At 42.3% G+C, this 57,671-nt stretch carries 58 protein-coding genes, 1 tRNA gene, 1 other RNA gene and 2 pseudogenes (1 of these 62 running past the window's edge); 40 read left to right on the top strand and 22 right to left on the bottom strand.

Annotated elements, in window-relative coordinates:
• The 4 genes from DWX96_RS14630 to DWX96_RS11390 form a co-directional block, all read right to left on the bottom strand.
• Positions 1–103 carry the beginning of a response regulator transcription factor gene (locus DWX96_RS14630; protein ID WP_242988787.1) on the bottom strand. The gene continues 377 nt to the left of window position 1, outside the view, so only the first 103 of its 480 coding nucleotides appear in the window; it begins with the start codon at positions 101–103; its stop codon lies off the left edge, out of view.
• Positions 104–150: 47 nt separating this feature from the next.
• Complete coding sequence (locus DWX96_RS14625) at positions 151–465, bottom strand: hypothetical protein (RefSeq protein WP_242988786.1); 315 nt, start codon at positions 463–465, stop codon at positions 151–153.
• A gap of 287 nt (positions 466–752) precedes the next feature.
• On the bottom strand, positions 753–2,864 hold the full coding sequence (locus DWX96_RS11395; protein ID WP_118057548.1) for a hypothetical protein: 2,112 nt from the start codon (positions 2,862–2,864) through the stop codon (positions 753–755).
• Positions 2,865–3,004: 140 nt separating this feature from the next.
• Positions 3,005–3,892 (bottom strand): hypothetical protein, encoded by an 888-nt coding sequence (locus tag DWX96_RS11390; RefSeq protein ID WP_118057549.1) that lies wholly within the window; start codon positions 3,890–3,892, stop codon positions 3,005–3,007.
• Positions 3,893–4,585: 693 nt separating this feature from the next.
• On the opposite strand from DWX96_RS11390, the gene DWX96_RS11385 reads away from it, so the two are divergent.
• From DWX96_RS11385 to DWX96_RS11345, 9 genes are all read left to right on the top strand, one after another.
• Positions 4,586–5,419, top strand: a complete 834-nt coding sequence (locus tag DWX96_RS11385) for an HAD family hydrolase (protein ID WP_117697887.1) — start codon at positions 4,586–4,588, stop codon at positions 5,417–5,419.
• Positions 5,416–6,297: a hypothetical protein gene (locus tag DWX96_RS11380; protein WP_117947507.1), complete on the top strand. Its 882-nt coding sequence runs from the start codon at positions 5,416–5,418 to the stop codon at positions 6,295–6,297. The genes DWX96_RS11385 and DWX96_RS11380 overlap by 4 nt, the downstream gene beginning before the upstream one ends.
• Before the next feature lie 120 nt (positions 6,298–6,417).
• Positions 6,418–8,070, top strand: coding sequence for a glycoside hydrolase family 13 protein (locus DWX96_RS11375; RefSeq protein WP_118057550.1), 1,653 nt, complete (start codon positions 6,418–6,420; stop codon positions 8,068–8,070).
• Between the two features lie 206 nt (positions 8,071–8,276).
• Positions 8,277–8,615: a hypothetical protein gene (locus tag DWX96_RS11370; protein ID WP_147337984.1), complete on the top strand. Its 339-nt coding sequence runs from the start codon at positions 8,277–8,279 to the stop codon at positions 8,613–8,615.
• Entirely contained in the window at positions 8,594–10,681 is a 2,088-nt protein-coding gene (locus DWX96_RS11365) for a hypothetical protein (protein ID WP_118057552.1), read from the top strand. The genes DWX96_RS11370 and DWX96_RS11365 overlap by 22 nt, the downstream gene beginning before the upstream one ends.
• A gap of 4 nt (positions 10,682–10,685) precedes the next feature.
• Positions 10,686–11,798 (top strand): hypothetical protein, encoded by a 1,113-nt coding sequence (locus tag DWX96_RS11360; protein WP_118057553.1) that lies wholly within the window; start codon positions 10,686–10,688, stop codon positions 11,796–11,798.
• Positions 11,789–12,061, top strand: coding sequence for a hypothetical protein (locus tag DWX96_RS11355; RefSeq protein WP_118057554.1), 273 nt, complete (start codon positions 11,789–11,791; stop codon positions 12,059–12,061). Before DWX96_RS11360 ends, DWX96_RS11355 begins: the two co-directional genes overlap by 10 nt.
• Positions 12,062–12,073: 12 nt before the next feature.
• Positions 12,074–12,589, top strand: coding sequence for a hypothetical protein (locus DWX96_RS11350; protein ID WP_118057555.1), 516 nt, complete (start codon positions 12,074–12,076; stop codon positions 12,587–12,589).
• A 128-nt stretch (positions 12,590–12,717) separates the two neighbouring features.
• A complete protein-coding gene (locus DWX96_RS11345) occupies positions 12,718–13,050 on the top strand; it encodes a cupin domain-containing protein (RefSeq protein WP_117697884.1) in 333 nt (110 codons plus the stop codon).
• Between the two features lie 134 nt (positions 13,051–13,184).
• Here the strand turns inward: DWX96_RS11345 and DWX96_RS11340 are convergent, their stop codons facing one another.
• The 3 genes from DWX96_RS11340 to DWX96_RS11330 all read right to left on the bottom strand — a co-directional run bounded on the left by DWX96_RS11340 (position 13,185) and on the right by DWX96_RS11330 (position 15,578).
• Entirely contained in the window at positions 13,185–13,436 is a 252-nt protein-coding gene (locus tag DWX96_RS11340) for a zinc-ribbon domain-containing protein (RefSeq protein ID WP_022242724.1), read from the bottom strand.
• On the bottom strand, positions 13,430–14,371 hold the full coding sequence (locus DWX96_RS11335; protein ID WP_022242723.1) for a DUF6709 family protein: 942 nt from the start codon (positions 14,369–14,371) through the stop codon (positions 13,430–13,432). Before DWX96_RS11335 ends, DWX96_RS11340 begins: the two co-directional genes overlap by 7 nt.
• Before the next feature lie 82 nt (positions 14,372–14,453).
• Positions 14,454–15,578, bottom strand: coding sequence for an acyltransferase family protein (locus tag DWX96_RS11330; RefSeq protein ID WP_158561852.1), 1,125 nt, complete (start codon positions 15,576–15,578; stop codon positions 14,454–14,456).
• Positions 15,579–15,771: 193 nt separating this feature from the next.
• Between DWX96_RS11330 and DWX96_RS11325 the strand changes: the two genes are divergently transcribed.
• The 3 genes from DWX96_RS11325 to DWX96_RS11315 are packed head-to-tail and all read left to right on the top strand — an operon-like array spanning position 15,772 to position 17,913.
• Positions 15,772–16,188 carry an SseB family protein gene (locus tag DWX96_RS11325; RefSeq protein ID WP_022242721.1) on the top strand — a complete coding sequence of 139 codons (417 nt, stop codon included), beginning with the start codon at positions 15,772–15,774 and terminating at the stop codon, positions 16,186–16,188.
• 55 nt (positions 16,189–16,243) lie between these two features.
• On the top strand, positions 16,244–17,266 hold the full coding sequence (locus tag DWX96_RS11320; RefSeq protein ID WP_118057557.1) for an alpha-hydroxy-acid oxidizing protein: 1,023 nt from the start codon (positions 16,244–16,246) through the stop codon (positions 17,264–17,266).
• An 8-nt stretch (positions 17,267–17,274) separates the two neighbouring features.
• Entirely contained in the window at positions 17,275–17,913 is a 639-nt protein-coding gene (locus tag DWX96_RS11315) for a methylated-DNA--[protein]-cysteine S-methyltransferase (RefSeq protein ID WP_117947536.1), read from the top strand.
• A 12-nt stretch (positions 17,914–17,925) separates the two neighbouring features.
• Here DWX96_RS11315 and pyrB read toward each other — a convergent pair whose 3' ends face one another.
• Genes pyrB through DWX96_RS11295 form a run of 4 tightly spaced genes read right to left on the bottom strand, consistent with a single transcriptional unit; the run spans position 17,926 to position 22,326 of the window.
• Positions 17,926–18,867: an aspartate carbamoyltransferase gene (pyrB, locus tag DWX96_RS11310; RefSeq protein ID WP_330416187.1), complete on the bottom strand. Its 942-nt coding sequence runs from the start codon at positions 18,865–18,867 to the stop codon at positions 17,926–17,928.
• Positions 18,864–20,165, bottom strand: coding sequence for an adenylosuccinate synthase (locus tag DWX96_RS11305; protein WP_022242717.1), 1,302 nt, complete (start codon positions 20,163–20,165; stop codon positions 18,864–18,866). The genes pyrB and DWX96_RS11305 overlap by 4 nt, the downstream gene beginning before the upstream one ends.
• Positions 20,166–20,225: 60 nt before the next feature.
• Positions 20,226–21,581, bottom strand: a complete 1,356-nt coding sequence (locus tag DWX96_RS11300; RefSeq protein ID WP_118057558.1) for a threonine/serine ThrE exporter family protein — start codon at positions 21,579–21,581, stop codon at positions 20,226–20,228.
• Positions 21,574–22,326, bottom strand: a complete 753-nt coding sequence (locus tag DWX96_RS11295; protein ID WP_118057559.1) for a DUF4866 domain-containing protein — start codon at positions 22,324–22,326, stop codon at positions 21,574–21,576. Before DWX96_RS11295 ends, DWX96_RS11300 begins: the two co-directional genes overlap by 8 nt.
• Before the next feature lie 193 nt (positions 22,327–22,519).
• Between DWX96_RS11295 and DWX96_RS11290 the strand changes: the two genes are divergently transcribed.
• The 3 genes from DWX96_RS11290 (at position 22,520) to DWX96_RS11280 (ending at position 25,598) form a co-directional block, all read left to right on the top strand.
• Entirely contained in the window at positions 22,520–23,410 is an 891-nt protein-coding gene (locus DWX96_RS11290) for a LysR family transcriptional regulator (RefSeq protein WP_118057560.1), read from the top strand.
• Between the two features lie 4 nt (positions 23,411–23,414).
• Complete coding sequence (locus DWX96_RS11285; protein WP_118057561.1) at positions 23,415–24,329, top strand: LysR family transcriptional regulator; 915 nt, start codon at positions 23,415–23,417, stop codon at positions 24,327–24,329.
• 144 nt (positions 24,330–24,473) lie between these two features.
• The gene (locus DWX96_RS11280; RefSeq protein ID WP_118057583.1) at positions 24,474–25,598 is read left to right on the top strand and encodes a 5-methyltetrahydropteroyltriglutamate--homocysteine S-methyltransferase; all 1,125 of its coding nucleotides are present in this window, start codon (positions 24,474–24,476) and stop codon (positions 25,596–25,598) included.
• On the opposite strand, the gene DWX96_RS11275 is transcribed toward DWX96_RS11280, so the two are convergent.
• Both DWX96_RS11275 and DWX96_RS11270 read right to left on the bottom strand, forming a co-directional pair.
• Complete coding sequence (locus tag DWX96_RS11275; RefSeq protein ID WP_118057562.1) at positions 25,595–26,359, bottom strand: sulfite exporter TauE/SafE family protein; 765 nt, start codon at positions 26,357–26,359, stop codon at positions 25,595–25,597. The two genes, DWX96_RS11280 and DWX96_RS11275, sit on opposite strands and share 4 nt — an antisense overlap.
• A gap of 1 nt (position 26,360) precedes the next feature.
• Positions 26,361–26,795 (bottom strand): MarR family winged helix-turn-helix transcriptional regulator, encoded by a 435-nt coding sequence (locus DWX96_RS11270; protein ID WP_117697874.1) that lies wholly within the window; start codon positions 26,793–26,795, stop codon positions 26,361–26,363.
• A gap of 254 nt (positions 26,796–27,049) precedes the next feature.
• On the opposite strand from DWX96_RS11270, the gene DWX96_RS11265 reads away from it, so the two are divergent.
• The gene (locus DWX96_RS11265) at positions 27,050–27,538 is read left to right on the top strand and encodes a prolyl-tRNA synthetase associated domain-containing protein (protein ID WP_118057563.1); all 489 of its coding nucleotides are present in this window, start codon (positions 27,050–27,052) and stop codon (positions 27,536–27,538) included.
• 259 nt (positions 27,539–27,797) lie between these two features.
• Here the strand turns inward: DWX96_RS11265 and DWX96_RS11260 are convergent, their stop codons facing one another.
• A complete protein-coding gene (locus DWX96_RS11260; RefSeq protein ID WP_022244330.1) occupies positions 27,798–28,340 on the bottom strand; it encodes an NADH peroxidase in 543 nt (180 codons plus the stop codon).
• A 192-nt stretch (positions 28,341–28,532) separates the two neighbouring features.
• Positions 28,533–28,904, bottom strand: a pseudogene (locus DWX96_RS11255) (Fur family transcriptional regulator); the annotation flags it as partial.
• A gap of 214 nt (positions 28,905–29,118) precedes the next feature.
• Here DWX96_RS11255 and DWX96_RS11250 point away from each other — a divergent pair.
• Positions 29,119–29,994, top strand: a complete 876-nt coding sequence (locus DWX96_RS11250; RefSeq protein WP_118057565.1) for a DUF6128 domain-containing protein — start codon at positions 29,119–29,121, stop codon at positions 29,992–29,994.
• Here the strand turns inward: DWX96_RS11250 and DWX96_RS11245 are convergent.
• Positions 29,903–30,526: a GNAT family N-acetyltransferase gene (locus DWX96_RS11245; protein ID WP_118057566.1), complete on the bottom strand. Its 624-nt coding sequence runs from the start codon at positions 30,524–30,526 to the stop codon at positions 29,903–29,905. The two genes, DWX96_RS11250 and DWX96_RS11245, sit on opposite strands and share 92 nt — an antisense overlap.
• 97 nt (positions 30,527–30,623) lie before the next feature.
• Here DWX96_RS11245 and tadA point away from each other — a divergent pair, with 97 nt between their 5' ends.
• The 3 genes from tadA to DWX96_RS11230 all read left to right on the top strand — a co-directional run bounded on the left by tadA (position 30,624) and on the right by DWX96_RS11230 (position 32,443).
• Complete coding sequence (gene tadA / locus DWX96_RS11240; RefSeq protein ID WP_022244326.1) at positions 30,624–31,109, top strand: tRNA adenosine(34) deaminase TadA; 486 nt, start codon at positions 30,624–30,626, stop codon at positions 31,107–31,109.
• A gap of 33 nt (positions 31,110–31,142) precedes the next feature.
• Positions 31,143–31,404: signal recognition particle sRNA large type (ffs, locus tag DWX96_RS11235), an RNA gene on the top strand.
• A 100-nt stretch (positions 31,405–31,504) separates the two neighbouring features.
• Entirely contained in the window at positions 31,505–32,443 is a 939-nt protein-coding gene (locus DWX96_RS11230) for an ROK family glucokinase (RefSeq protein ID WP_118057567.1), read from the top strand.
• A 250-nt stretch (positions 32,444–32,693) separates the two neighbouring features.
• Here the strand turns inward: DWX96_RS11230 and nagA are convergent, their stop codons facing one another.
• Together nagA and DWX96_RS11220 are read right to left on the bottom strand one after the other, a co-directional pair.
• Complete coding sequence (gene nagA, locus DWX96_RS11225; protein ID WP_242988785.1) at positions 32,694–33,623, bottom strand: N-acetylglucosamine-6-phosphate deacetylase; 930 nt, start codon at positions 33,621–33,623, stop codon at positions 32,694–32,696.
• A gap of 12 nt (positions 33,624–33,635) precedes the next feature.
• Positions 33,636–33,758, bottom strand: a pseudogene (locus DWX96_RS11220) (glucosamine-6-phosphate deaminase); the annotation flags it as partial.
• 358 nt (positions 33,759–34,116) lie between these two features.
• Here DWX96_RS11220 and DWX96_RS11215 point away from each other — a divergent pair.
• The 5 genes from DWX96_RS11215 to DWX96_RS11195 are packed head-to-tail and all read left to right on the top strand — an operon-like array spanning position 34,117 to position 39,190.
• Positions 34,117–35,748, top strand: coding sequence for an N-acetylmuramoyl-L-alanine amidase (locus DWX96_RS11215; protein ID WP_118057568.1), 1,632 nt, complete (start codon positions 34,117–34,119; stop codon positions 35,746–35,748).
• Positions 35,749–35,772: 24 nt separating this feature from the next.
• Positions 35,773–36,207: an SdpI family protein gene (locus tag DWX96_RS11210; protein ID WP_118057569.1), complete on the top strand. Its 435-nt coding sequence runs from the start codon at positions 35,773–35,775 to the stop codon at positions 36,205–36,207.
• Positions 36,183–37,946 carry a sensor domain-containing diguanylate cyclase gene (locus DWX96_RS11205; RefSeq protein WP_118057570.1) on the top strand — a complete coding sequence of 588 codons (1,764 nt, stop codon included), beginning with the start codon at positions 36,183–36,185 and terminating at the stop codon, positions 37,944–37,946. Before DWX96_RS11210 ends, DWX96_RS11205 begins: the two co-directional genes overlap by 25 nt.
• Positions 37,947–37,983: 37 nt before the next feature.
• Positions 37,984–38,343 (top strand): hypothetical protein, encoded by a 360-nt coding sequence (locus DWX96_RS11200; RefSeq protein WP_242988784.1) that lies wholly within the window; start codon positions 37,984–37,986, stop codon positions 38,341–38,343.
• Entirely contained in the window at positions 38,327–39,190 is an 864-nt protein-coding gene (locus tag DWX96_RS11195) for a DUF4300 family protein (protein WP_242988783.1), read from the top strand. Before DWX96_RS11200 ends, DWX96_RS11195 begins: the two co-directional genes overlap by 17 nt.
• 156 nt (positions 39,191–39,346) lie before the next feature.
• On the opposite strand, the gene DWX96_RS11190 is transcribed toward DWX96_RS11195, so the two are convergent.
• From DWX96_RS11190 to DWX96_RS11180, 3 genes are read right to left on the bottom strand one after another with little or no spacing between them, the layout of a single operon-like run.
• Positions 39,347–40,255: a TlpA disulfide reductase family protein gene (locus DWX96_RS11190; RefSeq protein ID WP_118057572.1), complete on the bottom strand. Its 909-nt coding sequence runs from the start codon at positions 40,253–40,255 to the stop codon at positions 39,347–39,349.
• Between the two features lie 34 nt (positions 40,256–40,289).
• Positions 40,290–41,204: a 4Fe-4S binding protein gene (locus DWX96_RS11185; protein WP_118057573.1), complete on the bottom strand. Its 915-nt coding sequence runs from the start codon at positions 41,202–41,204 to the stop codon at positions 40,290–40,292.
• The gene (locus tag DWX96_RS11180) at positions 41,197–41,337 is read right to left on the bottom strand and encodes a CD1871A family CXXC motif-containing protein (RefSeq protein WP_197420846.1); all 141 of its coding nucleotides are present in this window, start codon (positions 41,335–41,337) and stop codon (positions 41,197–41,199) included. Before DWX96_RS11180 ends, DWX96_RS11185 begins: the two co-directional genes overlap by 8 nt.
• 101 nt (positions 41,338–41,438) lie before the next feature.
• Between DWX96_RS11180 and DWX96_RS11175 the strand changes: the two genes are divergently transcribed.
• The 3 genes from DWX96_RS11175 to DWX96_RS11165 are packed head-to-tail and all read left to right on the top strand — an operon-like array spanning position 41,439 to position 44,269.
• Entirely contained in the window at positions 41,439–42,119 is a 681-nt protein-coding gene (locus tag DWX96_RS11175) for a response regulator transcription factor (RefSeq protein ID WP_022244316.1), read from the top strand.
• Positions 42,116–43,258, top strand: a complete 1,143-nt coding sequence (locus DWX96_RS11170; protein WP_117842080.1) for a sensor histidine kinase — start codon at positions 42,116–42,118, stop codon at positions 43,256–43,258. Before DWX96_RS11175 ends, DWX96_RS11170 begins: the two co-directional genes overlap by 4 nt.
• A 51-nt stretch (positions 43,259–43,309) precedes the next feature.
• Positions 43,310–44,269: a cation diffusion facilitator family transporter gene (locus DWX96_RS11165; protein ID WP_158561853.1), complete on the top strand. Its 960-nt coding sequence runs from the start codon at positions 43,310–43,312 to the stop codon at positions 44,267–44,269.
• Positions 44,270–44,343: 74 nt separating this feature from the next.
• On the opposite strand, the gene DWX96_RS11160 is transcribed toward DWX96_RS11165, so the two are convergent.
• A tRNA-Ser gene (locus DWX96_RS11160) sits at positions 44,344–44,429 on the bottom strand.
• 181 nt (positions 44,430–44,610) lie between these two features.
• On the opposite strand from DWX96_RS11160, the gene DWX96_RS11155 reads away from it, so the two are divergent.
• From DWX96_RS11155 to DWX96_RS11100, 12 genes are all read left to right on the top strand, one after another.
• Positions 44,611–46,524: an OPT family oligopeptide transporter gene (locus DWX96_RS11155; protein ID WP_118057575.1), complete on the top strand. Its 1,914-nt coding sequence runs from the start codon at positions 44,611–44,613 to the stop codon at positions 46,522–46,524.
• Between the two features lie 87 nt (positions 46,525–46,611).
• On the top strand, positions 46,612–46,974 hold the full coding sequence (locus DWX96_RS11150; RefSeq protein WP_022244312.1) for a PqqD family protein: 363 nt from the start codon (positions 46,612–46,614) through the stop codon (positions 46,972–46,974).
• Entirely contained in the window at positions 46,974–48,416 is a 1,443-nt protein-coding gene (locus tag DWX96_RS11145) for an aminoacyl-histidine dipeptidase (RefSeq protein ID WP_117697860.1), read from the top strand. Before DWX96_RS11150 ends, DWX96_RS11145 begins: the two co-directional genes overlap by 1 nt.
• A 108-nt stretch (positions 48,417–48,524) precedes the next feature.
• Entirely contained in the window at positions 48,525–49,598 is a 1,074-nt protein-coding gene (locus DWX96_RS11140) for a 6-phosphofructokinase (protein WP_118057576.1), read from the top strand.
• Positions 49,599–49,618: 20 nt separating this feature from the next.
• A complete protein-coding gene (gene dnaX / locus DWX96_RS11135) occupies positions 49,619–51,181 on the top strand; it encodes a DNA polymerase III subunit gamma/tau (protein ID WP_117697858.1) in 1,563 nt (520 codons plus the stop codon).
• Between the two features lie 21 nt (positions 51,182–51,202).
• Entirely contained in the window at positions 51,203–51,559 is a 357-nt protein-coding gene (locus DWX96_RS11130; protein WP_022244308.1) for a YbaB/EbfC family nucleoid-associated protein, read from the top strand.
• 26 nt (positions 51,560–51,585) lie between these two features.
• Positions 51,586–52,182, top strand: a complete 597-nt coding sequence (recR, locus tag DWX96_RS11125) for a recombination mediator RecR (protein ID WP_118057577.1) — start codon at positions 51,586–51,588, stop codon at positions 52,180–52,182.
• A gap of 40 nt (positions 52,183–52,222) precedes the next feature.
• Complete coding sequence (locus DWX96_RS11120) at positions 52,223–53,059, top strand: transketolase (RefSeq protein ID WP_022244306.1); 837 nt, start codon at positions 52,223–52,225, stop codon at positions 53,057–53,059.
• Positions 53,047–53,994 carry a transketolase family protein gene (locus DWX96_RS11115; protein WP_118057578.1) on the top strand — a complete coding sequence of 316 codons (948 nt, stop codon included), beginning with the start codon at positions 53,047–53,049 and terminating at the stop codon, positions 53,992–53,994. The genes DWX96_RS11120 and DWX96_RS11115 overlap by 13 nt, the downstream gene beginning before the upstream one ends.
• Positions 53,995–54,147: 153 nt before the next feature.
• The gene (locus DWX96_RS11110; protein WP_118057579.1) at positions 54,148–55,470 is read left to right on the top strand and encodes a LysM peptidoglycan-binding domain-containing protein; all 1,323 of its coding nucleotides are present in this window, start codon (positions 54,148–54,150) and stop codon (positions 55,468–55,470) included.
• 81 nt (positions 55,471–55,551) lie between these two features.
• Complete coding sequence (locus tag DWX96_RS11105; protein WP_118057580.1) at positions 55,552–56,763, top strand: DUF5711 family protein; 1,212 nt, start codon at positions 55,552–55,554, stop codon at positions 56,761–56,763.
• A complete protein-coding gene (locus DWX96_RS11100; protein ID WP_118057581.1) occupies positions 56,760–57,476 on the top strand; it encodes a CvpA family protein in 717 nt (238 codons plus the stop codon). The genes DWX96_RS11105 and DWX96_RS11100 overlap by 4 nt, the downstream gene beginning before the upstream one ends.
• The last annotated feature ends 195 nt before the right edge of the window (positions 57,477–57,671 follow it).

Raw genomic sequence — 57,671 nt, 5'->3', positions numbered from 1 at the left:
TTACTGAGTGTATGGCTTCTTTTTGTTCTTTCAGATTAATCTGACACATTGCCTGCACACAGTTCAGATATATTATGGGTATGGGATATGTCGTATCTGCCATCAAAAAAGCTCCCTGAACAAGCCCCTTTGCCCGGGCATATTCCTGCCTTAAATAAGTTTCATGTGCCAGAAGGCTGATTGCAAACAATCTCTGGCCTGTTGTGCCGCTTTGGAATCTCCAATTGTCAGATTGGCAAAGGTATAGAGCATATCTGCAGATAAACGAAGCATGATATCTTCATGTGACAAATATGGTTTCACAGTCTCTGCACACAGTTCTGCATTGGCAGAAAAGTAATAATATTCTGCTAATGCAATCTGTGCTGATTCTTTATCTTCTATTTCTTTAATTACTTTTTCAGCGTTTCCTGGCTCAAATGTGCTTCCGGTTAAAGGAAGTACGGCTCTGTCCGATAATATCATCGTATCCCCGTTCCTTTCAATGAAAAATTTTCCTATCCAAATTTTTCATTGCTTTAATGATTCCGGATATATTTAAGTATATCACAAGTGGGGCATATAGCACATCTTTTCTTCTTAACACCATAATCCCGGTACTCCTTTTTTGGTAACATGACCATCATTTTCTGGTAATACAATGGTTCCATATCAGAGTATTTTTGACGGAATGAAAAATGCTCTCTACATAACGGTTCCTGCAAAATGATACAGTTTGTTATATAGAGAGCATTTTTAGGCATAATATTTATTTACAAATGTTTCTTTTTACGATAATAAACGGTACCAGCAATAATAATTTCTGAAACAATCAGCCATGCCGCCCATACCAAAGGATTATTATAATCCCCTGTCTTTGGAGATTTATCCGTAGTCTGCTTTGTATTATTTTGAGCTGCAGGATGGGTATTTGAGGCTGTAGCCGTTTCCTGATTTTTATTGTCTGGATTCTGGTTTACGCTTGCCTGGATGGTAAACGTAGTACTTGCAGAACCATCTGTCCACAACATTTCCAGGTTATGTGTTCCGGCAGTCAGTGTATTCAGGTAAGAGGATTTCAAAGTAACAATGGTTGAACCGGACTTCACATCATAATTATCTTTTCCAATCTGAACACCATCTACTTTGATTCCGGCAAATTTAGAGAACTCTGCATCCACCCGGATGGTAAGGCTGTTGCCACTCTGCAGGACATAGCTGCTTTCAGTTCCTTCTATAATTTTATAAGAAGTTTTGGCTTCTTCAGTTCCGGTTTTTACCAGCGGGATTTCGACTGCAGTTTTAGCATAATTACAAACTGTACACTGCTCATGCTTAGAACCTTTTTCCGTAGACGTAGCTTCCTTGTCGATTACCCAGGTAAAGCTATGTCCGGATTGATTTATTTTTTCACCACATTCACAGGTATTCCAATGATTATCCGCATCGGAATGCCATCCTGTACGGTCTGCTGTATGCTCTGCTGATTTTGCGATTACAACATCCAAAGAAGTAATCATATTTGCTCCACTTGCATCACTGAAATAACCACCGCAATTTGCACAGACCCAATATTGTATATTTCCCTCTGTCAGATGAGTTGCTTCTTTTCTGTCAACCTTAGACAGTGTATGTCCGCCAAGATAACTGCCGCAGATATTTGAGAGCAGGGAGGTTGTGTCTGCTGCCTTAATCTGGTTGGAACCAGGTGTTCCACTATCCGCACCTACAGCATTGAGTGAAGGGTTCTTCTTTTTATCAAAAGCGCAGCCAGCAGTGGTGCCATTATTATCATATCCAATGAATCCACCCGGTGCAATTGTTGGATGAGAACCTGTTACAGTACCTGCAGCATTACAGTTCTGAATATTTCCTTTGGTATTTGTACCGGAAAAGCCACCGGTTTTCGGCTCCCAGCCTGCCACCGTACTCTTTACATTACCATAGGAAACACTGTTACGAATCTTTCCTTTTTCCAGATATCCGACAAAACCACCGGTATTCCAGTTATTTGCCTCAACATTGCCATAAGATGCACAATGCTCTATTTCCACACTGGCGTCGGACTCAAATACACATCCGGCAAACCCGCCGGTTGACCATCCTCCGGATACGCTGCCTTTGGCGGTACAGTTTTTGTAGGAGCCCTGGAAAACATTTCCGATGAATCCACCACTGATACACCTTCCTGTCACAGTAACATCCGCGGAACAATCCGAAACATGGGCACGGCTTGCATCACCAATCAGCCCTCCGGCATACATCTTGGAGTCTACCTGTCCGGTTCCCTGACAGTTTTCTACTCCAACAAAGGTAGCTCTGGAACCACCCATCGTTGTAAGCGAACCTACCAGCACTCCGGCACCGTAAATATCCGGACTGGCATTTGCATCCGTGGAATTTCCGGCATAGATGGTAGCATTTTCAATACAGAAATTTTTCAGTACTGTTTCATCAGATACAGCTACTACGACACCAAACAAGCCGGCACAGACGTTATTTCCCCGTTCATCCACATATAAGCCTGTAATGACCTGATTATTTCCATCGAAATATCCTGAAAAAGCTCTGGAACTTGCATTTCCATAACCGATAGGAATCCATCTCTTTCCGCTCAAATCAATTGGAGCGGTCAACTTAAAATATTCCCCCGAATGTGTTTGCTCAGGTACTCCAGAATTTACTTCTGATGCCAGCTTTGCAAGCTGTCCTGCCGTAGCAATCTGATATGGATCATCCTTTGTACCGCTGCCGCCAGCAAAGTCAGCTGCTGTAAAATCTGTCCATTTCTCTGTTGTAACATCTGCCCGGGAAGTTATCGGTGTCAGTGTAAACAACATACAGACTACCAAAACCAAACCTAGTAACTTTTTTCTTTTTCCCATAATTCGTCCTTTCCTTTTAATGATTTTTAGTAAGATTCAAACCGACAAAATCAAGGTTTACGATTTTATTTTACCAATTTCATTTTTCTTTGGACATGCCCGTTTTGATAGAAAAAAGTGCCTGTTTTATTGTATTTAATCTATAATTCCGGAATCGGAAATAATTCTTCCGGGGTACCAAAGTGGGCACCCAGAGGGTTCATATATTTTGTCCACTGAAGTTTCGTCTCGTCAATGTACATATTTTCCTCATCACCAATGCCATAGTTTGGAATGCCGTTATTAGTGCCCTCTAAGAAGTCTTTAAAAGCATCTACATCAAGGTCACCGTTCAGATAATCCATCCAGAAATTGTCATGGGCTGCAAATAAAAGCTTGTCCATTCGTGGAGAAGCCCAGCCTAAGAAATCACAGGCAGCCTCATACTGGGAATCGTCTTCAAATTCAATTTTCCATTCGTAAGTATCAGCCCCATTTTTGATGCAGCGGATACCTTTTTCATCCATGGCAACCATATAAAATACATCTTCCGCATCTTCATCAGATTCATTTGTGGCATCTGTCGGAAACGTAACCTTAAGGGTATCGGATAAAAGCATATCGATAAGAGGCTGGGATGGTGTATTATTTACAATGCTTTTCTTTGCTGTCTCTGCCATTTCCTTATCCTTAACTTCTTCGTCCTCTTCAATAGCTTCCTGTAAAGCTTCTTCCGCTTTATCAAAGGAGTCTAACATCTTGTCCCATTCCTTCATGCTGAAAGACTGACCACCGATTTGAAAGCTCTCTTCGGTTTCACCATTTTTCATTTTGTTATAAATATTTTCTTTCCATTTTGCAATTTCTTCAGCCGGATTTACCGTAGCTGCAGAATCCTCATCCTCATTCATTTCAGAAAGCTTTTCCTGCACAAGCTGTTGAAAATGAGTCAGCCATTCGTTATCCTCAGTATTGTTATCCGGGTCAGTGGACAGAAAACCGAGGTAGTCCATTGGGGAGTTGTTGTTCCATATTGAGTTAATTGCCATAAGAGCTCCTTTCAGAAGTTGTTGTCTGGTGATTGCAAAAGAATATTTGTAACTTGTAAAGATTTCAGGGATTCAAAGTGCATTCTGGGTTTATCTGGCGTAAAATGCCAGCAGTTCTTAGGTACATGTTTTTCTTGCTGTCAGGCTGTCTTTCCGTTGCTTTGACACAATCGCAGTACTGTCCGTCGGGTACGGATGCGGATAAAGCCTGCAAGGGGCACTAAGAATTTCGGCAGGATAATCTTTTGTCTGGCAATCGGCGCAAATTCACATCCGTGTTCATATGCGCCTCGCCGGCACTTCCCTGTGCCGGCGTTGCCTGTTGCCAGACGAAATTCCAAGTGCCCCTAACAGCCTTTAAGATGCATCCGCACTTCGACGAACAGTCCTGTGATTTGTCAAACATTGGAAAGACCGGCTTAATAAACAAAAGAAAAACATGTATCTTAGAGCTGCGGTATTTTATGTCAAAACCCAGATACACTTTGAATATCCTGATAAATTTACAATCCATACATTTTTGCAATCATCAGAAAAAAATAAAGACACTTTATCTCAATCAATCCCTTGAAATAAAATGCCATCCATGTAATAACTTTATCGACCAATCGATTTAAATACATTAGAAGAAAATGTTGATTTCTTCAAAAAATACAGGTAGGATAGAAGAAAAGGAGTAGGAGGACGGGCAGTATGGGAAAAATCATTTTTCTGGATGTTGACGGAACCTTAGTGGATTATGAAAATCATTTGCCGGAATCAGCAGTTCTTGCGGTGCGGAAGGCAAGAGAAAACGGACACAGAGTGTATATCTGCACAGGAAGAAGTAAAGCAGAAGTCTATGAGAATATCTGGAAAATCGGACTGGATGGAATGATAGGCGGAAACGGAAGTTATGTGGAAGATCATGGACATGTGGTTATGCACCAGATGATTACGCCGGAGCAGTGCCGCCATATTGTGGACTGGTTAAAGGAGCGCGGACTGGAATTTTATCTGGAAAGTAATGCAGGACTGTTTGCAAGTGCCGGATTTGAAGAGGCTGGAGAACCTGTGATTCAGGAATATTCCAGGCGGAAAGGCAAAGAGGGCGCAGATAAAATAAAGGTACGGGATGCATTTCCGGAAATGATTTTTGATGGAGAGCTGTACCGGGATGATGTAAATAAAGTAAGCTTTATCTTAAATCAGTATCAGGATTATAAAGATGCCGTGACCGAATTTTCGGATTTGCAGGCTGGAACCTGGGGCGGAGCCGGCGAAATTGCATTATTTGGAGATTTGGGTGTAAAAAATATCACCAAGGGCAATGCCATTGCGCATCTGTTAGAATATCTTCATGCAGATGTGGCAGATACCATAGCTTTTGGGGATGCCAAAGTGGATATTCCTATGTTAGAATACTGTGGCTATGGTGTTGCCATGGGAAGCGGCGGAGACGAGATAAAGGCTATGGCAGATTATGTCACCGGGGATGTGGATCAGAATGGATTGTATGATGCATTTGAAAAATTGGGGCTGCTATGAAGAAAAATATTGGTATATTTTTAGTGATGTGTATCATGTTGACTGCATGTAAAAATGATAAGTTTCCTTATGATGATGAACTGGATGATTCGGAAAAGAATGAAATAAGTACAGAGTATGACTCGTTAATTGACAGAAAAATTGCCAATACAAAAGATGAAAAAATAAATATCGGCTATGATGAAGCACTTTCTGAGTATGAAGGGTATCTTGATAATGTAAAATTATTTGAGGAAGGCTATAAAAATCAGGATTACGATGGAGATGGAAAAACAGATCGTATTTTCCAGTATTTCAGAAATGATAATAAGAAAGTATATACGATTTGCTTTGGAAATGGTGACCACCTTGAATTGGGAGCATTTGATGATACATTTCTCGGTCTTGAAGTATGGGGAGCGGATATTACCGGAGACGGGAAAAATGAGATCGTCTTTTGTGGAGAGCATACAGGAAATACATGGATACAGAGTGGAAGTGAAATTGCAATCTGGAGAAAAGATGGCAGTGAGTACACAAGAATGAATCTGCCGGGAAAGCAAACCAGAATGCGATATTCTGCAGGATATGATATTTATATTGAAAAGGCGGAGCAGGAAAATACAATTCTTGTTACCTGTCCTGAATTGGGATTGGAAGAGGAATATGTTCTACCTGAAAATCAAAGAGAAGAATTTGATAGTTGTTATAAAGACTTAAAAGTTGGAGAAAGGATATTGAGTTCTTCAAAAGCATGGAAAATAGCAGTGGATGGAGATGATATATTTTTATATGAAGCGTTTTTAGACAGACAGACTGCAGCAGTTAAGATAAAAATGCAATGGAAAGAAAATAAATTTGAAGTAATGAATACGGAAATTTTAGAAGAGTATTTATAATGCATAAACAATGGCTGAAATGCAATCGCACAGGGTTGTTTTCTCATTGGTGTTTGGAGCTGTTTGCATTAGGGAAGCAGCAAGCAGATAAAATAAGTAAAGAAAGTTTAGGAGGACAAAATGAGTAATAACGTAACAGAAAAGAAATGGTGGCAAAGTGCAGTAGTATATCAGATTTACCCAAAAAGTTTTCAGGACAGTAATGGAGACGGAGTCGGTGATTTAAGAGGAATTATGGAGCGGCTGGAGTACCTTGGAAAGCTTGGTATTGATGCAATCTGGTTATCACCGGTCTGCAAATCCCCGCAGGCGGACAATGGCTATGACATTTCTGATTATCAGGATATTGACCCGATGTTCGGCAGTGTGGAAGATATGGAAGCTTTAATTAAAGAAGCAAAGAAATACAACATCCGCATCATTATGGATCTGGTTTTAAATCATACCTCCAATAAACACAGATGGTTTGAGGAAGCAAAGAAGAGTAAGGATAACCCATATCATGATTACTATGTGTGGAGAGATGGGGAAGAAGACGTAGAGCCAAACGATATGAAAGCCGTTTTCGGTGGAAGTGCATGGGAATGGGTACCGGAAATAAAGCAGTATTATTTCCATCAGTTTTTGCCGGAACAGCCGGATTTGAACTGGGAAAATCCGCAGGTGCGAAAAGAAATATATGACATGATTTTATGGTGGATGGAAAAAGGAGTTGGCGGCTTCCGACTGGACGTAATCGACCAGATTGCAAAAGAACCGGATAAGAAAATTACCATTAACGGTCCAAGACTTCATGAGTATTTCCGTGAAATGAGCAAAGAAACTTTCCAGAAGGGAGATTTAATTACCGTAGGAGAAGCCTGGGGTGCAGACCCGGAGCGGGCAAAGCTTTACAGTAATCCGGATGGAAGCGAATTTTCCATGGTATTCCAGTTTGAACACATCGGGCTGGATCAGCAGGAAGGCAAGGATAAATGGGATCTGGCACCGCTGCCATTCTTGAAATTAAAACAGATTATGAACCGCTGGCAGACAGAGCTTTATAACTGTGGCTGGAACAGCCTTTTCTGGAACAACCACGATTTGCCGCGTATCGTATCCCGTTGGGGCAATGATAAGGAGTACCGGATAGAGTCTGCAAAAATGCTGGCAATTTTATTACATGGAATGCAGGGTACTCCGTACATTTTCGAAGGCGAAGAGCTGGGTATGACAAACGTCCGCTATAATATCGAGGATTACCGGGATGTTGAAATCCAGAATGTATACAAGGAGCGTATCGCAGCAGGCTATGATAAGGAAGATGTTATGAATTCCATTTATGCCAAGGGACGTGATAATGCCAGAACACCAATGCAGTGGGATGATACGGAAAATGCCGGATTTACAACAGGCACACCTTGGATAAAAGTAAATGACAACTATAAAACCATCAATGCCAAGAGCCAGGTAGATGACCCGGATTCCATTTTCAACTGCTACCGGAAGCTGGTAAGCTTTAGAAAAGAGTATCCTGTTTTGGTGGACGGCAGCTTCAAATTACTGTTAGCCGAGGATGAAAATATCTTTGCATATGAGCGTAAAAATGCGGATGAGACACTGCTTGTTGTCTGCAATTTCTATGGCAATACTGTGAAAATGCCTTTGACGGAAGAGACAGAGGATATGGAGCTTCTCATTTCCAACTATAAAGAGACAGAGGATTCTTCCGTGCTTCGTCCGTATGAAGCAAGAATGTACTATAAAAAAGTTGACAAATGTGAAGAGAACTAGTAGTCTGGATATATAAAAGCCAGATGGGGGAGTAAGTTATGAAAAGGGAAGTACAGGAAATAAAGTGCATAGAAGATGTAATAGCAGAGCGCAATGGATAATTGCGCTCTTTTTTTGCTTTACAGGAAATTGCTTTCCTGTAAAGTAAAAAATGCATGCTTGTATGCAGATTTGATGAGGAATGGGAAAAAGGAGTATTACAGGTTATGGGAGAAACAAAGGATAAGGTGCAACTATGGGAAGAGTTAGAAGAATTAGAACGGGATCTTTTGCATGTAGTAAATGGGATAGAAGAACAGCAGAATGAAGAGTTGTATCAATATTTAGTACAGGAAGAGAATCTTACTGCAATGCCACTGTTGTGGCAGATGCTGCAGGAACAACAAGAATTTGCGGTTCAGACCAATCGGGAGTATGAGGAGTGGAAGGAAGAAACACTTGATCAGTTGAGACGTGAGAAGGACAGATACCGTGAGCAGATACAGAAAGAAGAAATGAGTTATGAGAAAGGGGAGCAGGGAGTATGTCATGGGAATCGTTGGTAATTGAAGGAGATAAAATCTGTCAGCAGGCAGATGAAATGATAAATGCGCTGGAAAAGGATAATGAGAATCTGCAGCTGGTTTGTGAAAATCTGAGTTATGTTCAGACAGAGGATAGTCTGCATGGAGTATCCTGGACGCAGGAAAAGGAAAAAAGTGAGGCATATACCTTAATATTGCAGGGGATGATTTGTGCAAATGAATGCATGATATCAGACAGTCAGAAACTAAAGGATATGACAGGAAACATGTCATTTAGTGGAACAGCGGTATCACTGCTGCTGGCATATGAAAATCAGACAATTACAACCTGTGAGAGCCGGTTAAACAGTCTTCGGAAAGTACAAAAGAGACTGGAACAGAAAAAATTATCCATATGGCAGACAAATCGCTGTATTTCAAACACAGAAAGAATGATAGGGGATGCAAGAAATGTAATACAAACCTGTTATAGCAATATAGAACAGGCAGAGCATCTTGTAAGTGCAACACTGGGACTTTATCGGGAAGCGGAACATCTTTATCAGGTTGTCAATCAGGGACTTTCCTATATTAATACGGGAAATTATGAAACGTTGGAAGACTGTGGCTTGACACAGTTTCTAATGAATGAATGGGATAAGCTTCCCAAAAGATTAGAAATAAAATACAAAGAATATTTACGGCAGAATGGATTTACAGAAGAACAACTGGAATTTATTCCGGAGTTGGGATATAGCTATGAAGAAATCCAAAAAATGTGGAAAAATTTTTCGAAGGATACAGACCGGCAATTTCTTTATGATTTGTTAGAAGGAACAGAGAAAGGCTATAAGGCAGCTTTTTCAATTGATCCGGATTCACTTTCAGATGAAATGACGCTTATTCTGGCAGATTATGCATGGAGGTTATTCCCGGAGGATTTACCGGCAGATGAAAATAATGCAATGGTGAAAAGATTGCAGGCATTTAATAATGCAATTCTGTCACAGGACATGCATATAAGAGACAGTATGGGGGAAATTACATCTGTTTTATATCGTGACAGATATATGGAAAGGCTGTGTGCAGGAAGTATCATGCAGGTGAATGGAGATATGCTGTGTCTGGCAGCTATTTCGCCAGAGGATAACCCGGAAGCATATACCAATTTGTATCTGGAATACAAGCGGAAGTTTGCGGTAATGAATTTATGGAAAATAGAGGACATATTGATTCATGAAATAGAAGAAAGCGGACCTGCATTGGAGTTAAAGATATCCGGATTAAATATAGTTCAGAATAGGATTGATTTTAATTTCAGTTATTTAAAGGATGGAGAAATAGTAACAGATACCATTAATACGAATATGCTTGAAAACGGTCAGGGAGTTTTACAGACAAAGGATATTGAAAAAAGGGAAAAATTAAAGGAAGAGCAGACAAAGAGAATAAAAAGTATCATTCTGGACTGGATGCAAACGGCAGTGGATTTGGCATTGGTAGAGATAGCACCGGAATTGGTACTGATATCAAATCTTGCCGGAATGTTAATGTTTGAGGACAATAAGGAGTTGGATGGTCTGCCGGAATTAAGTGATGATATTTATAAGAAAAGTGGTTTGAGTATATCACAGGAAACGATAAATGACATAATAGGTCTGTATAATGCTTATAAAGATTTTGAAAAGGAAGAAGAAGAAACAGATCTAACCGGGAAGATGAGCTGGTTTGGTATGGGATATCGATACAAGAAAGATGGAAAAAAAGAAATTTCTTCTTGTGGAATATACAATCCAAATGTATTACGGACACTTAATAATTGGAGCAAAGATGGAATTGCCAGTTGGATGGAGATAGAGCCTGAAACAATAAATGAAATAAAAGAGGATATAAATAATGACAAGAATTTATCGGAAGAAGAAAAAAATAATATGTTAATTCTTTTGGATGGAGGCGATATTCAGAGCATGGGATTTGGAGACTTCCACAATGCAATAGATAATATTGAAGCAACAGGAATTAGTATAGGTTCTATAAAAACAAAGTGGGATGATTATATTTTGGAGCAGAATCAGAAATACAGTGGTGTAGAAACAGGAGGACTATAAGACAATGGAAAGAGCGGGTAAGATATTTCGAAAGATAGGAAAAACATTAAAGTGGATTCGCCCAACATTAATAGAGCTGATTTTGGTGTTTGTTCTTTGTACCAATATTTCAGATGAGCTAAAACGCTGGAAGGATGTATCTTATGAACAGATTGAAAATGTAGACGACTATACTGCAATCCAGAGTACAGAAAATTCTAAAGATGTCTGTATCATTGGAGATAGTCGGGATATAAGTGCAACTACACAAGATATATGTGGAAAATATATTATTAGTACCAGGACGAAGGGATGGCACAAATATATTAGTCCATATTATGCAGGAATCGGGTATAAAGTATATATGGCAAAATATGAAGTAGAAGTTTATGATGCAGAAAAAGGAGAATTAGTAGAGACGGTAGATGTAAAAAAATTATTAGAGCCGTATAGTGACAGATATGAACCATATGGTAGGAAACGGGTGGATTATGTATATATCAGAGAGAACTCAAAGGGAGAAATTCTGATATACGTGTTGTTAGATGAATTAGGAACTGCTTATATGGAGCAGATAAATAAAATACTGGAAAATCATGAGAAAACATTTGATATATTTCATCCATATCTCTGTTATAATCTGAATACAAAGCATAGCAGCATTGTAGAATTAGGCGGAGAACCACTAAGTAATACCAGAATTGGTAAGTGGATACAAAGCTGGGGGATATTTTATCTATCGGATGGAATATTTTGCACAAATAATGGATTTTCGGAGGAAGAAAACTCAGAAATGGATTTTTATCTATATTGTGGGCAACAGGGAACCCCTGGTACTGCAAGAGTAGTGATTCCAACATCAGCATTACCAGAGCATAATAAAGAATTGTATAAAAGATATCCGGGGTTAAAGGAATATCGCAATCAGGAAGGCAAAGAGGTACTGTTCTTTTTGCATGATTATATAGAGCCGAAGGATTTTTTTCCTCTTTTAGTGGATGACAGAGATGGAGTGTCTTTTGATGGGCTGGTATTGAATGCAGATCAGGCGAAAGATGGACAGGTTCATGAAATTAATAGCTTTGAAGATTATGACCAGTATGCGAAAGAAGAAGAGAGGAAATCGTTATGCAAATAAAAAGCAATGAGGATACAGCAAGACAGATGGGAGAGCGCCTGGAGATGGCAGGACATTTAGAGGCAATCCCGGTATATTATGCGGAAGAAAGTAATCTTCCGGCAGCATTATATGGAAGACAGATTTATGAGAAAAAGAATGGTCTTATGAATAGTCTGGGAGAAAAGGTAAGAGCAAGAGGATGTGCAATAGTTGGCATTGGAGCGGCTCTTGCAACGGAGGAAGCAGCCCAGGCAACACGAATCGCAATAGAAAATAAATAGGAGAAGCTTGGAATGATAGAAAAGACAATTACGATAATTGATGAAACAGATGATGACAGACGCAGAAGCGAGAGACAGAAGCTTAACGATGAGGCGGAAAAACTGGAGCATTTCACGGGAGTAAAACAGTTAATTGTAACAATTCCTGCCTTTTTGATAATATATGCCTGCTATATGATTCTGTTTTGGATAGAAAAATTTATTCGATATGGAGTTGTACTAATTGGTGTAATCATAGAATATCTCATTCGAATTTGTTATAAAAAATACTTATTGATACGTCATGAGAAATGTGTAAATGGAATTCAGGAATCCATAGATCATTGGGACATTGCAGAAAAGGTGCTTGCATTTGCCCGGCAGGAGAATGTCAGGGTAAAGGCAGAGGAGAACTGGAAAGAGATAAAATTGGTGAGTGGAGACAATCAGGAACTGCCAATAGAATGTAAGGTAGAAAAGAGCGCGGAGAATGTACAGCCGGAGCTTTATGTCCGGAATCTGGAATTAGTATTAAAGGTTTCTGAGTAAAAAAATACCAATTTCTGCATAAATGTTGGAAATCCAACAGTCAGTCACTCCGTTATCTGCTACAATATGGATAAACCCACCGAAAAGGTTTATACAAATCAGATAAAGAAAAGATAAGGAGCACAAAAATGGCAGATTTATTAAAAAATATTTCCAAGAAAGAAGTTTTAAATTTAAAAGAAGAAGTAGCATATCAGGATGGACAGATTGTAAGTAAGACACTGGCACAGAATGATGCAGTAAGCGTAACCTTATTTTCCTTTGCAAAGGGCGAGGAAATCAGCACACACGCTTCCGGCGGAGACGCCTTTGTAACCTGTCTGGATGGAGTTGGAGAAGTAACCATTGATGGTGAGAAATTCCAACTGACGGAAGGACAGTCCATTGTAATGCCGGCAGGACATCCACATGCCGTATATGGAAAAGAGCAGTTTAAAATGCTTTTAGTCGTAGTATTCTAAGAAGAAGTAAGTATTAAAATACCGCCACATACATAAGACAAAGCCATCATCAGATGTGCGTATTGCCTGTGTATGTGGCGGTTTTGTGTTGCCAGATGTCCGCAAGAGCTGACGTTATATCGATAAGACATTGTTTAATAATACATCTTTGCAGCCTGTTTCCGTTCCCGGTATTCCTGTGCACTGACCGGTGTAATCATACCGCAGCTTTCGCACATAATGCCACGCTGTTTCTGGTGGCTGAAAATCGGAATATAGAAAAGGGTTGCCTGATTTAACTGTCTGCAAAGGGTATGCATGACATTATGCCGGCAGTTTGGGCAGACAGAAGTGCCAACCGGGCCTTCACGTTTAAAAACTGTTCTTGTACCGTAGATAATTACCATGTCATAACACCTCCCTGATGAATATTTGCTTTTAACTGATTAAGAACCTGATCAAAATCTTTGCTTTTTCCACTGTGAGCGGCAACCAGAGTACGTTTACCATCTGCAGTTTCCAGTGCAATATAGCTGGTTGTTGTCGGGTCACCATTTAACATGTTACATTTGAAAACGTTCGTAATATCGTCTAAAGGAGTGACATAGAAGCCTTCCTTTGTATTGTTGTAATCCAATATGAAATGATTGGAAACAGCAACGCCAAGCTTTGGTGAAAAAATGCGTGGGCTGTTGGCAAAATCAGAGTAAATCCGCTGCAGACCGCCATTCTGTTCTAAGAGAGCAATCTTTTTCTTAACGGCCTTTTTCTTGTTGCCGCCTGCTGAAAAAATAATAATACCAAGAACTGTAAATACGGCAGCAATCACATAGAGTACAATGCTGTTTTCAACGGCTGTGTGTGTGGTATCCAGATAATGGTCACCAAAGTACTCGTCATAGTTGTAAGTAGTAATGTCCAGTCCGGTATCAGAAAGATAATCCACCAGATAATGAGCTGCCTGAGGAGGCATGCTGGTGCTTTTTCCCCGGATCGTGTGAGCAGGTAAGCTGTCGAGAACAGTGTCATCTACGTCTACACCATAGACCGGAAGGGAAGTTTCTCCCTTGGTAGCAATGATACTCCAGTAACCTTCAGAATCCTCTGCAATATAGAATTCTGTGTGATCTTTTCCATCAGAAGTAAGCTCCGCAAATGGCCCCATTACATAAGTAACTTCCATTGTTGCGTAACCATCGGTCTGTGCGTCAAACGGATCATAAGCAGTAATCCACATCAGAAGACCGAAGGCAAGGAAAACGCCACCTAATACAAAGAAAATAATCAGTGCAGCGGTGTTTTTCCCACAGACTTTCAATAAATCCTTTTTAAATTCTTCCATTTTCTTTTTTCTCCCGTGTATTTTTTTAAACCAATTCTATCATGGCATAAGAGGAAGAATTATGCAACAGATATAAGGAAGATTATTCTTTCATCACCAGCCATCTGCATTTACTGAGGGCTTTTCCGAGACACAGGTAAATAATATAGAAAAGGATGCCGATGAGGAAAGTGGCAGCTGCCCAGCGCAGATGCTTAAACAGGTAAATATATGGATGCTCATAGAGCAGGGTAATCCAGTCCTGTGTATTCCAGAGACTGTAAGCGAAAGCATTATCATGTAAAAGATAAACCATAAAAGTGGAAGCTCCCACAAAATTAATCATGCGGCTGCATGGAATATGGATGCGCCGGAAGATTTCAAACAGAGAAAGTCCCACAAGAATCGGAATAATGCTATAGTCTGAAAAGGAAGGAATCTTCTGGATAAAAATGTCTTTGCTTTCATTTAAAAAGTAAGTCTGAATATTGGTCTGTGTTACATTATAAGCAGAAATGTAAATAAACAGGAAGGAAACTGCAATAATCAGATAGAGGCAATAAGTTCTGATTTTCCCAAATGGATTGTAAAGGTGGATAAAACCGCCCAAGGCATATAAGAAAATACCGGTCAGCAGTGTCCGGAGTCCGTTAGCCAGGGAATTTGCCATACTTCCGGTCCAGCGGAACTGGATAAATGCAAATAATACAATCAGAAAGGTAAAATATTTCTGCTTGTCCAGTTTTGCCAGAAACTTGTTTAAAAAGAGGTAAGCGATTACTATAATGAAGAAATAGTAGCCCACAAACCAGGACATACTGTTAAATTTATTGATGTTGACCAGTTTTAAAAAGACACTGTCAGTCATGCGGTACCAGAAGGAAGATACCAGTGTCAGGGAAACTGCGGCAAAACCAAGCTGTAACAGCAATTTCTTGGAAATTTTGGCAAGATTAATTCCGTTTCCCTTTGAAACCATAAAGTATCCGGAAATCGTAATGAAAATAACATTTCCGATTTTTCCCATTGGAGCAAAGGTGGAAAGAAGCAGGAGCTTCTTATAAAAAACAGGTTCACAGAACAGTCCGTTATTCATACGCAGCATGGAAGCAGTGTCTGTTAACTGTACCTTAACGCAGTGGTCAGAAATATGAAAAATAATAATCATAAACATAGCCAGAATACGCAATAATTCAATGTTGGAACTTCTGGTTTTAGCTGGTGTCATGTTGTCTAATCTCCTAATCCTAAAATGAAATACCATGCTATTATAATACAGATAGCTTTAAGATGCCACTATTTCCAGCAAAAGTGTGTTATAATGAGCAGTGCCAGTCAGGGAAAATCTTTGATTTTCGAGAGGGCACTGCTGGAAATGTGCTAAGCAGTAAAAAATAGCCCCGGCAGAAAGGAATACACATATGGCAAAGGAAAAGATAGATGAGGGACTGATAGGAAATGAAAAAATCGAACAGGCGATTGCCGGCTTGCAGCAGGAGGCAACACCGGAACAGTTAGCCCATACACTGACGGTAATCCGCCGGCGGATGCAGGAAGGCGGTCAGGTGATTGTGGCAGTGGAACCACCGAAGGGTGGAAGCCAGATGCTGCTACAGGCGATTGAGACAGATGGTAAGACCTGGTGGGCAGCCTTCAGCAGCTTTGAAGAAGAATTGAAAGGCGGCGGAAGTGTGAAATCCACATTCTTAGCTGATATAGAAAAGCTTTTTCAAGGAGCATTGCAGGCAGAGGGAATCGAAGGAGTCATTTTAAATCCGTGGAACCGTACCATAATGCTGGATAAGAATCTGATACAGATTGTGCTTGGCAGCAGATAGATATGTGGATAAGTAAACGTCAGAGAAGAAAAAGAGTGGAAAGAAGGAAAGAAGATTGAATTATGCAGAATGTATCGAACAGGCAAGAGGAAGAATTGGAAATTATTGCAAGGCGTGTGTAGAATGCAACGGACGCGCCTGCCGGAATCAGATGCCGGGACCCGGTGCAAAGGGAATCGGCGATACTGCCATGCGTAATTATGATAAATGGAAAGAGATTCGTGTGCAGATGGATACCATTGTGGAAAATGCTCCGGTGGATACTTCGCTGAAATTATTTGGAAAAGAGTTTAAATATCCGTTCTTTGCAGGCCCGGTAGGAGCGGTGAATCTGCATTACGGAGACTGTCTCAATGACATTTCCTATAATGATATTCTGGTATCGTCCTGTGCGGAATGCGGCATTGCAGCTTTTACCGGGGATGGTACAGACAGTAATGTCATGGTGGCAGCTACAAAGGCAATTGCCAAAGAACAGGGACTTGGAATTCCAACGGTAAAGCCATGGAATCTTGAAATCATCAAAGAAAAAATGGCACTGGTGCACGAAGCGAAAGCCTTTGCGGTAGCCATGGATGTAGATGCAGCAGGCTTGCCGTTTCTTAAGAATTTGGAGCCGCCGGCAGGCAGCAAGACCGTGGAAGAACTGCGGGAAGTGGCAGAGTTTGCCGGAGTTCCGTTTATTGTAAAAGGAATTATGACTGTAAAAGGAGCTTTAAAGGCAAAAGAAGCCGGGGCTGCCGGAATTGTGGTATCGAACCACGGTGGCAGGGTATTAGACCAGTGCCCGGCAACAGCAGAAGTCTTAGGCGGGATTGCGGATGCAGTGAAAGGCTCCATGAAAATTCTCGTAGACGGCGGAATCCGCTGTGGAACGGATGTATTTAAGGCAATTGCCTTAGGTGCAGATGCGGTAATTATCGCAAGACCGTTTGTGACAGCGGTTTACGGTGGCGGCAGGGAAGGCGTAGCGTCTTATGTTGCCAGGATAGGAACCGAATTAGAAGATACCATGAAAATGTGTGGCGTACACAGCCTGGCAGAGATTACAAGGGATTGTATATGGACAAAAGCATAGAGTGGAGCATGAAAACAAGAGAAGAAATATTAGCATACGGACTGTCTTTCCCGGACACCTATCAGGAGGCACCGTTCCATGACCGGAACTGGCAGCTGGTGCGCATAGGGGCAAGCAAAAAGGCATTTCTCTGGACTTATATGCGGGATGGATTTCTCAATCTGAACGTAAAAGCAGACCCTCAGTGGAGAGATTTCTGGCGGAGTGCCTATCCTGCGGTCATTCCGGGGTATCATCAGAATAAGGAACACTGGAATACCATAATCGTGGATGGCACAATCCCGGATAAAGATATCTGCCGCATGATAGCAGAAAGCTATGATTTAGTAACGGACAGCCCTACCAGACGGATTTATGAAGCAGTAAAGAAAATTCCGAGAGGACAGGTGGCAACCTATGGACAGGTGGCGGAGCTTGCCGGAAACAAGCGGATGTCAAGAGCTGTGGGAAATGCCCTGCATAAGAATAAAGACCCGGAAAACATACCATGTTACCGGGTGGTAAATGCAAAAGGAGAGCTTTCCGGATCCTTTGCCTTTGGCGGCGAGAATGAACAGGCACGCCGCCTGATGGCAGACGGTATAGAAGTAGTGGACGGAAAAGTAGATTTAAAACGTTTCGGAATGAAAATAGAGAAAACGGATTAAATTACTGGAACATTAGAGAACCTTTTCTCCGGTTAGCGGGTCCGTGATTTCTAACAGGGCTAAAATCAGTGCCATACGGACATATTTTCCGTTCTGTACCTGTTGGAAATAAGCGGCGCGCGGGTCGGAATCCACATCAACAGAGATTTCATCGACTCGTGGAAGCGGATGTAAAACCGGCATATCGGAAGGAGCCAGTTCTAATTTTTCTTTATTTAAAATGTAGGTATCTTTTAACCGGATATAGTCTTCCTCGTTGAAGAAACGCTCTTTTTGGACACGGGTCATATAGAGAACATCCAGCTTTGGAAGTGTTTCCTCTAAGTTAGAGACTTCCCGATAGGTGCTGTGGGAAGTCTTTAAGGTTCTTTCAATCATATAGTCCGGAATGCGGAGTTCTTCCGGAGAAATGAAATAGAATTCGTTACCCGGATAGCGTACCAGACTGTTTACCAGGGAATGAACGGTTCTTCCGAATTTTAAATCACCACAGAAGCCTACCGTCAGGTGGTCAAGCCGTCCCTTGCGCTGGCGTATGGTTAATAAGTCAATCAGGGTCTGGGTTGGGTGATAGTGTCCGCCGTCACCGGCATTAATGACCGGAATGGTTGCATACATAGAGGCGCAGAGCGGTGCTCCTTCTTTTGGATGACGCATGGCAATAATATCTGCGTAGCAGCTTACTACCCGGACGGTATCGGCAACGGTTTCTCCTTTGGTAGCACTGGACTGTTCCGCACCGGCAAATCCCAGTGTCTGACCACCAAGACTTAACATGGCGGATTCAAAGGACAGTCGGGTTCTGGTGCTTGGCTCATAAAAGAGTGTAGCAAGCTGTTTCCCTTCTGCAAGGTGGGCATAAGCCTCTTTGTGGGTACCAATCCGGTCTGCAAGATCCAGAATACGAGTTGTTTCTTCTTCCGTAAGGTCCAGTGGACTGATTAGGTGTCTCAAAGCCATTCCCCCTTTATCATGTATTCATTTCGTTCTGCACCAGTGGAAATAAACTGGATATCGCAGTCTAAAAGGCGTTCTAATGTTTCAATGTATAATCTGGCATTTTCCGGTAAATCTTCATATTTGCGGCAGGCAGAAATATCCTGTTTCCAGCCCGGAAGCATTGTTACAACCGGAGAGAAGCTATCGATATTTTCGGTAGGGTCGAAGACGGTTGTGGTCTTATGATTTCTTTCATAAGCAGTAATGACAGGGATTTCTGTCAGAGAGCTTAAAACATCAAGCTTCGTTAAGGCAATTTTATCTGCATGCTGGCATTTCAATCCATAACGGCTGGCAACGGCATCAAAAGGTCCGACTCTACGTGGACGACCGGTGGCAGCACCGTATTCATTTCCAAATTTACGAAGGATGTTGCACCAGTCTTCGGACATGGCTCTTTCTGCTACGAAAGGTCCGGCTCCCACACAGGTGGAATATGCTTTTAGGACACCCACAACATGGTCTAGGGATTCACCCGGGATACCGGCTCCAATCGGACCATAGGCGGAAATGGTGGAGGAACTTGAAGTGTAAGGGAAAATACCATAATCGATATCACGCATGGCTCCAAGCTGGGCTTCCAAAACCACCTTTTTATGGCTGGCAAGAGCATTTTCCAAGAAGCTTCCGGTATCGCAGATATAAGGTGCAAAAAGGGAAGCCTGTTTTTCACACCAGGACAGCAATGCCGGATAAGACATCGGCTCCTGATGATAACTGCCTGCCAGTTCCAGATTTTTGGATTCCAACATGGTTTTTATCCGAACCTGGACATTTTCTTCTTTTAAATGAAGCAAATCACCAAGACGCAGTGTTTTCTTCCGGTATTTATCGCTGTATGCGTAAGCAATGCCGCGGCGGGTGGAGCCGAAGGCAGCACCGGATTTCTCAAGACGTGTTTCTTCCAGTTCATCCTGAATCCTGTGCCATGGCATGGAGATGGTGGCACGTTTGGAAAGTTTTAAATGTTCCGGAGTAATAGAAATACCGCGGCTTTCGATATCTTCAATTTCATGGGTGAGGTGCTCTAAATCAATGACCATTCCATCCCCCAGTACGCATACCACATTGGGATGCAGAATGCCGGACGGCAGAAGATTTAAGACAAATTTTTCCTGTTTGGTTACAACGGTATGACCGGCATTGTTGCCACCCTGATAACGGACAACGACATCTGCATGTTCTGCAAGCAGATCAATGACACGTCCTTTTCCTTCGTCTCCCCAGTTAATTCCTGTTACGGCTGTAAGCATATCGATTCTTCCTTTCTGTAATCATGTATAAAATAAATAATTTTAAGCGTATAAAATTTATCAGGTGCAGTACCGGAAAGTCCGGTCGGTAAGTATTCTTGCAAAAATAAGTCCCAGCGGCAGGGCGATAATAATCATTATGGCAATGGAGAACCAGGAAACCGCTTCCGTTAAGGACATAATGCCAAAGTTATAGAAGGCGCGGTAAAGATATAGTCCCGGAACCATAATTACAATGGAAGGTACGGTTAAAGAGATTCGCGGATATCCATTGTTTTTCTTAATAAAGGATGCCAGCAGACCGGCGGTCAGTGCACCGATAAAGGCAGCAGCAGCGGCTGGAATTCCGGTAAAGTCAACCAGTTCCAGACGTAAGGTATTGGCAACGGAGCCAATCAGTGCAGCAGTAGCTGCCATGGGAATGGAACTGTTAAACATAATAGAGAATCCAAATACGCCGCAGAAGCTTGCAATTAACCGCAGAACCAGCCGTGAAACATCACTGAGATTTACAGAGGTAAAGTCCTGAGGCTGAAGTCTAAGCAGCATTGCCATAATCCAGGCAAACATGGTAGCCACAAGAACAATGATGATGGAATAGGTCAGCCGCTCCAGTCCGGAACGAAGATCCAGTTTCGCAAGGTCAATGCCGCTTGTGATAAATGGAAAGCCCGGGATAATAAACAACATGGAGCAGATGTATCCGGCTTCATGAACTGCCGGAACATGGAAAAAAATTTCGGCAGCCTTTAAGCAGATGGCATACATAAGGCAGGCGGCGGAAATAGAGACCGCAATATTTAAAAACAGCGTAAAATGATGTTTGATTAATTTGGTCCGGATGACATTTCCGATACCGGCTGCAATAAATGCCAGAATCATTTCCACAGGGCCTCCGCCCAGAAGAAAAGTAAATGCGCAGCAGGCTAAGGCTGCCGCAAGTCCCAGTTTGGCGGGAGAATAAAGGGCGTGGATTTTTTCTATTTCATCCAGCCGCTTATGGATTTCCTCGCCGGTTAAATGGGCTTCTTCCTTTGGAAAGCTTTCTACGAATTGTTCCATGCGGTAAAGTTTGGAGGTGTTGACGCCGGTATTGGCGATGCTTAAGGACTGGGAGACACAGTCATTTCCATCAAAGCAGTTAAATTCGATGGACATAAGACCTACATCTACCGTACAGGTAACTCCCAGTTCCTTTGACAGCTTATTCATGGAAGTACGGACACGCCAGGCTCCGGTTCCACAGGATAACATGATTAATCCCACACGTCCGATGACCGAGGCTTTTTCAATCAGTCCCGCCTGGGCAATCAGTACGTTGCTGTCATCACTGGCATAATCATGCCAGGGTATTTCCATATGATTTTTTTCCATAATATCAATATATGAAGTAGTGGAAGATGCACTCTTATTCATAAATAATCGCCTCAGCTTTGGCAATATGCCGTTCCAGATTCTTTAAGAAGATGGAATTTGGAAGGAAAATGCCGATTTCATCATATTTTTCGTTATGCTCTACAAGAGAGTCCTGTCCGTAGAAGACAAATGCCATTGGAAGCTCTTTCTCTAACTTTAATACAAGGTCAAAGATTGCAGAGTAGGCTTCCGCTTCGGTCTCCTTCTGTTTTATGGTATCCGGAAGCTCCCGGATGAGAAGCACCCCATGGCTGCGTTCTAAGACAAGCTGTCCAATGGTATCTTCACCGGTATAAGCGTGGCTGTACCGGTATGCCTGGGCAAAATACATATTCTTTGGTTCCCCTAAATCGCGGTAGCTCTCAAGAAAATGCTGATAATCCTTATTGTGAATATCGCCACAATACTTTGGCAGAAGTCTGCCGGTATCATCGGTCATAATTATCGGATTTTCTTTTCCATCTGCGTTGAAACGGTAGGGAATCAGATAGGAATTCCTCAGTAAATCGAATAGGGTATTCTGGCAGATAGCCATAAGAAATGCCGATAAATCTTTATTTTGATAAGCATCAAAAAGAGCTTCTGAAAAATCCTGTGAAGAAAGAGAAGAATCAAATTCATCATTACAGAATAAATAATTGCAAAAAGTTTCCTGAAGTCTTTCACAGGCCCATGGGTCATGCAAAATCTTTTCAAATAAAACGTCTGCTCTTTCTTCACGAGGGAAAAATGTTGAATTTTTCATAGAAAATATGCGCTTCCTTTCTGCTTTATAGCATTCGTAAAGAGCTGCCGGTGGCAGCTCCTTGTAGGGTTTGGGTGGAGAAATGTAAAGGGGTTGTTTCCCTTAATTTCGGCTTGATTATACTATTGCATTGGGAATAAGTAAAAGCTATAATTGATATAGCAGAAATAATAAATTGATATGGTGAAAACGTATGGATATAAATTTTGAATATTATAAGATTTTTTATTATGTGGCAAAATACAGTAATTTTACCAGGGCTGCCAATGCCCTTGGCAACAGTCAGCCTAATATCACAAGGGCAATGAACGGACTGGAGCAGCAGCTTCACTGTACGCTTTTTGTCAGGACGAACCGTGGGGTACAGCTGACACCGGAAGGGGAGAAACTGTATACCCATGTGTCGGCAGCCATGTCGCATCTTTGGGCGGCAGAAGAGGAACTGGCAGACAGCAGTGGACTTGCCCATGGAAGCATTTCCATTGGAGCCAGCGAGACTGCCCTTAACATATTTCTTTTGGATAAGCTGAAAGATTTCCATATGAAATATCCGGGAATCCGGTTGAAAATTTATAATCATTCAACACCTCAGGCAATTGAGGCAGTAAAGAGCGGACAGATAGATTTTGCAGTAGTGTCTGCACCGGCAGAAGTAGAGCAGCCACTAAAAAAAGTTAATCTGCGGACATTCCGGGAGGTACTGGTGGGTGGAACAACATTTACCGCACTGGGCAGTCAGGAGCTTTCCCTAAAGGATTTAAAGGATTATCCGTTAATCTGTCTGGGAAAAGAAACCATGACATTTCAGTTTTATAATAAGCTGTTTTTGTCTTATGGGCTGGCACTGGAGCCGGATACAGAGACAGCAACCACAGATCAGATACTGCCACTGGTAAAGAGTGAGCTTGGTCTGGCTTTCATCCCGGAACCGATGGCAAGAGAGGCCATTAAAAAACATGAAATCGTACAGATTTCTCTTTCGGAGACGATTCCAAAAAGAAATATCTGTATGGTATACGACAGTCAGCATCCTTTAAATGAGGCGGCGCGTCAGTTAAGAAAAGTCATTTTAGAAAGCAGGTGAGCATATGACACTTCAGCAGTTACGCTATATTACAACCGTGGCAGATACCGGAACCATCACGGAGGCGGCGAAGAAATTATACATTTCCCAGCCCAGCCTTACCAACGCCATCCATGAGCTGGAAAAGGAGATGGGCATTACCATTTTTAATCGGACGAATAAGGGAATCTTTATTTCCAGGGAAGGGGAAGAATTCTTAGGATATGCAAGGCAGGTATTGGAGCAGACCACCATTTTAGAGGATAAATATAAGAAAAACGGTGGCGGAAAAAAGCAGTTTTGCGTATCAACCCAGCATTACTCTTTTGCGGTAAATGCCTTTGTGGATCTGGTAAAAAAATACGGGCAGGAGGAATATGATTTCAGCCTGCGGGAGACCCAGACCTATAAGTTAATCGAAGATGTAGCGCAAATGAGAAGTGAAATCGGAATCCTTTTCTTAAATGATTTCAATGAAAAAGTAATCAGGAAAATATTGAAATCCTCCGATTTGGAATTTCATCTGTTATTTGTGGCAGAACCCCATGTTTTCATCAGCAGGCATCATCCGCTGGCAAAAAAGAAAATCATAACCAATAAGGAACTGGCAGATTATCCGTACCTTTCCTATGAGCAGGGGGAACACAATTCCTTTTATTTCTCGGAAGAAATTTTCTCCTCTTTTGAGCGGAAGAAAAATATCCGCGTCAGTGACCGGGCAACCTTATTTAATCTTCTGATTGGTTTAAATGGTTATACGGTGTGCAGCGGAATCATTGACCAGAAATTAAATGGCGAAGATATTATCGCAGTGCCGCTGGCAGATGAAGGTGATATGAGAATCGGATATGTGACCCACCGGAAGGGAATGATAAGCCGGTTAGGGGAAACCTACCTTGAGGCATTAAAGAAATATATTACAGGAGAACAAAGAGTATGAGCCAAAGAAAGTAATTTTCCAATCAAAAAATGGACTGGTCATAGGTTAAAACTATGGACAACATTTATTTTTATGTATTTTTCAGAATGAGGAACTCCAATTATAATGAGGGAAATCAATTCACAGGAAATGGAGAAAATCAGAATGAAGAATTTAACAACACCGTTCCGATACGATTATGTAGGAAGTTTTTTACGTCCGGAAAAATTAAAGAAAGCCCGTGCTGACTTTGAAACAGGGAAAATTACCAGAGAGCAGTTAAAAGAGGTAGAGGATGCCTGTATTTTAGAACTGGTCGCAAAGATAAAGGAGCTTGGATACCATGTGATTACCGATGGGGAGTTCCGCAGAGCCACCTGGCATCTGGACTTTATGTGGGGATTCGATGGAATCGAGCATAAGAAGACTGTAGATGGAAATACAACCTTTGACGGCGAAGCAGCTATGATAGATGACACTTTCATGGTGGGAAAGATTTCCATAAAGAATCATCCATTCGTTGAGCATTTCAAATTTGTAAAGGCACTGGAAGATGAGAATACCATAGCAAAGCAGACCGTTCCATCTCCAGCCCAGTTCTATGCTTATTTCACCGGCGCAGAGCTTTTGGATACAACCCTTGAAATTTATGGAACAGAAGAAGCTTTTGCAGAGGATGTCATCAGGGCATATGGAGAATTTATCGAGGAAATCTATGCAGCAGGCTGCAGAAATCTTCAGTTCGATGACTGTGTATGGGGTGGACTGGTAAATCCGAAGCTTGCCGTTGCACTGACCGGAAGAAGAGGCGAAGCATTGGAAGAATATAAGAAGGTTATCCTTGCACTAAATAATAAGGTAGTAGAAAAAGCACCGGCTGATCTGACCATCAACACCCATGTATGCCGTGGAAATTATCATTCTACTTTCTTCAGCTCCGGCGCATATGACGGAGTAGCAGATTTGTTATTCGGAGAGGAGAATGTCAATGCTTATTATCTGGAATATGATGATGAGCGTTCCGGTGGTTTCGCACCGCTGGCAAAAATAACCGGCAATAAGAAGGTGGTATTAGGACTTGTTACCACCAAGATACCGAAGCTTGAAGACAAGCAGTCAGTCATTGCAAGAATAAAAGAAGCGTCCAAATATGTTCCGTTGGAAAATCTCTATTTAAGTCCACAGTGTGGATTTGCCTCCTGCGAAATCGGTAACAAGCTTACGGAAGAAGAACAGTGGGCGAAACTGAAGCTTGTTAAGGAAATCGCAGAAGAGATCTGGGGAGCTTAAAAAATCATTACTGCAATTCCAAGAATTACCAGGATGACACCGGTAACCCGGTTCAGTGTCCTTGGTGTGGCTTTATTGGCAAAGACAGCGGCAATTCTTGCCCAGATTAAGGTAAATACAATGCACAGAACCCAGACGGTGACGTCCGGCAGTCCGCCGATGGCAAAATGGGAAAAGGCACCGGTAAGTGCGGTAAAGGTCATAATAAATACACTGGTGCCAACAGCAGTTTTCAGTTCATATCCAAGTACAGAGGTCAGGATTAAAAGCATCATCATGCCGCCCCCGGCACCAACAAAGCCGCAGATAAAGCCAATCAGCACACCGCAGATTACGGACTGGATGGCACGTTTCTTTGCAGAAACGGCGGACATGGATTCTTTCGTGGTCATAACCGGTTTTACGATAAATTTGATTCCTAACAGGAAGGTCATGAAAACGGAGAAATTTCCCATGGTGGTAGAAGGAACAAGGCTTGAAACATAGCTTCCTACTACGGTGAAAAGCAATACGCTGACCATCATAATCAGACCGTTTTTAATATCGAGGTTCTTATGCTTTCCATATGTATAGGCAGAAATGGCACTTGCCAAAACATCGGAAGAAAGCGCAATGCCGACTGCCATATATGGGTCAATGCCTAGAAAATGAATAAGCAGCGGACTGATGACAGCAGCGGCACTCATGCCGGCAAAACCGGTTCCAAGTCCGGCACCCATGCCCGCAAAAAATGTAACAAAAATCGTAGTTAATAAATCCATTTTAGGATACCTCCTCTAAAATCATATCCAGCGTTGTCTCCATCTGTGCCATTCCTTTAAAAAAGGCATCTTTCGTGGCATCATCCAGATCGGCAATCAGCCGGTCGGCAAAATCCTGCTGCAGAGCCTGTCCCTTTTTTATAACAGGGGCAGCTTTTTTCGTACATAGAAGCTGTGTCTTCCGGCGGTCGCCGGCAACCTCTTTGCGGCTGAGATAACCGTCTTTCACCAGCCGGTCTACATTGACGGAGACCAGATTTGCCTTAATCTGGCGCACTTCAACAATATCTCTGGCAGTTGAATATTCCGGATTATTTCCTAAAAACATCAAAATATCAAAAGCAGTCTGCGGCAGATGCAGTGACTGGCACAAAGGCTTACATACTGCAGTGTAGGCAGCAGACATTTTTCTTGCAAATGCAATACCTGTATTCATATAAGAGTCCTCCTGATGAAAATACTTCAAAATGAAATAGTTCAAAAATGAAATAATTATTTTGATGGTATACTAGCACCGGAAGGAAAAAATGTAAAGTGAACTGGAAAAAATTTTATAAAAAGTTTATGATATAGTGAGCGCAAGCGAGCCATAGGGAGCTTGCTCACTTTTGGCGAACGGCGAATATTGATCATGGGCTGGTTTTGCACATGATATAATGAACGCAAGCGGGAAGAATGCGAGGAAATACAATGAATAAGCAGGAAATTTATGAATACCTGAGTCAACAGCATATCTGGTACGAAGTGACAGAGCATAAAGCTGTTTACAATATGGAAGATTTATCAGATGTGGAAATTCCTTATCCACAGGCAGATGCCAAGAATCTTTTTGTACGTGATAATAAGAAGCAGAATTATTATCTGATTACAGTGCGAGGGAACCAGAGGGTAGATTTAAAGGCATTTCGAAAGGCAAATGGAACGCGTCCGTTAAGTTTTGCCTCGGAAGAAGATTTAACTGAGAAAATGGGACTGCAGGCGGGTTCGGTAACGCCGCTTGGAGTACTCAACGATGAAACATGCAACGTGAAGGTATTTGTGGATGCTTATTTTCTGGAAAATGATGCATTGATTGGAGTACATCCCAACGAGAATACCGCTACTATATGGATGAAGACAGAGGATTTGCTCCGTATCATCCGGGCACATGGAAATGAAGTACATTGTGTGCCGATGTAGAGAAAATTATCCGGAGAAGCTAATGGCATGACAGTCTATGATAAAATGGCTGAAACGTAGTAAAATAGGGCTTTTGAACAATACATTATAATCTGATTCCGGCGTTTGCAAGCCAAGTGTTATACAACAATCATGCAATTATGCAATCACTTTATATTTTTTATATTCGTATTTTTATTCGCATGTTATGGAATACAAAAAGGATAGACAGTTCATGAACCATCTATCCTTAAAATGCTTATTCTATACGGTTTTAAGATTAACCAAAGTATCTCTTTAACAGACCCTCAAAAGCTTTGCCATGACGAGCCTCGTCTCTAGCCATCTCATGAACTGTATCATGGATCGCATCAAGGTTAGCAGCTTTAGCACGTTTTGCAAGGTCAAATTTACCAGCAGTAGCACCGTTTTCTGCATCTACACGCATTTCAAGGTTCTTCTTTGTACTGTCGGTTACAACTTCACCAAGCAGTTCTGCAAATTTTGCTGCATGTTCAGCCTCTTCAAAAGCTGCCTTCTCCCAGTAAAGTCCAATTTCCGGATATCCTTCTCTATGTGCAACTCTTGCCATTGCAAGGTACATTCCGACTTCAGAGCATTCTCCTTCGAAGTTTGCTCTTAAATCAGCAATGATATCTTCTGGAGCACCCTGTGCTACACCAACTACATGCTCAGCAGCCCATGTCTTATCACCTGTCTGTTCTTTGAATTTCTCAGCCGGAGCCTTACATACCGGGCAGAATTCCGGAGCACTTTCACCTTCATAAACATAACCACATACTGTACAAACAAATTTTTTCATTTTAAGATCTCCTTTTCTTTTTATAATTGTATTTATATATCAATAATAGTAATTGTTACTGATATTAAATTAGCATAATTATTTTTAAATGTCAACTGTTTTTTTTGAGATTTTCTGATTTCGTTTTTCTTTTTTATTTTCTGCAAAATTGGTTGATTTATCTGCCAGAGAACCGGATTTATCCAATAACTTTTTACATTCCGGACAAAGTCCGTAGAATCTAGTAATATGTCCCTCAATTAAACCGGAAAATTCTTCTGCAGCAATAACATTAATCAGATCAATGTTTTTCATTTTTAAATCGAGGACGGAATTACAGTTTGTACAGAAGAAGTGGTAATGAGGTTTCGGATTACCATCAAAGCGGTCCGGCCCATTTTCCGTTGAAATCTTTTGAATCTCGCCTAAATCTGCCAGAAGAGAGAGATTGCGGTATACCGTTCCCAGACTGATGTTGGGATATTCCTGCCGGATATCGGAATAAACTGTTTCGGCAGTCGGATGGTCGGTACGTCCCATCAGGTTATTCTTAATACTTTCCCGTTGTCGGCTAAATTTAATCATATATTCTCCTCAACAAATAATAATAATCGTTATTGATTTTAATATAATTCTTAAAAGGAACTTTGTCAAGGAGAAGTGTAAAGTAAAAATCTGCATGTATGGGAAGTATAGGCTAAAAATCTGCATGTATGGGAAGTATAGGCTAAAAATCTGCATGGAATCTTAGAAGATGGAATATGATATAAGGAACAAAAAGATATAGGAAGGAAAGGTTATGCCGCAGTTTAAACGGTTCGTTGCATATCTTTATTATTATGAAAATGATACAAAGGAATATCTTGCCGGATTTGCCAGAGTAGAAATGCGCGGAGACATCTGCAGATTAGAGATACATTTAAAAGGAACAGAATATGCGGGGCAGGAAGGAAAGGTAAGCCTTTTTATCCGTAGGGAAGGAAAAATTCTGGCTTTTCCGGTGGGTAATATGCGGCTGATATCCCAAAGCTCAGATTATAGTGGAAGGATTTCTGATGGTGAGCTGGGCGATGAAACCTGTCATATACAGGATGTATGTGGAATACTGATTCAGCCGGCAGATGGTAATTTTTATGGCAGCCAGTGGGACAATGGGGAGATACATAAGGAAGAAATAGAAATGCAAGCTGCAGAAGAGCCGTCTCTTCAGACTGAGGAAGTGCCGATGCACCATATTTTCCCGGAACAGATAAGCATGGAAGAAGGAATCCAGGAAAGAAGCACGCAGGAAAAAGGCACTGGGGAAAAAGAGGCCTCCATCTGGGAACACTGGGAGAATCTGAAGCAGAAAATGACGATTCTGCATCCTTTTGAAGGAGAGAATATAACCTGCGTTCATATGGAACTGCAGGATTTACGGGAACTGCCACAGAAATACTGGTATCTTGGGAATAACAGTTTTCTTCTGCATGGCTTCTTTAATTACCGGTATCTTTTCTTCGGAGAACAGGTGGCGCCGGAAGGACGAGAGCTGTTCTTGGCGGTGCCGGGGGTTTATCAGAAGCCGGAAAAAGTAATGGCGGCTATTTTTGGTTTTCCACAGTTCCGGACGGAAAAGCCGTGTCGGAAGTTAGAGGGGACTTTTGGCTACTGGTATCGCCGGATGGACGAATAAGGGCGAACCGGATATGGTCTTCCCATTTTCCCTGTATCAGGGCATATTCCCTGGCGACACCTTCCTGTTGGAAATTAAGGGATTCTAGCAGACGGATGGAAGCGGTATTTTCCGGCATGACGGCAGCTTCTATCCGGTGCAGATGAAATTCTTCAAACATAAGCTGAATACCAAAAGCAAGGGCTTCGCGGGCGTATCCTCTGTGCCAGTAAGCAGGGGAAAAGCGATAGCCGGTCTCACAGGAATAGTAAGTAGAACGGTTGATATTGCGGAAGCAGATGGTGCCTATGATTTCGTCCGGATTTTCCCTGCGGAATATATAGAAGCGGATGAAGCTGTGTTTTAAGGTGAGACTCAGCTCACAGTTCATCAGGGTCCGCTGGTAGGCCACCGTATAGAACTGCTCAGGGTGGATGGTTTCATATGGCTCAAAGACATTCCGGTTCTGCTTATAAAACTGAAGAACTGCAGGGGCATCATCTTCCCCTAACAATTTCAGGATTAAGCGGTCTGTTTCATAGATAAATTTCATGTTATTAACTCCTGCAGCTGGTATAAGAATACCTTTCTGTTATGCTCAAAATATGCTATTATTATAACAGAGAAAAGAGTAAAAGTCAGGAGTAAACATGGAACCGGAGATAAAATATATGAAAGCAGCCCTGCGGGAGGCAAGGAAAGCAGAAAAATTAGAGGAAGTTCCTATTGGCTGCGTGATTGTGCAGAATGATAAAATTATTGCCCGGGGCTATAACCGGCGCAATACCGATAAAAATACCCTTTCCCATGCGGAACTGACTGCCATTAAAAAGGCATCGAAGAAGACCGGGGACTGGAGGCTTGAGGACTGCGTGATGTATGTGACCTTAGAACCCTGCCAGATGTGTGCGGGAGCCATTGTACAGTCCCGTATGAAAAAGGTGGTAATCGGAACTATGAATCCCAAGGCTGGATGCGCCGGTTCAGTGATGAATCTTTTGCAGGTGGCAGCATTTAATCATCAGGTAGAGATAGAGCGGGGCGTATTGGAGGAAGAATGTTCAGACATGCTGTCGGAATTTTTCAGACGGTTGCGTGAGAAGAAGAAACAGCAGAAAATGAAGGCAAAACCTTGACAATCCGGCACAAAATAGGCTATAATTTAGATTCCGAGCAGCCGGGGTGGCAGCGGTGCCCTGTACCAGCAATCCGCTATAGCTGGGGTGATATCCTGTCTCGGGTTTGAAATTGTAAAGCAGCCCTGAATAAGTGGCGTTGATGTCTGGGTCTTACGCAACAGGAATCTGTGAACCGGGTCAGGTCAGGAATGAAGCAGCCCTAAGCGGAAGCTCCTGTGTGCCGTAAGGTCGCCTGGACTGAGTTGGCTGTTCAGGTAACGTTTGCAACGAGAATTCAAAACAGGATGCTCGGTTTTTAATGCAAAAAATTAGAAATTATAATATAATAAAGATAAGGGTTCTTCATAAGAAAGTCGGAGAGAAGAAAATTTAATATAATAAAGGAGATAAAGATGAAGAAGTACGGTTTTGGCGTAGATATTGGTGGAACCACCTGTAAGATCGGATTATTTGAGACCAGCGGGAAAATGCTGAATAAGTGGGAAATCCCAACCAACAAGGCAGATAATGGCGGACATATTTTAGATGATGTGGCAGCATCCATTGACGAGAAAATGAAATCAGCATCCATTGCAAAAGAAGATGTGGAAGGAATCGGCGTAGGTGTTCCTGGTCCTGTATTAGAAGATGGCTCTGTTTCCGTATGTGTAAACCTCGGATGGGGACAGGTTCAGGTTGCCGATGAATTAAGCAGTAAGACAGGTCTTCCGGTTAAAGTAGGAAATGATGCGAATGTAGCAGCCCTTGGCGAGATGTGGCAGGGCGGTGGAAAAGGCTACACCGGAGTCGTTATGGTTACGCTTGGAACCGGTGTTGGCGGCGGAATTATTCACAATGGTAAAATTATTCCGGGCGCAAACGGAGCAGGCGGCGAAATTGGACATATTACCGTTAATACAGAGGAAAAAGATACCTGCGGATGTGGCAGACATGGCTGCTTAGAGCAGTACGCATCAGCTACCGGAATCGTCCGCATGGCGAAGAAACTTCTGGCTGAGAAAGATGATGAGTCTTCCTTACGCGGATTTGAACCGCTGACAGCAAAGGATATCTTTGATGAGGCAAAAAAAGGAGATGCTCTGGCATTAGAGGCGGTAGAAATCTTAGGCGAGACACTTGGTATGGCGTTATCTAATATTGCCTGTGTCGTTAATCCACAGGTATTCGTAATCGGTGGCGGCGTATCCAGGGCAGGAGATATTTTAATTGATACCGTAGCAAAACATTTCAAAGAGCATGCATTTGCATCCTGCAAGGACACCAAGTTTGCATTGGCATCCCTTGGAAATGATGCCGGAATGTACGGCTGCGTGCAGATGATATTAGACTAAGAATCAGATGAATCGAGAAACATGCTTTGCAAGATTCTTTCGTAAGTAAGTGAAAAGCCTCCGTCCTGGGACGGAGGCTTTTCTTGATTTATTGCGAGGACCAAAGGGCTCTCTGGAATCTTAAAAAAGACACAAAGTCCAGTAAAAAGAAAGGGAGACTAAATAATTAAAAGATGATTAAATAATCATAATACGCGTTCTAATTCGTATTTCTTATTCAACAGAAGTACATCAGCCATTGCACCCGGGGTCAGACTGCCGATGGTTTTCTCCATTCCAATGCTCTTGGCAGGGTTGCAAAACGGCCTTTTTTGTATACAGTTTGTCCGCCAGGTTCATAAGTACCATCTGCCATTCCGGTTGCACGCATGGCATCGCTGATTAAGATGACGCGGTCATCTCCAAATATGCGGAAAACGCTGCGGATAACGGCTGGATGGATGTGGATGCCATCACAGATAATTTCCACCATTGCATGTGGGGCATCAGCAGCGGTACCCACAATACCCGGGTCACGGTGGTGGAATGCCGGCATGGCGTTGAACAGATGAGTTGCATGGCTGGCACCTGCTGCGAAGGCCTTTGAGGCAATTTCATAAGAAGCAGTAGAGTGTCCAAGAGAAATAGTAACTTCATCATGGAATTTTTCGATAAATTTGTCTGCTCCCGGAAGTTCCGGAGCGATGGTGATTAACTTTATTTTGCCACTGAAAACTTCTAACAAGCGGCAAAATGCGTCTATACTAGGGCTACAGAGGTAACTTTCTTTCTGGGCACCCTTCTTTGCCGGGGAAAGGAAAGGACCTTCCATATGAATACCGGCTACATAGGAATGGTTTCTGTCATCCGGTACACCGGAAACAGTTTCGAAGATTTCCATAAGCTGGTTTTCCGGTAAAGTCATGGATGTTGCACAGAAGGATGTAACACCGCAGGAATACAGGTAAGCTGCAATATCGGAAAGTCCGTCTGTATTTGCGTCACAGAAATCATGACCCTTTGCACCATGGATATGCACATCAACCAGTCCCGGAATCACATAATTGCCGTTTGCATCCAGAATTTCCTCATGTTCGGAAACGGGTTTGTCTACGATTGTATGTGTAACATCATCGATATATAAGTCTTTTTCGTGGAAAGCGAAGTCATCACCCCATACAAGACCGTTTCGGATAATCATTCGAATACCCCCTTAAATCAGTTTGTTTTTAATAATCAGTGAAAGAGCTGCTTCATCAGCAACGATGGATACGTTGTTATGTAACTGCAGGATAGAAGCTGGAACAGTCGGAGTGATTGGACCAAACAGGGCCTGATACTTCATTATAATCCTTTGCTTTATAAATACGCATGGTACCCCTCCTTAAAAGGCAATTTCTATATTGTTTAGTCTGATTATATAATCGGAAAAATGAAAATGCTATAAAATAGACAAAATAGCCGCTCAATAGAAATATGCAGTGGCAAATATATCTTAAATAGAAATCATAACAAGCTAACACATTACTATATCAAATATGATTAAATCATAATTTAACACAGATTAAAACAGGATTAAACCAGTTTATGAAAAAATTTAAGAAATCTTAAATTGACCCGCTGTGGGGGCTGCTTTACAATGAAAATAGATTGTAAGCAATTACGGAAAACATAAGAAACAACGGAGAAAAACATTGTCTACAAGAAGAGAAAGAGAACGAAGAAAGAAATTAAGGAGAATAAGAAATGCAATTTCAGCAGCTTTTTGTGTACTGGTATTGCTGTTAGTGCTGGGAATCGTAAATCTTCTGACCGGTGTTTTGGAAAAACATCTTCCTATTATAGATGGGAATGGAGACTATACCATCAGTATACTGGAAAAGCTGTCCGGAGATAAAGAGGAGAAGGAACCGGATAAGAAGGGACTGACGGTGTGCATTGATGCGGGACACGGCGGAAAGGACAATGGTTCTGACTATAAGAACCGCTATGAGAAAGATGATACTCTTGCCATGGCACTTGCCGTACAGAGTTATTTGCAGGAAAAAGATGTGAATGTCATCATGACACGAAGTGATGATACCTTCTTAAAACTGTCAGAGAGATGTGATATAGCAAATGAAGCGGAAGCAGATTATTATGTATCCCTGCACCGGAATACCGGAGAGGGATATGGAGTAGAGACATGGGTATACAGTGGAGCCAATGAAGAGACCATGGGACTTGCCGGAAATATCCAGCAGGGGTTAGCCGGAGTCGGTGTACAGCGCGACCGTGATGTGAAAAAGGGAACCCAGAAGAGCAGTTCAAAGGATTATTATGTAAACAGCCATTCCCATATGCCGTCCTGTATCGTTGAAATGGGATTTATGAATAATGCCAAAGACAATCAGCTTTTTGATGATAATAAGGAAGCATATGCGGCGGCTATTGGAGATGCCATTATTGCTACTTATAAGACTTACCATGGTGACGGAACAGGTGGAAATACAGAAGCAGATACGTCCATCGGAGATACTACAACAGGTGATACAGACACAGATGGAACCTCCGGCAGCACAGAAGACAGTACCGCCACAGAAGATACGAAAAACGTTGGAGAAGTTATTACCAACCAGCAGATTGCCAATGTGGAAGCTTTGGATGGAACCTGTCAGAACTGGGGGCAGGGCGTGAATTTTGATGAAGAGAACCGGCCGATTGGAGCTGTTTCTTATCAGGAAAAATACGGAGACTATCAGGCGAATTTTATCGGAGCAGATGAAAAGAAGATTTATCTGACCTTTGACGAAGGCTACGAATATGGCTGTACGCCGCAAATCTTAGATACTTTAAAGGAAAAGGGCGTAAAGGCAACCTTTTTTGTGACAGAGCCATATGCCAAGGCACAGCCAGAGCTGGTACAGCGGATGATTGACGAGGGACATGAGATTGGTAATCACAGCGTGACCCATCCGTCCGAGGGCCTTCCATCCCAGAGTTTGGAGCAGCAGAAAAATGAAGTCATGGAGAACCACCAGTATATTAAGGATAATTTTGGCTATGATATGCACCTGTTCCGGTTCCCGGCGGGTAAATTCAGTGACCAGTCCTTAGCAGTGGTCAATAACTGCAACTACAAGAGCGTGTTCTGGAGCTTTGCATACAAGGACTATGATGTCAATAACCAGCCAGGCGAGTCAGAAGCGTTACAGAAATTAAAAGACCGGATGCATCCGGGAGCAATTTATCTTTTACATGCGGAGTCTACCACCAATACAGCCATTCTTGGAAGATTTATTGATGCGGCGCAGGCAGCAGGCTACGAAGTGGTGGCATTTCAGTAAGACGCAGATACAAGGAGAAGTCCGGTGGAAAAATATGCAATATTAATCTTACCAATTACATTAAGCATCATTATACTAGTAGCTGGAAGTATTGCATTTTATATGCCCTTGAGGTGGGAGGAACGGCAGAGAGAAAGATATCCTACCTACCGGGGAAAGAAAGCAGAGCAATCAGAGGAGCACTGGTACAGGGCACAGAAACTATATGGAAAATGTCTTTTGGTGTCAGGAAGTATCGACCTTCTGCTGGCATATCCGCTGACCAGGTGTTTTTATTGGTTCGTGGAAGCTTTCTGGCATAGCGAAGATGCAACACTTCCGGCTGTTTTGATATTGTGCGTTCCGAGTTTTGGGTTTATACTCAGTGCATACCTGATAACAGGAAGCAGAATGAAAAGAGAAATAAGATTTTCGGGTAGTTGTGAGGACAGAAAATGCGGATACAAAAGAGAAAAATAATATTGCCAGTCATGGTATTACTGCTTGGGATGACTGCTTTGGGAGCTGTATTATATGGAGTAGGAAATATACAGAGGAACCATAGCAGAAAAATGGCGAACCTGAATGCAATGATATATTCTGAGCGGATAAAGTCTGATATTATGCAGGAAGTTGGAGCTACAAATGCTTTAAAGCAGCTTCTGGTCAGTGAAAATGGCAGGATTAATAAATTTTCAGAGGTGGCAGAGGATATGATGACGGATTCCATCCAGAGTATCCAGCTTGCACCGGATGGTGTAGTAACAGAGATATATCCGGAAGATGGCAATGAAGCCGGAAAAATCGACTTGCTCAATGATGCAGACAGGGGAGAAATTTCCCGTTATGCCAGAGATAACCATATTGAAATTATGCAGGGACCGTTTCAATTAGAGCAGGGTGGATATGGAATGGCAATACGAAATCCGATATACCTGATAAATGAAAACGGAGAAGAAGAATTCTGGGGATTTGCCATTGTAATTATCCGTGTACCGGCTATTTTTTCAGATTCATTAAAAGCACTTTCGGATTTTGACTATGATTATACGTTATCAAAGACCGTTTCTCCATGGGATACAACATATGAAGAAGTATATAGCTCAGGAGCAATTCTGACAAATCCGGTTGCTTATGAATTTGAAGCAGCTGGAAACCGGTGGAAACTGGAAATCATGCCGAAGACAGGCTGGTCGAATCATGAGCACCTTTATGGAATGCTGGCTGGCGGACTGTTGATTGTTCTGCTGCTGACGGGACTTGTCTCTATGATTTTGGCTTTGGATGAGCATAAAAATAGATTTAAAAAGCTGGCTGTAACCGATGTATTGACCAGAATCAATAACAGGCATGGATTTGAGGAGCAGGTAAGACAGTATTTGAAAAAGTATCCGGAAGCTTCCTGCGTGGCAGCGCAGTTTGACATTGATGATTTCAAATTCATTAATGACATGTATGGACATGAATCCGGAGACAGGGCATTACAGATATTAGCCGAAAGCATGCGGAAATCGTTCCCGGAACATGCTGTGCTTGGACGGAAAGGAGGGGATGAATTCTGCATTTTCTTAGATAATTGCACCGGTGAAGAAGTAAGGGAGAAACTGGAACAGTTTACAAAAAAGAAGCGTTCTTTCTGGTATGAAGGTGAAAAAGTGACATATACTATTTCCCTGGGATATGCAGAGTATCCGTTACAGGGAAAAAACTATTCACGGTTGATGCGCTGTGCAGATGCAGCACTTTATGAAGTAAAGCTTGACGGGAAAAATGGTTGTATTCAGTACCGGGAAGGAATTGGCCTTGAAATCAGAAAGCAGCTTGGATTTGCATTGAAGGATGTTTCAGAAAATCTTCCGGGAGCATTTATTATTTATAAAGCAGATAAAGAAAATGATGAAATTCTTTTTGCAAACCATGAGATGATCCGTCTCACCGGATGCAGGTCCATGGCAGAACTGCAGGAGTATACAAAAGGAAGCTTCCGTAACCTGATTGAAGAAGAAGAAAGGGAGCAGGTTGAAGAAAGTATCTGGCAGCAGATAGGAGAAGGACATTCCAATGATTATGTACACTTCCATCTGAAAAAAGCAGATGGAACCTCAATGAGGGTGCTTGACCATGGCAGAATTGTGGAAAATGGACGATACGGCAGAGTGTTCTATGTACTGATGGTGGACTGGAATTCTACAAAGCGGCATTACAGAGATGCATTTTAGAGACTGTAAAACATGATAAAAAAGAAAGAGGTATAGGATGATGAAGAAAAAATTAATCGCAATTGTAATGGGAATGGTATTTTGGGCTGGATTATTTGGAGGATGTGGCCAGACAGAGGTGAAGCAGGATAATGCAATCACAAATAGCAGCGAAGAGGGAAAAGAAGAAGGAACAGCAGAAGAAAAAGAATTAACAGGAACCATTGATGAGATAAAGGATTTTATGTTTGTTGTGACAGATGAGAATGATACGCCATATAGTTTTACTTTTGAAGAAAAACCGGAGGGATTGGAAAATGTCAGCAATGGAGATACTGTAACGGTAAAATATACAGGAACAATTTCTGAGGTAGATCCGTTTGAGGGAGAGGTATTATCTGTTGAAAAGGCAAAATAAAATCAAAATAACAATGAGATTGTCAGCAGCAATGGTATTCCTGGCCATGCTGCTGTGTGCCTGTACAGAAGCATCACAGAATCAGGAGCTGCCGGCTGCAACATATATGGGAGGAAAAGACTCCATTGCCGGGATTTGTGAAGAACTGGAATCAGCAGGAGCTTCCCATGTAGATACATTTCGGGAATGGACGACTGATTTCGCGGATACTGCCGGAAAAAATGCCGGACTGGAGGATGGCTGGTCAGATCCTGGAAAAATGAAAGCAGATATTGGAAAATGTATGGATGGCTGGGAACAGAACCATGACTATTCGGATGCTGATTGCAGAATGACAGCGTTTCTTCTGCTGGATGGTGTGCTCCGTGCAGAATCGACAGAAGACAGCTATGAGGGTACCTACTTAATGTTTGATACAGAAGCAATAGATAATGTGGACAGGTATGAAAGCATAAAAGAGAATAAAAATATGTTCACCACACTCTATGGAGAAAAAAGTGTAACAGATGGCAGTCACCCGGAAAATACATTTTCCGATAGCTGGAAACATTATGGATTTCAAGTGGATAGTGACAGGCTCTCTCTTCTTAGCATAGTAATATATGACCCATACTCGGATGTTGTTTTTGTGGGGCATACCGGTGTTCTGATAAAGTACAGTGACTATTATTTGTTTATAGAAAAAATCGCTTTTGAACAGCCGTATCAGGCAACAAAGGTGCATAATATGGATGAATTGCTTGATATTATGTCGCTAAGACCGGAATATTTTGGAGAAGAGGGTGAAGCAGGTCCCTTTGTTTATTGTAATGGAGAATATCTCGGAACATTAAAGAAAAATATTTAAAGAAGTAAATATTTTACAACTTATGTGGAACTGGAGTAAAAATCAGATAGATGTAATTGGCAAAAAACCGCCGCCTCATCGTTCGGGAAAGAACGATGGGCGGCGGATATCATATAACCAGAATGACTGCAATGGAACTGTAGCCACAGGGGCGTTTTATTTATTGGCACCGTCAGCATCAATTACAGATTGAATCTGTTTCATCAGGGTATCGTAGTTGTCCTGATTATCAATTCCACCGAGCATCGGATCGCCCACAATATTACCATTTCTATCGACTAAAATTGTGGTAGGGAATGCCATAATATCAGAGGCATATTTACCTGCATCAGAAGCAGAGTCAATGGAAAGATTGCGGTATGCTACCCCCTGGCTTTCCAGAATAGCTGCAGCTTCTTTGATGGCATCCTCGTTTCCATCAAAGGTTTCTGTATTGATTCCAATTACCTCTCCTCCCATGGATTTGATGGTATCATTTAATTCATTAAGTTTTGACAGCTCGGCAACACAAGGCTTACAGCCGGTAAACCAGAAATTAACGACAGTTACTGCATTTCCGGAAAACAGGCTTTCGTCAACAGAATTACCATCATAATCCTGACCGGAGAAATTCCTGAAAGGAGAGGTATCGTCAGAATTATCCTTCTGGGAGGCATTGTCAGATGCTGTATTGTCCTTTTCGATTGCTGCTATCTGTTCCTCGATTTTTCGAATTGTTTCAATATCATCTGTAAGAGTTTTTAATTCATCGTCTGTAAATGAGTCTTTATTTGATTCGACGGTGGCAGCCAGATAGTCGGCGTAATTTCCGCTTGGATCAGCAGTACTTTTATTCATCATGCCAAATGCTTTGTTCCATGCATCTTCATGATCAGCAAAGAGCTGATTCTCCTGCTGATATAAATCATCCAGCGTAGTGTTGGAACTGCCGGAAACTTCAGTGCCGGCTTCGGTCTGGGTATCGCGGGAAGCTTCTGTGTTTGAAGTTCCTTTTCCGCTACAAGCTGTAAACAATAATGCTGTACAGAGGGTAAAAATAGAAATAACGGTTCTTTTTGTTTTCATGAATAATTTCTCCTTTGAATAATTGATAATAAAATTAATGGTTACTTTTTTGAATATTGTTGTCTACGGATGCTCTTTTTTCGCATGGCATGCCCATAAACTGATAGTGGATGGCATCTTTAGGGCAGGCTTTTATACATGCTCCGCATCGTATGCATTCCGGATGATCCGGGGTCTTAAGCACATCAACATCCATTTTACAGGCATTGGAACATTGACCGCATCCGACACATTTACTGTTTTCAACCTTAATTTTAAGAAAGCTGACCTTGTTAAACAGTGAGTAGATTGCCCCGAGAGGACAAATCCATTTGCAGAAGGGTCTGTAAAACAAAATACTTAACACAACAACTGTAATTAAAATAAGGCATTTAAAAGAAAATAGCTTTCCCAGTGCAGATCGTATGGCAACATTTCCCAGTGAAAGAGGTATAGCCCCTTCCAGAACGCCTTGAGGACAAATGTATTTGCAGAAGAACGGATCCCCCATCCCAATGGAGTTCGTTACAAACATTGGCAGAAGTATAACGAAAACAATAAGGATAAGATATTTCAGGTATCTTAGTGGTTTCAGCCGGGCTGTAGAAAATTTTTTCCCGGGAATTTTATGGATTAAATCCTGAAACCATCCAAACGGACACAAAAAACCACATATAAATCGCCCAAGTGTCACACCGAGTAAAATAAAAAATCCTGTTATGTAGTATGAAAATTTAAATCGCGATGAACCGACAACTGCCTGAAAAGCTCCGATAGGACAGGCTCCGGATGCAGCGGGACAGGAATAACAGTTTAATCCGGGTACACATACCGTTTTAGCACTGCCCTGATATATTTTACCCTTGAATAAATTGGGAATATGAATATTAGTAAGCAGCGTGGCAGCTGCCTGTATCCATCCACGTATTCCAGCAGCTCTTTTTGATATTATTTTTTTATTCTTATCCAATTCCGACACACTCCAGACATAATTTTATCGCTTTGCCAAGTACGGCAGCTGCTTCACCTCTGATTGCACCATAGCTGACCATAGTGATACCGGTGATAAGCAAGGCAATTTGAGATATTTTTTGACACTTCAAGATATTGTTGCTCCTTTCATTTGTTGAATTTATTGACCTGCTGACCTGGGTATTATACAATAGCAGTTGTAAAATTTTTGTTAAGAAACAGGTGAAAGCTCTTGAGATTATTAATAGTTGAAGATGAGAAACAAATATGTGACACAATTGCAAAAAGTCTGTATGATGCCGGTTACGAGGTGGATACCTGCTATGACGGGGAAGAGGCACTGGAATGCATTCTGGCGGAGGATTATGATTTGATTGTTCTGGATCTGAATCTGCCGGGTATGGATGGAATGGACATTTTAAGGGAACTTAGACAGAAAAATGAGGAGACGAAGGTCCTGATATTATCTGCAAGAGGACAGATTGCCGATAAGGTTGAGGGACTGGATGCAGGTGCAAACGATTATATGGAAAAACCGTTTCATTTGCAGGAACTTGAGGCACGTATCAGAAGCCTGACAAGAAGAAAATTTGTGCAGAAGGATATATGCCTGGAAAGTGGTGAAATTAAGTTCAATACGATAAGACGCGAGGCATATGCAAAAGGGAAAATGGTTCCCCTGACAAGAAAAGAAAATGGTATTCTGGAATACCTTCTTCTTAATCTTGGCAGACCGGTCAGCCAGGAGGAACTGATAGAGCATGTCTGGGATGCATCCGTGGATAGCTTTAGCGGCTCCATCAGAGTGCATATGTCGTCACTCAGAAGAAAACTAAAGTCCGTGCTTGGATATGATCCGGTTTTGAACAAGGTGGGAGAGGGGTATAAAATACGAGAGGAGTCCGATAAATGAGAAGAATGTCGCTGCAGTGGAGGCTTACCTGTATCATTACATTATATATTGCGGTAATATGTGGATGCCTGACTATGCTGGTCTATAAAAACGGTGTGTATTATATGGATTCCCTGCAGGAGACTGTTGATGCACAGGGAGATGGGAATGGAAATGAATCAGACGAAATATATATCAGTATTCCGGAAGACAAGTGGGACGAATTTGCAAATGATTTTTCGGTCCAGGTATATAACAATAAGACGGATTACAAAAAAAGCAGCCTGATAATTTCAGCTTTATTGGCACTTCTTGGTGGAGTGGCTACATATTTTATAAGTGGGCGTGCCCTCAGACCGATTAGAGAGTTTTCGGATAAAATCGAAGAAGTACAGGCACAGAATCTGGCAGATTCACGGATAGAAGAGAATCAGGTGAAAGAACTGAACCAGCTTAGTGCTTCATATAACAAAATGCTTGAACGCCTTTCGGATGCCTTTGAGATACAAAGACAATTTACCGCAAATGCAGCACATGAGCTTCGAACCCCGCTGTCTTTAATGCAGGTACAGCTTGATTTATATAATTCCGCCAGACATCCGGGCAATGATACAGATACTTTACAGACGATAAAGATGGTTACGGAACAGAATGACAGGCTCAGCAGGATGGTAAAGACACTTCTTGACATGAGCGAACTTCAGACGGTGGGGAGAGATGAGAAAATTGCAGTTGACGCTCTCATTGATGAAGTGCTGGCAGATTTGGAACCTCTTGCACAGGAAAAAAATATAAAGCTTGCTGGAAAATGCAAGAATACAACAATGGTCGGAAGTGATATTCTTATTTACAGGCTGGTATATAATCTTGTTGAAAATGCAATAAAATATAATCATTCAGGTGGACAGGTTACAGTTACTGCGTATCAGAAGGAAAAGCATGTTTATCTGTCAGTAGAGGATACAGGAAGTGGAATCCCGGAGGAACTACGGGAGCGCGTGTTTGAACCATTCTTCCGTGTGGATAAATCCAGAAGCAGGGAACTGGGGGGCGTAGGTCTGGGACTTGCTTTGGTTCATGAAATTGTGAGAGTGCATGATGGCAGTATAACAGTTAAGGCCAGTCCGTCTGGCGGGACGATTTTTGATGTGATTTTTTAAAGAGAATATATCTGATGTGCTTTTGAACAGCCAGGAATGGGAGGAAAGAAAATGCCGGAACGAAAAATAGTCCGTACAGCCAATGAAGATTTACCGGTAATTAAGGAAATGAATGCAGCCAGTAAAATGAAACTGGAAAAAAGAATGATAAACCTGTCCTTTATTGGAAGCGTACTCTTTGTAGTAGCAGAAGGAGTTATGGCATATATCAGTCATTCCCATGCAATACTGATGGACTGCGTATTTGATGTGACAGATTTAATAATGATAGGACCGTTTCTGGTGCTGGTGCCACTGTTATACCGGCCGGTAACGGAACGCAGACCATATGGATTTTCCCAGGTAGAATCGTTATTTCTGGTAATCAAGTACAGTGTGCTTTTAGTAGTTACCATCCAGCTTTTAATTGAAAGTGTGCAAAGCATCCTGCATGGCGGACATATGGTAAATGCCAGCCAGCTGGCGGGCTTCGAATTTGGAGTGTGCGTGGGATGCCTGATTATTTATTTCCTGCTTCATTATTTCAGTAAACGGTATGCATCCGTAGTGGTAAAAGCGGAAATGTATAACTGGAAACTGGATGTAGTCAGCAGTTTTGGCGTATCCGCCGCATTCTTCGGACAGTTCCTTCTGCAGAAGACACCGTACGAATGGCTGGCACCGTACATAGACCCGGTAGTAGCAATTGTGATGGCATTAATCTTAATTGTAGAACCGGTGAAAATGATATTGCATGGACTCAGGGAACTGGTGCTCTTTGCACCGGAGCAGGAAGTTATGGATCAGATACGTTCCATTGCAGAACAGTATATGCAGACCTGCTCCTATACGATAGAATTTTTGGATGTCATCCAGACCGGACGAAAAACCTGGGTGGAAATATACATAGACAGCCCCAACGATATTATTACAATGCAGTCCCTCACCAGAATCAGAAATGGAATCCGGGAGGAATTAAAGAAATACTTTGATCAGATTTATGTGGAACTGATACCGGATTTGCCGGAATAAAAATAATACCGGACACAGGTGCCGGAGTGTATAAAAAGTGCCGATGGAATATTCCACCGGCACTTTTTATGAAACGGAGATGGCGGGATTCGAACCCGCGTGCCCCGGAGGGCTAACGCATTTCGAGTGCGCCCCGTTATGACCACTTCGATACATCTCCAGATAAAAAAGAGTGCATACACTTTGTTGGATTCGTGTGGTAAAGTGTTTTGCACAATAACATATATATCATACAATATTTTCCTGCCGGATGCAAGCAGATTTCATTGACAGACTTGGAAAATGCCCGTATAATAATATTTATATTGGTTATAGTGACCATAACTAGGAGGATTAGACAAATGAATAATGAAAAAGAGTTCAAGCCGTATATTCCGGCAGACAAAGTTTTGCCGGAACTTACGCCAATCTCTATTATTCTGGGTATCCTGCTGGCCGTAGTTTTCGGTGGGGCAAATGCATACTTAGGACTTAGAGTAGGAATGACAGTGTCGGCATCCATACCGGCAGCGGTAATTTCCATGGGAATTATCCGCGTAATTTTAAGAAGGGACTCCATTCTGGAGAATAACATGGTACAGACCATCGGTTCTGCCGGAGAGTCTCTTGCAGCAGGAGCAATCTTTACACTCCCGGCTCTGTTCATGTGGGCAGAGGAAGGTGGTACAAGCATGCCATCTTTAGTGGAAATCGCATTGATTGCATTAATCGGTGGTGTCATCGGAGTTATGTTCATGATTCCACTTCGTAGTGCATTAATCGTACAGGAGCATGGAAAGCTTCCTTATCCGGAAGGAAAAGCCTGTGCAGAAGTACTGGTAGCCGGAGAAGAAGGCGGAGCAAAAGCAAGTACCGTATTTGCCGGTCTGGGAATTGCAGCAGCATACAAATTCATCACAGATGGTTTGAAAGTATTCCCGAGTGAAGTGACTTATGAAATCAAATCTTACAAGGGTTCCGGAGTCGGAATGGATGTACTTCCGGCACTTCTTGGAGTTGGTTATATCTGTGGAGCCAGAGTATCTTCCTACATTTTTGCGGGTGGAGTAATCGGCTGGTTCGTACTGATGCCGTTAATCGCACTCTTTGGTGCAGACCTTACCATTTTCCCGGCAAGCGTTCCGGTATCTGAACTTGGCGCATCAGGAATCTGGTCAAACTATATCCGTTACATTGGAGCAGGAGCAGTTGCAGCAGGCGGAATCATCAGCCTGGTAAAGAATCTGCCACTTATCGCAAAGACCTTCCGTCAGGCATTAAAGAGCTACGGAAGCAAAGGAAATGGCGACAACAGCCGTCTCAATAAAGATATTCCAATAAATATCGTAATTCTTACGATTGGAATCATGGCTATTATCATGTGGCTGGTTCCGGCAGTTCCGGTAAGCCTTCTTGGAGCAATTATTATCGTAATCTTTGGATTCTTCTTTGCAACCGTATCATCCAGAATGGTTGGTATCGTAGGAAGTTCTAATAACCCGGTATCCGGAATGGCAATTGCAACACTGCTTATCACAACTATGATTTTAAAAGCAACCGGAACCATCGGAATGCCTGGAATGGTAGCTTCTATTGCAATCGGTTCTGTCATCTGTATCATCGCAGCAATCGCCGGAGATACATCACAGGATTTAAAAACCGGTTATCTGGTAGGAGCAACACCTTGGAAACAGCAGGTTGGTGAAATCATCGGTGTAGCAGCATCTGCTATTGCAATCGGTGGAGTATTATATCTGTTAAATGCAGCATGGAGCTATGGTTCCTCATCAATCCCTGCACCGCAGGCAACCTTGATGAAGATGGTAGTAGAAGGAGTTATGGGCGGAAACCTTCCTTGGGTACTGGTATTTGCAGGTGTTGGTATTGCAGTAGTAGTAGAAATCCTTGGAATTCCGGTATTGCCATTTGCAGTAGGTCTTTACCTTCCGATTTACTTAAGCACACCGATGATTGTTGGTGGATTAATCCGCTTATACTTCGATAAGAAGAAGGGTGAATCTGAAGAAGAGAAGAAACGCAAAGTGGAAAATGGAGTGCTTTATTCATCCGGTCTGATTGCTGGAGAGGGTCTGGTAGGAATACTCCTTGCAGTCTGCGCAGTCATTCCATTCAAGGGAGAGACCTTTGCAGATGCATTTAACTTATCTGCAATATTCGGTTTCAGCTTAGGAAACATTGGCGGACTGGTATTCTTTGCATTACTTGCCGTAACTTTAATCCTTTTCATCCGTGGAAAGAAGAAAAAAGAAAATTAAAAACAGAATAAAGTAGTTCTTACATCTGCCGTCTTGCGAAAAGGCGGCAGATGTTTTATACTGCTAGCGAAGATAATAGGAGGCAATATGGCAAAGAAAAAAGACAATTATTTAGATTATATCCCACGTCCGAATACATTATTTGAATGTAATAAGAACAAAGATGGCAAAATAGAAATAAAAATGCATAACAAAGGTGTGTTTAACAAAATCGCACAGGTGTTATTTAAGAAACCGAAATACAGCTATATCGAGCTGGATGAATTCGGCAGCTTCGTGTGGGAGCAGATGGATGGAAAGAAAACCATCTATGAGATTGGTACACTGGTAAAAGAAAGATTCGGTGACAAGGCAGAACCTCTTTACGAGAGACTGTCCCAGTATATCAAGATTTTGCATAACAACCATTTTATCGTATATGAGAATAAATTAAGAAAGAAGGAATCATAATGAGCGCATTAGCAGGCTTAGAACCAAAAGAGGTATTTCATTATTTTGAAGAAATCAGCAATATTCCCCGTCCATCCTATAAAGAGGAGAAAATCAGCAATTATCTGGTAAACTTCGCAAAGGAACGGAACTTAGAATATTATCAGGATGAAGTAAAAAATGTCATTATCATCAAAGAGGCAGCACCGGGCTATGAAGACGTTGCACCACTGATGATTCAGGGACATATGGACATGGTGTGCGAGAAAGAACCGGGCAGCACCATTGATTTTGAAAATGACGGACTGACACTGGAAGTAAACGGAGATTATATCAGTGCAAAAGGAACAACCCTTGGCGGCGACGATGGAATTGCAGTTGCATACGCACTGGCAATCTTAGACTCTGACAGTATTGCGCATCCGCGTATCGAATTTATCTGTACCGTGTCCGAAGAGGTTGGCATGGAAGGTGCCGTAGCACTGGATGTTTCCCACTTGAAAGCAAAGAAGCTTCTGAACCTGGATTCTGAAAATGAAGGAATCATGCTGGTAAGCTGTGCCGGTGGATGCAGCACCGTATGTGAGCTTCCAGCGGAATGGGAAAAGAGTGCAGGAAATCTTGTTTCTATTCATGTGGCAGGCTTAAAGGGCGGACATTCCGGCGTGGAAATTGACAAAGGAAGAGCCAACTCCAACATTTTGCTGGGAAGAATTCTTTTGGAATTAAAAGATGAATATCATTATCAGATAGCAGCATTATCCGGCGGAAATAAGCAGAATGCCATTCCAAGAGAAAGTGCAGCAGAGCTTATGGTACAGGAAGATGCCACACAGCTTGTCCATAAAATAGAAGAAATTGCAGAGAAAATCACCCATGAATTTTCCACCAGTGATCCGGATATTCAGATATCCGTAGCAGTAGAAGAAAACTGTGAGAAGGAAGTATTAACAGAAGCTGCGGCAAGAAAAACAGTGCTTTTAATCAACCTGCTTCCAAATGGAATTCTTCGCATGAGTGATGACATCAAGGGACTGGTAGAGACTTCTTTAAACCTTGGCGTTCTGACTCTGGAAAAAGACAAGCTGACTCTGCAGTATGCCGTAAGAAGTGCAGTGGGAACCGCAAAAGAATATCTTTTGAAACGTATTGCTGCGCTGGTGGAAGAGTTTGGCGGAAGAGTCACCAATACCGGTAATTATCCTGCGTGGGAATACCGCAGGGATTCTGTACTCCGGGATGATATGGTCCGCATTTTCAAGGAAATGTATGGAAAAGAGCCGACCGTAGAAGCAATTCATGCCGGACTTGAGTGTGGCATTTTAGCAGGTAAGATTGACGGACTGGATGCTGTCTCCATCGGACCGGATATGATTGCCATTCATACCACAGAGGAGAAATTAAGCATTTCTTCCACAAAGAGAGTATGGGATTATATCTTAAAAGTAATTGCCTGCAAATAAATTGCTTAAGCAGGCTTTATAGCTTGTACCCTAAAAAAAAATATATTATAATATATTTTGGATGTGTGGGCGTATGCACAACAATAAGCAAAGAAAGGGATGCAGCAAATGAAAAGAATAGGTATGTTGACCAGCGGCGGAGACTGTCAGGCATTAAATGCAGCAATGCGCAGCGTGGTAAAAGGATTAAGTCATAATGTGGATAAGTTGGAAATCTACGGTTTTTATAATGGTTACAAGGGATTGATTTATGGCGATTACCGCCTGCTTACATCAAAGGATTTTTCGGGAATCCTTACCAAGGGCGGAACCATCTTGGGTTCTTCCAGACAGCCATTTAAACTGATGCGTGTGCCGGATGAGAACGGGCTGGATAAGGTGGAAGCAATGAAGCAGACCTATCATAAACTGAAACTGGATTGTCTGGTAATCCTTGGCGGAAACGGAACACAGAAGACTGCCAATCTCCTTCGGGAAGAGGGATTAAATGTCATCCATCTGCCGAAGACCATCGACAATGATATCTATGGAACAGACATTACCTTTGGTTTCTATAGTGCAATCAATGTAGCATGTGCAGCTATTGATTGTATACACACAACAGCAGCATCCCATAATCGTGTCTTTATCGTAGAAGTCATGGGACATAAAGTGGGCTGGCTGACCCTGTACGCAGGTGTTGCCAGTGGAGCAGATATCATATTACTGCCGGAAATCCCATATGATATTGATAAAGTCATCGAAGCAATAGATAAGAGAACCAGGGATGGAAAAGGCTTTACCATTCTTGCGGTAGCAGAGGGTGCTATTTCCAAGGAAGATGCAGCACTTTCCAAGAAAGAATACAAAGAGAAGTTAAAGAATTATAAATATCCGTCTGTATCCTATGAGATTGCAGACCAGATTGAGAAACGCAGTGGCACCGAAGTACGTGTAACCGTACCGGGCCATACCCAGCGCGGTGGCAGTCCATGCCCATATGACCGTGCACTCTGTACACGGCTTGGTGCAGCAGCAGCCCAGGCAATCATTGATGAAGATTACGGATACATGATTGCGATGATTAATGATAAGACAAAGCGTGTTCCACTGAAGGATGTGGCTGGCAAGTTAAAGACTGTTGACCCGGATTGTCAGATGATTAAAGAAGCAAAGACCATTGGAATCAGCTTTGGAGATTAAGAGAAGCGAGGATGGAATAGATGTCATACATGGCACTTTACCGTAAGTTCCGCCCACAGGAATTCGCGGATGTCAAAGGACAGGAGCATATAGTAACAACCTTAAAGAACCAGATAAAGGCAGACCGTATCGGCCATGCATATCTGTTCTGTGGAACGAGAGGAACCGGTAAGACAACTATCGCAAAAATATTTGCCAAGGCAGTCAACTGCGAACATCCCGTAGATGGAAGCCCTTGTGGAGAATGTGCAAGCTGTAAAGCAATTGCGGCAGGAAGTTCCATGAATGTTATCGAAATTGATGCGGCATCCAATAACGGCGTAGATAATATCCGTGAAATCCGGGAAGAGGTAGCATACCGCCCGACAGAAGGAAAATACAAAGTTTATATCATAGACGAGGTGCACATGCTCTCCATCGGAGCCTTTAACGCATTGTTGAAGACCCTGGAAGAGCCGCCTTCCTATGTCATTTTTATACTGGCAACCACGGAAGCCCATAAGATACCGATTACGATTCTTTCGAGATGTCAGCGGTATGATTTCCGGAGAATTTCCATTGAGACCATATCAGACCGCCTGATGGAACTGATGGAAAAGGAAAATGTGGAAGTGGAAGAACGGGCAATCCGCTATATTGCCAAAGCGGCAGACGGATCCATGCGGGATGCCTTAAGCCTTTTAGACCAGTGCATCGCCTTTTATCTGGGACAGAAGCTGACCTATGACCATGTGTTAGAGGTGCTGGGTGCAGTAGATACGGAAGTCTTTTCTAAATTACTGCGGAAAGTGCTGGCAGAAGATGTGGCAGGAGCCATTTCGCAGTTAGAAGAGCTGGTCATCGAGGGAAGAGATTTAGGACAGTTTGTCAATGACTTTACCTGGTATTTAAGAAACCTGCTTTTGTTAAAAGGCTCAGACGATATGGAAGAAGTCTTAGATATGTCTTCTGAGAACATGGCACTTTTAAAAGAAGAAGCCCGGTTGGTAGAAGCAGATGTACTGATGCGGTATATCCGGATTTTCTCCGAGCTGTCCAATCAGGTAAAATATTCTTCCCAGAAACGAATCTTAATTGAAATCGCAATAATTAAATTATGTAAACCTGCAATGGAGACCAACATGGATTCCATTACAGACCGGTTAGCAAAGTTAGAAAAGAAGATGGAGCAGGGAATTCCCATGGCAGCACCGGTGAATACCGCGACACAGCCGGCCGAGGCAGCAGCACCGGTCAGCCGTCCGCCAATGCCAAAAGCAATCCCGGAAGATGTGGAACAGATTGTAAAGAACTGGAATTCCATTCTACCGAAGATGAGCGGCGTGGTGCGCACCTATCTTAAGTCGGCACATTTAAGTCTTGGCGGGGATGACCGTCTGATGATTGTATTGGATGACCCGGTTGCAGCAGGCTACGTGGAAGAGGAAGACCACAGAAATGAAATTCGACAGGTGATTTCTGATTATATAGAAAAAGAAGTGGAGATTCAGATTCAGCAGAATCAGTCGAATCGTCCGTTTGAAGAATCCTATGTGGATTTGTCACAGATAATCAATATGGATATAACCATTGAAGATGAATAAAATACAGGAGGAAATGGAAACATGGCAAAAAGAGGCGGAGGATTTCCGGGCGGAATGCCGGGAAATATGGGAAACCTTATGAAACAGGCACAGAAGATGCAGCGCCAGATGGAAGAGGCATCCAAGGAGTTAGAGGAGAAAGAAGTAACAGCCGCAGCAGGTGGCGGTGCAGTTGAGGTTACAGTCTCCGGTAAGAAAGAAGTAACCAAAGTAAAGATTGATCCGGAAGCAGTTGACCCGGATGATGTAGAAATGTTAGAAGACATGATTATGGCAGCAACCAATGAGGCACTGCGCCAGATAGAAGAATATTCCCAGCAGTCCATGTCCAAGATTACCGGCGGCATGGGTGGACTTGGCGGTGGATTCCCATTCTAATCAGCTGAAGGAGAAGAGGAAACAGAATGGACTATTACAGCAGCCAGATAAGCCGTCTGATAGAACAACTTTCCGGCTTGCCGGGAATTGGACCAAAGTCGGCGCAGAGACTGGCATTTCATATTTTGAATATGCCGGAAGAAAATGTGGAAAAATTAAGTCATTCCATATTAGATGCAAGACAGAATATACACTACTGCAAAGAGTGCCTGACCCTGACCGATGATGAACTCTGTCCGATATGCAAAAATCCCCAGAGGGATCACAGCGTAATCATGGTAGTAGAGGACACCAGGGATCTGGCAGCTTATGAGAAAACTGGAAAATATGAAGGAGTATATCATGTACTTCATGGGGCAATATCTCCGATGCTTGGAATCGGACCGAATGACATTAAGCTCAAGGAGTTGATACATCGGCTGGAGGGTGATGTAAGAGAAGTCATCATCGCCACCAATTCAAGCTTAGAGGGAGAGACAACAGCAATGTATATCAGCAAGCTGGTGAAACCGACCGGAATCAAGGTCTCAAGAATTGCCAGCGGCGTCCCTGTGGGAGGGGATTTGGAATACATTGACGAGGTAACGTTACTTCGCGCGTTAGAGGGACGTGTGGAGTTGTAATGGATACAAACAAGCTTATTCATGAGAAAGGTTAAGTAAAATGACGAATGCAGAGTTGGAAAAAAAGGCAAATGAAGTAAGACAAAGTATTGTTACGGCATTGCACAGTGCAAAATCCGGACATCCAGGCGGATCACTTTCCGCAGCAGATATTATGACATATCTGTATTTTGAAGAGATGAATGTGGATCCGAAGAATCCGAAGATGGCAGACCGCGACAGATTTGTGCTGTCGAAAGGACATGTAGCTCCGGCATTATATTCTGTACTGGCACACAAAGGATATTTTCCGGTAGAAGATCTTGTGACACTGCGTCATACAGGTTCTTATTTACAGGGACATCCGGATATGAAACATATTCCGGGTGTTGATATGTCTGCAGGTTCCTTAGGACAGGGATTGTCCTGCGCAGTAGGAATGGCACAGGCTGGTAAGATGGATGATAAGGATTATCAGGTATATGCAATGTGTGGTGATGGTGAGATTCAGGAAGGACAAATCTGGGAAGCTGCTATGTGGGCAGGCGCACATCACTTAGACAACCTGACTGTAATCGTAGATAACAATAACCTTCAGATAGATGGAACGGTAGAAGAAGTATGTTCTCCATATCCGATTGATAAGAAATTTGAAGCATTCAATTTCCATGTAATCAATATCAATGGAAATGATATGGAAGAAATCCGTAATGCCTTTGCAGAAGCAAAGAAAGTAAAAGGCATGCCGGTTGCAATCATCGCAAAGACCACCAAAGGAAAAGGAGTTTCCTTTATGGAAAATCAGGTGGGCTGGCATGGAAAAGCTCCAAATGACGAGCAGTACGAACAGGCAATGGAAGAATTGAAGAAAGCAGGTGAAGCATTATGTCAGAAGTAAAGAAGATTGCAACAAGAGAAAGCTACGGTAATGCTTTAGTAGAACTGGGCAGGGAACACACAGACCTTGTAGTATTAGATGCCGATTTGGCAGGTGCAACCAAGACGGAAATCTTCAAGAAAGCATTTCCGGAACGTTTCTTGGACTGTGGAATTGCAGAAGCAAATATGGCTGGAATCGCAGCAGGACTTTCTACCTGCGGTAAAGTTCCGTTCATGAGCTCCTTTGCAATGTTTGCAGCAGGACGTGCTTATGAGCAGGTGCGTAACGCAATCGGATATCCACATCTGAATGTAAAAATCGGTGCAACCCATGCAGGAATCTCTGTAGGAGAAGACGGTGCAACCCACCAGTGCTTAGAAGACCTTGCACTGATGCGTGAAATTCCTGGAATGGTAGTGATCAATCCGAGTGATGATATTGAAGCAAAAGCTGCAGTAAAAGCGGCATATGAACATGTAGGACCGGTTTACCTCCGATTTGGCAGACTTGCAATTCCTGTATTTAATGATAACGAAGATTACAAATTCGAAATCGGAAAAGGAATCGTCTTAAAAGAAGGAAAAGATGTTACCATCTTTGCAACCGGACTGGAAGTAAGCGAGACATTAGCAGCAGAGAAAATGTTGGCAGCAGATGGCATTGATGCAGAGATTATCAACATCCATACCATTAAGCCAATCGATGCAGAATTAGTTGTTGCATCAGCCGCTAAGACAGGCAAAGTCGTAACCGTAGAAGAACATTCCATCATCGGTGGACTTGGAAGTGCTGTATGTGAAGTCCTTTGCGAGAAAGCACCGGCCAAAGTGCTCCGCATTGGCGTAAATGATACCTTTGGCGAGTCAGGCCCGGCACCGGAACTGATTGCAAAATACGGACTGGATGCAGAAAGTATCTACAAAAAGGTAAAAGCCTTTGTAAAAGAAAACTAAAAAAGACAAAAAGGAAAGCTGTCACTGAAAAAGTGGCAGCTTTTTTCGTAAAAACCTGTCAGAAACTTCATTTTTCGCCATCCATGATATGGCAAAAAATCCGCCGCCTCTGTGTTATGGTTGTCCCAGGACAAGAGGAAAGGGGCGGCAGAAGTGATAGAGATTATACAACGGAAGGAAATAGAAAATTCAGCAACAGGAAATGCACCGGCAGGAAATACCGCAACAGGAAATATAGTGACAGAAAATAGAAGAACGAACGAGAAGGCGGAGGATACGGCAACGTTTCCACGAAATTTCCGCCAGATTGGGACGCCAGAGGGTGAAAAACACATTTTTATAGAAGATTATGTATACACCTATCTGCATCCGGCATTTCTCGGAATGAATGAACGGCGGGTATGCATTCTGGTGGGCAGAATCGAGCAGTATGGTAAAAATACAAACATCTATGTAAATGGGGCATTTGAATTGCCGGAAATTGCATATTGTGGGACAGCTCCGGTCTTTCAGGAGAAAATCCGGACAGAAATATGCACCTTAATTAAACGCTATTTTGATGGAAGCACCCTGCTGGGCTGGTTTTATGATGAGAAGGGGACAGCACCCTGCCTGACACCGGAACTGGAACGGATACTGAAAAATTTCTTTGGTGGAAACAATAGACTTCTGCTGCTGTCGGATTCCCTGGAAAAAGAAGAAACGTTATACATATATGAAGATGGAGCCGTTCATAAAAAAGAAGGCTATTATATCTATTATGAACGCAACCAGGCGATGCAGGAGTATATGATAGTATCGCGGAAAGACACACCGCAGGAAGTGAAACCGGAGGAGGTCCGGGATGAGGCATTAAAAAACTACCGGGAGCTGGTCTTAAACAGACCAAAAAAGAATTTTCAACTGCCGGCATTTCATTCACTGGTTTATGGAAGTGGTCTTCTGGTGGTCATTGCAATCATAGTTGTAGGCATCAGCATGTTCAATAATTATGAGAAAATGAAGAAACTAGAAACTGCGGTCAGTGTCATGGAACAGAAAAATGATTCATCAGGAACAGACCCTGCACCGGATACGGAAACCCAGACAAAGCTGGTCATCGAGGACCTTGCGGGACAGGTAGAACCAACGGAAAAAGAGAATGCAGAAAACTTACAGGTTGCGGACAACACAGCAGCACCGGATAACACGGCAGCACCGGATAACACGGCAGCACCGGATAACACGGCAGCACCGGATAACATGGCAGCACCGGATAATACATCTGACCAGGCAGCATCCGCAAGTACGCAGCCCCAGTCCGAGGCGGAAATTATATTGCAGCAGGGCTATTATATCGTGCAGCCGGGAGACAGCATGATTTCCATCAGTAAAAAGATATATCAGGATGCTTCCCATGTGGCAGATTTGTGTGCGGCAAATGGGATTGAAAATGTCGATAATATAAAGGTTGGCGAAAAATTAATACTTCCATAAGAAAAAAATAATGCCGAAACATGGAATATAGGCTATAATCAATAGAAGAGTGAAGAGAACAGCAGGAGTTAAGAAACAGAAATGGCAGATAAAACACAGTTTCGTACCATCGAAACAGACGAAGAAGAACTGAATACCAAAATACGGAAACATCGTTTGAAAATAATAAAAATCATATTGTTGTTGCTGGCACTGGCAGCTGTTGCAGCATTGGGGATTTTCTTTTTTCAGAAATTGCGGAAATATAATAGTTACACGGTAGAAAAAAGCGTGGAACGTCAGGACACTGCTGGAAGCCAGTTTCTTGCATATGGAAATGGTTTTATCAAATATAGTAACGATGGGGCAATTTATACCGACGCCAATGATGAAGTGTACTGGAACCAGACCTATGAGATGAAAGAACCAATGGCAGATGTCTGTGAGGATTATGTGGCATTGGCAGATAGGGGCGGAACTGAAATCTATATCATGAATCAGGCGGGAATGCAGGGCAAAATTGAGACACCGATGAACATCTCCAAAATAAGCGTAGCCAACCAGGGCGTTGTGGCAGTATGGATGGAGAGTGACGGAGAGAATTACATCCGTATGTATGACCAAAATGGCAAAAATCTGGTGTCCGGCGCATTCTATACAGAAAAAAGCGGTTATCCGCTGGATATTTCCCTTTGCAATGATGGAAAGAAATTAGCAGTGTCCATGCTCACGGTCAATAATGGAGAAGTATGCAGCACAATCAAATTCTACAATTTTGGCTCAGTAGGACAAAATGAGATTGATTATATGGTAGGAAGCTTCGACTATCCGGATGTGATAATACCACAGATAGAATTTACCGATAACAACCGTCTGGTGGCATTTGGCGATTCCAAAATTATTTTGTTCAGAGGTACCCAGAAACCGGAGCCGGATGATGAAATTGCGCTGAACCAGGAAATAAAGAGTGTATTTACCAGTGAAAATTATATTGGCATCATTTACAATAATGATGTGCAGGCAGAATCCAATACCGAAAGCACAGAAGAAAGCCGCCATATGGAAATTTATAATACCGGTGGCAAACATGTATTAAGCAAGGATTTTACCATGGATTATGAAAATGTGGACTTCCTTGGAAATGGAGAAATCTGTATCCGGAACGCCACAGAGTGTCAGATTTACAATACATATGGTGTAAAGAAATTTTCCTATACATTTGATACACCGCTGTATGATGTAATTTCAGACGGCAGCCAGAATGGTTATATATTTATAATGGAAGGAACAACAGAGAAGGTAAGACTGAAGTGAATTGGTTATTGATATGTGTGATTGGAATCCTGGTAGTATGTGCCCTGGAGGGATACTTCCGTGGATTTATAAAAATAGTATTCTCCCTGCTTGCAATGATTATCACTCTTGCAGTGGTGTCAGTTGCAGCTCCAAAGATTACAACCTATATAGAAGAAAACACAGAGCTGGATGAGAGAATCACGGAGAAATGCTTAGAGCATGTGGAAAAAAATGCGCAGGACCGGCTGGACCGGGAAGCACAGGAGAAGTCCGAAGAGACCAGACAGCAGTTAGAAGAAAATGGTATCAGTGGCGGAGAACTGGATGCCCTTATGGACAAAGCGGCAGAAGCGGGAAGTGATGCGGTCCATCAGGCACTGGCAGATAGCGGAGTTTATCAGGCAATGGCACAAAAAATCACGCATTTTATCATCAGCCTGATTGCCTGCATAGTGACATATGTGGTGGTATATCTAGTTCTTCATATTATTTTGAATGTGCTGGATCTGGTGGTGAAGCTTCCGGTTCTGAAAGGAATCAACCGGTTCATGGGAATGTTGGCAGGCGGTGTGAAAGGATTTCTTATAGTCTGGGTAGCATTTTATCTGATACATATTATGGCAGCCACAGAATGGGGCACGCGGCTGGTGACATATATCAGAGAAAATGAGTTCCTCGCATTTCTCTATCAGCATAATCTTCTGGTACAGATATTTACCGGAATTTTTTAAAATGTATAAAAAAATTAAAATGACATAAAAATATCAGCAAATAGATATTGTAGGATGAAAAAACAGAATCCACAATATCTATTGCTTTTTGTTAGGAACCACAAACCGCCTGAAAAAAGTGTGTAAAAAAACCGAAAAAAGGGTGTTGACATCCCGAAAATGACGTGCTATTATAAAACTCCACCGCGCAGGAAA

Source organism: Roseburia sp. AF22-2LB (genome assembly GCF_003461125.1).
In the GTDB taxonomy this organism is placed as follows: Bacteria; Bacillota; Clostridia; order Lachnospirales; family Lachnospiraceae; genus Roseburia_C; species Roseburia_C amylophila.
Note: the sequence above shows the minus strand (reverse complement) of the source record. Positions and strands in the feature narration are given on the sequence as shown.

Excerpts from the sequence above, each read along its gene's own strand:
- tadA (WP_022244326.1), top strand. The coding sequence starts at position 30,624 with ATGGAACCGGAGATAAAATATATGAAAGCAGCCCTGCGGGAGGCAAGG.
- DWX96_RS11340 (WP_022242724.1), bottom strand. The coding sequence starts at position 13,436 with ATGGTAATTATCTACGGTACAAGAACAGTTTTTAAACGTGAAGGCCCG.
- DWX96_RS11350 (WP_118057555.1), top strand. The coding sequence starts at position 12,074 with ATGATAGAAAAGACAATTACGATAATTGATGAAACAGATGATGACAGA.
- DWX96_RS11130 (WP_022244308.1), top strand. The coding sequence starts at position 51,203 with ATGGCAAAAAGAGGCGGAGGATTTCCGGGCGGAATGCCGGGAAATATG.
- DWX96_RS11190 (WP_118057572.1), bottom strand. The coding sequence starts at position 40,255 with ATGAAAACAAAAAGAACCGTTATTTCTATTTTTACCCTCTGTACAGCA.
- DWX96_RS11315 (WP_117947536.1), top strand. The coding sequence starts at position 17,275 with ATGAAAACAAGAGAAGAAATATTAGCATACGGACTGTCTTTCCCGGAC.
- DWX96_RS11325 (WP_022242721.1), top strand. The coding sequence starts at position 15,772 with ATGGCAAAGGAAAAGATAGATGAGGGACTGATAGGAAATGAAAAAATC.
- DWX96_RS11365 (WP_118057552.1), top strand. The coding sequence starts at position 8,594 with ATGTCATGGGAATCGTTGGTAATTGAAGGAGATAAAATCTGTCAGCAG.
- DWX96_RS11140 (WP_118057576.1), top strand. The coding sequence starts at position 48,525 with ATGAAAAGAATAGGTATGTTGACCAGCGGCGGAGACTGTCAGGCATTA.
- DWX96_RS11290 (WP_118057560.1), top strand. The coding sequence starts at position 22,520 with ATGGATATAAATTTTGAATATTATAAGATTTTTTATTATGTGGCAAAA.
- DWX96_RS14625 (WP_242988786.1), bottom strand. The coding sequence starts at position 465 with ATGATATTATCGGACAGAGCCGTACTTCCTTTAACCGGAAGCACATTT.
- DWX96_RS11200 (WP_242988784.1), top strand. The coding sequence starts at position 37,984 with ATGATGAAGAAAAAATTAATCGCAATTGTAATGGGAATGGTATTTTGG.
- DWX96_RS11145 (WP_117697860.1), top strand. The coding sequence starts at position 46,974 with ATGAGCGCATTAGCAGGCTTAGAACCAAAAGAGGTATTTCATTATTTT.
- DWX96_RS11335 (WP_022242723.1), bottom strand. The coding sequence starts at position 14,371 with ATGGAAGAATTTAAAAAGGATTTATTGAAAGTCTGTGGGAAAAACACC.
- DWX96_RS11330 (WP_158561852.1), bottom strand. The coding sequence starts at position 15,578 with ATGACACCAGCTAAAACCAGAAGTTCCAACATTGAATTATTGCGTATT.
- DWX96_RS11360 (WP_118057553.1), top strand. The coding sequence starts at position 10,686 with ATGGAAAGAGCGGGTAAGATATTTCGAAAGATAGGAAAAACATTAAAG.
- DWX96_RS11205 (WP_118057570.1), top strand. The coding sequence starts at position 36,183 with ATGCGGATACAAAAGAGAAAAATAATATTGCCAGTCATGGTATTACTG.
- DWX96_RS11150 (WP_022244312.1), top strand. The coding sequence starts at position 46,612 with ATGGCAAAGAAAAAAGACAATTATTTAGATTATATCCCACGTCCGAAT.
- DWX96_RS11295 (WP_118057559.1), bottom strand. The coding sequence starts at position 22,326 with ATGAAAAATTCAACATTTTTCCCTCGTGAAGAAAGAGCAGACGTTTTA.
- DWX96_RS11380 (WP_117947507.1), top strand. The coding sequence starts at position 5,416 with ATGAAGAAAAATATTGGTATATTTTTAGTGATGTGTATCATGTTGACT.
- DWX96_RS11155 (WP_118057575.1), top strand. The coding sequence starts at position 44,611 with ATGAATAATGAAAAAGAGTTCAAGCCGTATATTCCGGCAGACAAAGTT.
- DWX96_RS11170 (WP_117842080.1), top strand. The coding sequence starts at position 42,116 with ATGAGAAGAATGTCGCTGCAGTGGAGGCTTACCTGTATCATTACATTA.
- DWX96_RS11285 (WP_118057561.1), top strand. The coding sequence starts at position 23,415 with ATGACACTTCAGCAGTTACGCTATATTACAACCGTGGCAGATACCGGA.
- dnaX (WP_117697858.1), top strand. The coding sequence starts at position 49,619 with ATGTCATACATGGCACTTTACCGTAAGTTCCGCCCACAGGAATTCGCG.
- DWX96_RS11270 (WP_117697874.1), bottom strand. The coding sequence starts at position 26,795 with ATGAATACAGGTATTGCATTTGCAAGAAAAATGTCTGCTGCCTACACT.
- DWX96_RS11230 (WP_118057567.1), top strand. The coding sequence starts at position 31,505 with ATGAAGAAGTACGGTTTTGGCGTAGATATTGGTGGAACCACCTGTAAG.
- DWX96_RS11115 (WP_118057578.1), top strand. The coding sequence starts at position 53,047 with ATGTCAGAAGTAAAGAAGATTGCAACAAGAGAAAGCTACGGTAATGCT.
- DWX96_RS11275 (WP_118057562.1), bottom strand. The coding sequence starts at position 26,359 with ATGGATTTATTAACTACGATTTTTGTTACATTTTTTGCGGGCATGGGT.
- DWX96_RS11390 (WP_118057549.1), bottom strand. The coding sequence starts at position 3,892 with ATGGCAATTAACTCAATATGGAACAACAACTCCCCAATGGACTACCTC.
- DWX96_RS11375 (WP_118057550.1), top strand. The coding sequence starts at position 6,418 with ATGAGTAATAACGTAACAGAAAAGAAATGGTGGCAAAGTGCAGTAGTA.
- DWX96_RS11395 (WP_118057548.1), bottom strand. The coding sequence starts at position 2,864 with ATGGGAAAAAGAAAAAAGTTACTAGGTTTGGTTTTGGTAGTCTGTATG.
- DWX96_RS11280 (WP_118057583.1), top strand. The coding sequence starts at position 24,474 with ATGAAGAATTTAACAACACCGTTCCGATACGATTATGTAGGAAGTTTT.
- DWX96_RS11105 (WP_118057580.1), top strand. The coding sequence starts at position 55,552 with ATGGCAGATAAAACACAGTTTCGTACCATCGAAACAGACGAAGAAGAA.
- DWX96_RS11165 (WP_158561853.1), top strand. The coding sequence starts at position 43,310 with ATGCCGGAACGAAAAATAGTCCGTACAGCCAATGAAGATTTACCGGTA.
- DWX96_RS11300 (WP_118057558.1), bottom strand. The coding sequence starts at position 21,581 with ATGAATAAGAGTGCATCTTCCACTACTTCATATATTGATATTATGGAA.
- DWX96_RS11385 (WP_117697887.1), top strand. The coding sequence starts at position 4,586 with ATGGGAAAAATCATTTTTCTGGATGTTGACGGAACCTTAGTGGATTAT.
- DWX96_RS11265 (WP_118057563.1), top strand. The coding sequence starts at position 27,050 with ATGAATAAGCAGGAAATTTATGAATACCTGAGTCAACAGCATATCTGG.
- DWX96_RS11305 (WP_022242717.1), bottom strand. The coding sequence starts at position 20,165 with ATGCTTACAGCCGTAACAGGAATTAACTGGGGAGACGAAGGAAAAGGA.
- DWX96_RS11345 (WP_117697884.1), top strand. The coding sequence starts at position 12,718 with ATGGCAGATTTATTAAAAAATATTTCCAAGAAAGAAGTTTTAAATTTA.
- DWX96_RS11355 (WP_118057554.1), top strand. The coding sequence starts at position 11,789 with ATGCAAATAAAAAGCAATGAGGATACAGCAAGACAGATGGGAGAGCGC.
- nagA (WP_242988785.1), bottom strand. The coding sequence starts at position 33,623 with ATGATTATCCGAAACGGTCTTGTATGGGGTGATGACTTCGCTTTCCAC.
- DWX96_RS11370 (WP_147337984.1), top strand. The coding sequence starts at position 8,277 with ATGGGAGAAACAAAGGATAAGGTGCAACTATGGGAAGAGTTAGAAGAA.
- DWX96_RS11120 (WP_022244306.1), top strand. The coding sequence starts at position 52,223 with ATGACGAATGCAGAGTTGGAAAAAAAGGCAAATGAAGTAAGACAAAGT.
- recR (WP_118057577.1), top strand. The coding sequence starts at position 51,586 with ATGGACTATTACAGCAGCCAGATAAGCCGTCTGATAGAACAACTTTCC.
- DWX96_RS11260 (WP_022244330.1), bottom strand. The coding sequence starts at position 28,340 with ATGAAAAAATTTGTTTGTACAGTATGTGGTTATGTTTATGAAGGTGAA.
- DWX96_RS11250 (WP_118057565.1), top strand. The coding sequence starts at position 29,119 with ATGCCGCAGTTTAAACGGTTCGTTGCATATCTTTATTATTATGAAAAT.
- DWX96_RS11245 (WP_118057566.1), bottom strand. The coding sequence starts at position 30,526 with ATGAAATTTATCTATGAAACAGACCGCTTAATCCTGAAATTGTTAGGG.